The following is a 45,830-nucleotide window of genomic DNA, read 5'->3' on the forward strand; positions in this document are numbered from 1 at the left end:
AACCTAAATCGATAATGAATAAAACAGGGCAGTCCCTAAGTCAATGACTTTTGGGACAGCCTCTTTCTTTATGATCCGACGTCTTTTCGTTAACTTCCGTACACTTCGAACTCCCATAAGGAGAATCCGTATTGCGTCGCCCGTTGCGTACCGAGCATGCGGACGTATCTGCCGCTGGCTGCGAAGCTAAGCTGATCGACTCCTCCGTCGCCGGTCGTCGTAGCGTACACGTCCGTCCAGCTCGTGCCGTTGCTCGACACTTGGATTTTGTACGACTTCCCGTAGGCCGCTTCCCATGTTAGCTTGGCTCCGGTCAGGCTCTTGACGGCACCGAGATCGACCGTCAGCGATTCGTTGTCCGTGTAGCCCGAAGACCAACGCGTCGCACCATTGCCGTCCACCGCGCTGGCGCCTTGCGTATTGTCGGCGACCGACGTTACCGTAACCGGTCGATTCAACGCCAGATTACTGCTGCTTTGCGCGACGCTTCCGTAAACCTCGAACTCCCATAACGAGAATCCGTATGCCGTTGCCCGCTGCACGCCTTGCATACGTACGTACCTGCCGCTAGCCGTGAAGTTAAGCTGGTCCGTTCCCCCGTCGCCGGTCGTCGTCGAGTAAACGTCCGTCCAGCTCGTGCCATTGCTTGATACTTGGATTTTGTACGACTTGCCGTACGCCGCCTCCCAGCTTAACTTCGCGCCGGTCAAGTTGTAAGTTGAACCAAGATCTACGGAGATCCACTCGTTGTTCGTATAACCCGAAGACCATCTTGTGTTCGCATTGCCGTCGAACGCGGACGCGCCCACCGTATTATCCGACACCGACGATACGCTAGCCGGCTTGTTCAATGCCGCGTTGCCGCTGCCGCCTCCGCCGCCGGGCGTCCCCTTCACTTCGAACTCCCAAAGCGAGTAACCGAATGCCGTCGCTCGCTGTACGCCGAGCATTCGCACGTACCTGCCGCTCGCCGTGAAGTTAATCTGATCAGACCCTCCGTTGCCGGTCGTCGTCGAGTAAGCATCCGTCCAGTTCGACCCGTCGCCGGACACTTGGATTTTGTACGACTTGCCGTAGGCGGCCTCCCAGCTCAGCTTCACTCCGGTCAAATTGTACGTGGAACCGAGATCTACCGCGATCCATTCGTTATCGGTATAACCCGAAGACCATCTCGTGCCCGTATTGCCGTCCACCGCGTTCGCGCCCGTCGAATTATCGGACGTCGAAGATACGGTAACCGGCTTGTTCAAAGCCAAGTTGACCGGTCCGAGCTGGCCCATGCCGATCGAGATCGTCGTGCTGACGCCAGCCTGGAGCTGTAAGACTCTAGCGGTCGGTCCGAGCGGCGATGCGCTGACCGGCGCGCTGGACGTAATCGAATCGATGCCTCTGCGTTGAATCAGCGTGATACTTTGGTTAATGTCGGACTTGACGGTCGCGTTCAGCGTATTTGTCGTCAAATCCCAGCTCAGCTCCTGAACCGTGACCCGGTTGCGCCCCTTGACGCCGGAGATCGCGCCTTTGTCGAGCTGCTGCGGCAAAGCCGGCAACAATTCGAGCGTGCCCGGGCTGGAGGAGACGAGCATCTCCATCATGATGCCGGGCATCGTATTGGCGACGTCAGTCGCGAATACGCCGTGGTTCGTGTAATGGGATGTCGCCAGGCTGTTATAGTAGAAGTCTTCCTTCGTCAGCCGCATCAGCTTGCCGTACACCGACTGGGCGTTTTTCAAGTTAGCCGCGATAAGAGCCGAATGCAAGATCCCATGCCCTGCGTTCTCGTAGCTGTAAGCGTCCTTCATCTCCAGCGTCGTCGATGCCGCGTTGAACAACGTCGGATTGCTTTCCGGCGTAATTTCGCGATACGGCCATACGTTGACGAGGTGGCTGGAATGCCGGTGATTGTACGTGTCGTTCAAGCCCGGCCACGACCACTCCTGCAGCGCGCCGTCAGCGTTGATCAAGTACGGCGGCAGCTTGTTCAGAATGTTCGTCCATTTCTCGACGCCTTGGCCCGCTCCTTGATCAAGCCCGAGCGTATTCGCCGCCTGAATGAGCGTAGTTAGCGCGAACTTCGCCCCCGCGATGTCGAAGGTCGAGTTGTTGACCAGCGACACGGCAAGATTGGAAGGCTGATTTTCCGGCGATACGGATCCCGCGAAAATATACTTTCCATTGCTGTCGGTTTTGGTCAAAAAGTCCTCGTAGAAGTAGCCCATTTCCTTGAGCAGCGGATAGAGATGGTCGCGCAAGAACGTCGTATCCCCCGTAATCAGGTAATGCTCCCAGAACGGATACAGCAGCCACGCCTCTTCGCCCGTCGCATACTGATACGGATAATAGGTGTTAATCGCCGCCATAAGTCCGCTCGTCGGACCGGGGCTATTGCCTGCGGCCAGCATACCGCGCACGCCGAGCAGCTTCTGCGCGTTCGTCTGGAAATCCGTCTTCCAAGCTTCGTTAAGGGCGAAGTACCCGGCCATCGCCTCCGGCATATCCCCGATGTTGCCTCCGGAGATCTGCAAATTCAGATTGGCGTCCATATGGTAGTAGCCGCCCCAACCGGCGTTGCAGTCGCCGGTCCAGATGCCGAGCAGGTCCGGCGGCGTCTGGGAGCTGCTCGACGACAGATAGTAATAGCGCCCAGAGTCGAATACTCGTTCCCACAGCGCCTTGACCGGCGTCGAGCTCGCCTTTTGCATGGCCAGCAGCTCTTCGTTCGACTTCGCCCGATCGGCCGCGCTTGCGTTCAGATCCAGCTTAACGCGATCGTAAATCGTCTGGTGCGTCGCCTTCTGCCCGTTCAGCAGCGTGTTGTAATCGGTAGAGATCGCAGCTAGCTGGCTCTGCAGCTTCTTCTGGTTCCACTGGTTTGCGCTGTCGCTATAATACTTGGCGGTCCGGGTAAGCAGCATGACCGAATCCGCGCCGGTAATGTTCAGCACGTTGCCGTTCATGCTCTTCGTCCCGCCGGACGTAATGACGCGGGTCACGCCTTCATAGCCTGCGCCGTTCGTGTTCGACGGGTAGTTGACTCGCATGTTCAAGTAGTCCGTCGCGGAAGCGTTCGTGAACGTCATGCCAGCCGGAAAAGCCATCCCCGGATCGGTCGACAATTGAATCGACGCCGTAATCGTCCCGTTCGTCGGCTTAGGCAAATATTGCACGATGACGTCGTCCTGCCTTGAGACGAACGACTTGCGTTGCCAGGTGCCGCGGTTATCCGTCCAATTGACCGTGATTTCGCCCGTGCGAAAATCCGTCGTGCGGGAGTAGTTCGTTACCGTACCGCTAGCGGGAATATTGATCAGCATCTCGTAGCCGGGATGCCTGTTCCCTTCGCCGCCGTCGCTCCAGCCGGGCGCGCTCGCGGCGAGTTGGTTCGCCGCCGCGAAGTTGCCGGCCGCGGCGTTGTTCTTGATCGAATTCAGATCGGCTGCGCTGATCTGATTGAAGGTGCGATCCTTCGATTTCGCCAAGTTGAAGCCCCGATCGTTATAGACGATCGTATCGTTCAGCGGATTGCCGAACACCATGATGCCCATTTTGCCGTTGCCGGCAAGGAAGGCGTTCGCCCAATCGCTGTACGTCGTAGGATAAGAATAGGACAATCCGATGCGCTGCGGATTATAGTTGGCGGCGCTTGCCGTCTTAGGCGTGACCGTACTGCCGACCGCCACCGCGGACAAAGCCGCGGTCGCAACCAACAGTGCGGAGCAAATCAGCTTCAAGCTTTTTCCTTTCACCATTAGATGTCACCTCCGTATTAGCTACCGTAAACTTCGAATTCCCAAAGCGAGTATCCGTATTGCGTCGCACGCAGCACGCCCAACATGCGCACGTATCTGCCGCTGCCGCTAAAGCTTAGCTGATCGGTGCCGCCGTCACCGGTCGTCGTCGAGTAGACGTCCGTCCAAGCCGAGCCATCGCCGGAAACCTGGATTTTGTAAGATTTGCCGTATGCGGCTTCCCAGACGAGCTTCGCCCCTGTTAAGGTTTTGGCGGCGCCCAGATCGACGACCAGCCATTGGTTATCCGTATAGGCCGACGACCAGCGAGTCGCCCCGTTGCCGTCCACCGCGGATGCGCCTACCGTATTGTCGGCGACCCCGGATACGGTTACCGGCTTGTTGAGCGCTTGGTTGCTGCTGCCGCCGCCCGCCGGAGTGCCGTAAACCTCGATCTCCCATAGCGAATAGCCGTACTGCGTCGCGCGTTGCACGCCGAGCATCCGCACGTAACGACCGCTTCCGCTGAAACTCAATTGGTCCGTCCCACCGTCACCGGTCGTCGTCGAGTAAGCGTCGGTCCAGTTCGTCCCGTCTCCGGACACTTGCAGCTTGTAGGATTTGCCGTACGCCGCCTCCCACGTTAACTTCGCGCCGGTCAAGTTGTACGTCTGCCCGAGATCGACTCTGATCCACTGATTGTCCGTGTAAGCCGACGTCCAGCGCGTCTGCGCATTGCCGTCGACAGCCATCGCGCCTTGCGTATTGTCGGCAACCGAGGATACGGTAACCGGCTTGTTCAGCGCTTGGTTGCTGCCGCCTCCTCCGCCTCCCAACGTGCCATATACCTCGAATTCCCACAGAGAGTAGCCGTACTGCGTTCCGCGCTGAATGCCGAGCATGCGCACGTATCTGCCGCTGGCGTTAAGGCTAAGCTGATCGATGCCGCCGTCACCCGTCGTCGTCGAATAGGCGTCGGTCCAATTCGTGCCGTCGACCGATACTTGAATTTTGTAAGACTTGCCGTATGCCGCTTCCCATGACAGCTTCGTCCCGGTCAAGTTGTACGCCTGCCCAAGGTCGATTCTGATCCACTCGTTGTCCGTAAAGGCGGACGACCAGCGCGTAGAACCGTTGCCGTCAATCGCTTTGTCTACCGTCGTTGCGCCGTCCGAAGAGGAAGCGGTGGCGGTCACGCCTGGATTCACGGACAAGTTGATCGGCGTACCAGCCGGCGGCGGTGGCGGCGTCGGGACGTTCTGACCCGCAGGCGGCCACAGCGCGTAAGTGTTCGTACCGGAATGCGCGTTAGCAAACGGGCCCGCCATAATATTGGACGAACCGAAGCTGTTGCCGAAGAAGTCGGTCGTCACGTTAGCGGCGATGCTCTCATTCGCCTCGGGGATAATGCCAACCCGCTGCTGGGTGACTGGGCTGAGCCCTTGAATACCCGCGGTGTTGAGATCGAAGGTGAGGCTGAGGCCCGTATTCGTAGCCGAATAACGGACGTTCGAGACGGCATCGGTGAAGTTGCCTTCTTTGACCTGCGTCTTGTTCGTCTCGTTGTTCGGAAGCGTCGTGCCTCTCAACAGGTTGTTGTACCAGAAAAACTTTTGAACGGAATTCACGGAGCTAGTCTCGTTCATCGTGCCGGGTACGAAGTAGTAGCTGTCCCGTCCCGCGCCGTCCGCGTGGACCGTGCCGTTGTCGACGAACAGGTTGTTGGCATACACGACGCCGGTGGAGTCGAGCATGCGAATGTCGCTATTGCCGATGAACACGTTGTTGTCTACTAGAATCGGGCCGTGAATGGCTTCCGCGTAATAGCCCCACGGCGCGTTCATGACGATGTTGCCCGTCACGCGGACGTTCTGGTTGCCCCAGTCCGTCCAAATGCCGGCGGAGTTGCCGCCCTTCGAGTTCTTAATGTAGTTGCCTTTAATGAGGCCTTCGTTCATGTAGTGCACTTTGATCGGAGCCGTCTCCGCACCGCTGAATTCGTCGCGGTAATTCGTATCTTCGATTCGGTTGTACATAATGTCCGAGTTCCACGAGAATACGCCGGCGATACCCGATTGTCCGCTTCTCGCGATGTAGTTGTTACGCACGATATGCGAACCGTATAGGTTCGTATTATGGAAATTCGTACGCGTCGTTCCCGGCCGGTTGCCGGCCCACTCGTCGTTGCCGAGTCCGATATCGATGCCGATCGTGCGGGCGTTAATAATGATGTTGTTCTGGATGATCCACTTCAAGCCGCCGTAGACGCTGATCGCGCCGGCTTGCCGTCTGTCGGGTACGCCCGGGAAATCCGAGTACGTATTCGCGGCATGCTTGATCGTAAAGCCGTCGACGGTAATGTAGCCGAGCCCCCAGACGTCCGGCGCGAACACTTGCCGGCGGACGTTGATCTCCGCGAGCTTCGCGTTTGGATCGGAATTGCCGAAGTTAGCGTAAATCGTCGTTTGAGTGCCCGTAACTTCCGTATACCACGTATCTCCCGAAGCCAGCACGTCGTTCAACGAGCCTTTCTCGTAATAGGCCAATTCGTCCAGATAGACGTCGCCTGCCGTATAGAACGAGAAGAAGCCGCCTTCGCCTCCCTGCGGTTGGCGGGTCGAGTACGGGTTATAGCTGCCGAAGTAAGTGTTCGGAAGCGTGACGCGCCATACGTTGCCTTGATAAAGGGTCCAGTTGTTGACCTCTTCCGAGCCCTTGATGACGACTTCGCCGTCGCCGGCGTTCGTATACGTAATCCGAGTGGCTTCGTCCGCGCCTCCCCGCGCCGGTTTGACCGTCTCGCGGTACAGACCCGCATGGACGACGACTTTGTCTCCCGGTAGAGCGACTTGCGCCGCGCGATTGATTGTCAGGAATGGCGCGGCGGCCGTTCCGGCGTTCGAATCGTTCCCGTTTTTGGCTACGTGCAAAGTTACGCCTGCGGCAGCCGCTTCAGGCGCTTGTGCCAGATTGGCGATCAGGCCGACGAATAGGGCGACGATTAGCAAAATTCCGAATGGCCTTCCTTGCGTTGTACGAATCATAATGATGATCTCCCTCTCCATTTAGATATTTGCCGTATACCCCTCTTACCTAATGCAAACGATATCCCTCCCTTTTTCCCATATTAAGCGCTTACAAGATTTATTAAATGTTATCCGGCAGCCACATGGACTGCACGGAGGAACATCAACCTTTTACCGCTCCCGCGGTCATGCCTTTGATAATGTTCTTATAGAAGATCAGATAGACCGCCATGACGGGCAAGATGGACAACACCATCGCCGCCATCAACGTCGTATAATCCGTCGTGTACTGACCGTAGAAATTCGTGAGTCCGACCGGCAGCGTCTTCAGATGCTCCTGCGCGACCAATACGAGCGAGAACGGGAACTCGTTCCACGTGTCGAGGAAAGCCAAGATGAGCACGGTCGCGATGACCGGCCTGCACACCGGCATAATAATCCGCGTCATTGTATAGGTCGTGGATGCCCCATCGATGTAAGCCGCTTCGTCCAGCTCGACCGGCACCGTCTTAATGAAGCTCTCGAACAGGAAGATCGATAGCGGCAAGCGGATCGCGATATACGGCATGAGCAGCGTGTAGAACTTATCGTTCAACCCGAGCACCTTGAATTGCAGGAACAGCGGCACGAGCAACCCGTAGACCGGGATGAGCATGCCCAAGATGAACAGCGTGTAAATCATATTGCGGCCCCTGAATTTATACCGCGACAACACATAAGCGATGCAGAAGGCCAGCACGATGACGAGCGCGACGGTCGCGATCGTATTGAACGCGCTGCTGATGAAGTAGGTGTACATCTTGCCTTCTACGAAAGCCTTATGATAGTTGCTAAAGTGCAACACTTTCGGCAAGGAGACGCTGTCCAGCATGAACGCTTCTTTGCTCTTCAGGGACGAATAGACGATCCATAGGATCGGGAATAGGCAAGATAACGAGAACAGGAGCACGAATAGATTGAATGTCAATCTGCCGAATCCGCGCAATGTGGAGAACAAAATCACCGTTGCTTCACCTCCGCCAGCTTTTTGAAGATGAGCACCAATCCGAAGCTAAGCACGAATATCCCCATCGTGACCGTACTGCCGTAACCCAACCGCATGCTCGTGAACGACGTGTTGTACGCGTATTGCGCCAGCACCATCGAGCTCGTGCCCGGCCCTCCGCCCGTCAACACGTAAATATGGCTGAAAACAAGCATGTTCGAGGCGATGCTAAGCATAATGACGACTTTAATCGTGTCGAAGATGAGCGGGAACGTAATGTAGAGCGCCTTGCGAATGCCCGTGCAGCCGTCGAGCTCGCAAGTCTCGTAAATTTCCTTCGAGATGCCCTGCACGGCCGATTGAAAAATAATGAGCGGGATGCCGAGATATTGCCAGATGAGCGGCGCGGCGACGGAATAAATAACGATCTTCGGATCGTCCAGCCAAGCCTGGATCGCATCGCCCATGCCGAGCGACCGAAGCACGGCGTTCAATATCCCGTAATCGTTGCTGTACATCATCTGCCAAATGAAGCCTACGACTACCGCGGATAACACGACTGGGAAAAAGATAACCGTCCGGTGAAACTCTTTCATGCGCATCGCTTTGGACATGAACAGCACGGTGAGCAGGAAAGCGAGACCCATCTGGATAACGAGCGTAAGGAACACGATCGTCATATTATTCTTGAACGACTTCCAAAACAGCGAATCTCCTAGCAGCTCATGGTAATTGTCGAACCCGATGAAATGCTTGATCGGCCCGCCCGTCCAATCCGTCAGACTATAGTAGAACGAGAGGCATAACGGCACGATGATAATGAACAAATAGATGGCGATGCCGGGAACAAGGAGACCGAGTAGCGTGGATTTCTTGATTTTTAAAGCGCTTTTGTAGTTCACTCCGCTACGCTCCTTAACAGCGGCCGGGGAATGTTGCGATTCCCCGGCGGCCGACGATTCTATTGCCGTACGTTAATTTTTCTCGTATTCCGCTTGAATGCTCGCGGCGAGGTCTTGCGGCGATACGGCGTCGATCAGCAGATCCTGCAAGCCTGCGTTCATCTTGCTGATGACCGCCGGGCTCAAGTAGGAGTCGTAGATCGGCGTGAACTGAAGCTGCGAAGACAATGCGGCGTATTTGACCGCGAGCGAGCTGACTTTGCTCTTGTCATAGTCCGCGACTTTGTATGCGACCGGCTCGCCTTTCTCTGCGAGGCTCTTCGCGAATTCCGCTCCGCTGATTGCTTTAAGCACTTTCGCGATCGCTTCTTTCTTCTCCGCGTAGCCTTTAACGCCAACCGCGAAGCCGGAGCCTGCGCCGCCGGAGGTTGCCAGCGCTTGGCCTTTGCCGCCGTCGACCGAAGGGAATACGGCTACTTCCGTGTTCTCGGCGATTTCGGCAGGCGCGGCCATAACCGCTCCGATCGCCCAGCTGCCTTCGATGAACATCGCGGCTTTGCCGTTGAAGTAGAGCGTCTTTTGTTGATCGTTGTTGATGCTGTTCATATCCTTATTGAAGGCGCCGAGCTTAGCCAGGTTCTGGAATGCCGTCAAGCCAGTAACGAAGTCCGCGTCGGTGAACTTCGCGCCGGATTTCGCGATAATGCCGTTAAACCAATCGGAGCCCGTGTAACGGTCTCCCAATGCGCTGAGCAAGCACGATTCGGCCACCCATTGTTCTTTGTTGCCTAGCGCGATCGGCGTAACGCCCTTCGCTTTCAGCTTCTCGATCGCGCTCTCGAAATCAGCCCAAGTCGTCGGGAACGAAGCGATGCCAGCGTCCGCGAAAATTTGTTTGTTGTAGTAGATGACGTGCGTCGCCAGCATGGAGAACGGAACGCCGTAGATGCTACCTTCGGTGCTTAGGTCGTTGAAGGAAGAAGGCAGGAAGCCGTCTTTCCAAGCCGCGTCCGCGTTAAGAATTTCGTCGAGCGGAGCCGCTGCGCCGTTCTTAGCGAACATGGCCAGCTCGGAGCCTTTGCTGATGAAGATGTCCGGCAATTCGTTGGAAGCCGCAAGCGTCTTCAGCTTCGTATAATAAGCCGTTTGGTCGCCGATCGATTCCTCTTGAACGATGATATCCGGGTTTTCTTCTTGGAACTTCGCGAGCGCTTCCCGTACGGAAGTCGATACGTTCTCCGTCTTATCCTTCGCCCACAAATCCATTAACGTGACCGTAATCGGTTCTTTCTTCGTATCCTCCGACGCAGGCGGCGCTTCTTCCGAACTAGCCGGCGCGCTTACGCTTGGCGAAGACGCAGTTGCGTTATTTTTCTCGTTATCGTTATTGCCGCAAGCGGCGGCGACCGCCAATACCAACGTTAGAACGACCAGCAATCCAACCCACTTTGATAATGACCCTTTCCCTCTCATGTCATAGCCTCCTAATGAAATTGTCGAATAGGCAGCGGGCCCGCTTCCTGGCTTCTGTTCCCATTGTGTCAGGGCAAGCCGCGAAAAAAAAGGTGACGATTCTATTAAAAAGTCTAAAATAATACTTTGTTTGCCCCGAAGTGTTGAACGTACGGCGATTCCGATCTAACCTATAGTTACCGGAGAATACGCGCATGGAGGGATAAGCATTTTCACCAAAAGGTTCTTCAGCCTGCAGCATAAATTCATGCTCTTCTCGCTCGTCATCGCGGTCGTGCCGCTCATTCTTGTAAGCGTATTCTCTTACGTCAAGGCGACCGACATCATAGAGGACAAAGTGAGCCTCTCGAACTTCAACACCGTGCAGCAAATCGCGGATAATATCGACCAAGTGTTCAAAGATATGAAGAACTCCTCCTACTATCTTTGGCAAAACAAAGAGTTCATGAACTATATGAGAATGTCCGCCGACCAGATCAGCCGCTCGCCTAACGCGTTGCTACAGGGTGCGGTTAATTCCGTCAACAACTTCGTCGTGTTCCGAACGAATATCTATTCCATCTACGTCGAAGCTGCCAACGGGCTTACGTTCGATACAGCCAGCGCCACCAACGTCATTAGCCCGAACATGAAACGGCGCTTGCTCGAGCTTCGGGGAGAAGGCTTGCTCATGGCGGACACGGTAACGAACTACGATAATACCGAGACGAAAGTCATCTCTTTCCTTAAAGTGTTCAAAGACATCGACAACTTGTCTTCCGATCTCGCCTTCATTAAGATCAACATCCTCGAAGACGAAATCTCGAATATTTATCGCAACAAGCCGCTTAGCAATAACGTGGACACGTTTGTCATAGACGAGCAGCGGAACGTTATCTCTTCTCTCAATGCCAGCCTCCTTGGCGACAAGCTGAACGAGAAATACGACGATCGGCGAATATATGAAGACACGAACGGCTACTTCCAGGCTAAAATCGACGGGCAGCCCTATATAGAGACGCGATATAACTTGTCCCGTCCCGGATGGAGGCTCGTGAATCTCGTTCCTCTTAACGAGCTTTCGCGCGACGCGCATTCGATTCGCAACTTCACGATCGTCGTCCTATGCATCATTTCGGCTATTTGCATCGCCATGATCGTGCTATTCACTTATCGGGTGCTCGGTCCTCTGAATCGAATTCGCAAAGCGATGAAGGAGCTCGAGCACGAGAACTTCAAAGTCAATCTGAGCGTTACGGGCAACGACGAAATTGCGCTTATCGGGCGAAGCTTCAACCGGATGTCCCATAAGCTCGGCGAGCTGATCCACGAAGTGTACGCGGTTCAGATCAAGCAGAAGGAAGCGGAGCTGAAGGCGCTGCATGCGCAGATCAACCCGCATTTTCTGTATAACACGCTGGACACGATCTATTGGATGTGCCGGATCGAGAAGGCGCACGAAAGCTCCAATCTCGTTCAAGCGCTCTCCAAGCTATTCAGGCTAAGCCTGAACAGCGGCAATGAATTTACGACGGTGAAAAGCGAGATCGAGCATTTGAACCATTACATCTTCATTCAGGAGAAGCGCTTCGAGGATCGCATCCGATTTACGATCCGCGTATCGGACGATGTGCTTAACGGCAGGGTCGCCAAGCTTATTCTTCAGCCGATCGTCGAGAACGCCATTCAGCACGGCATCGAGAAGAAAGGCGAGAACGGGCGGATCGACGTCGATATTTTCGCCGAAGGCGGTACGCTTATTTACCAAATTACCGACGACGGGGCCGGCGCGGACGAGAACGAAATCAATCGGTTATTGTTTCGTGTCGAAGAGGATAATCGGGGATTCGGAATCAAAAACGTGAACGACCGCATTCAGTTATATTTCGGCTCCGAATACGGACTCCATTTTACGAGCGCTCCGGGGGCAGGCACGACCGTCATCATTAAACAACCTTTCGTACAGGGAGGATCCTTATGATCCGTATTTTGCTCGTGGACGACGAACCGATTATCCGCAAAGGCATCCGCGTCTCGATCGATTGGGAGGCTCTCGGGATGGAAATCGTCGGCGAAGCGGGAAACGGCGCGGATGCGCTTAGGTTAGCCGCCTCGCTCAAACCGAACATCGTAATGACCGATATCCGAATGCCGTCTATGGACGGACTGACGCTGGCGGATCAATTGAGACAACAATTGCCGGACACTAAGATCGTCATCGTTAGCGGCTACGAGGATTTCGCGTACGCGCGAAAAGCGATCTCCGTCGGCGTCAACGATTATTTGCTGAAGCCGGTAGGCGCGGAAAATTTGATCGAAGTTTTAGCGGGGTTAAAAGAAACCATCTTGCAAGCGGAAGCGAGCAAATCCAGCCGCCAATCCCAAGAGCACGTCTGGAACGAGAATTATCCCACGATCAAATCTTCGTTCATCAATAAGCTGCTGAAAGGCGGATATGCATCGGACGTCGCGATCTTAGCGAAAGCCGACTCGCTTCGCGTGAATTTAACCGGACCGGACTATGCGATCGCCGCGATCGCTATCGACGATTTCGGCCCGATGACCGATCGCATGCCGGAATCCGGTCGACAACTGTTGAAATATGCCATAATGAACATTTCCGAGGAAATAATTTTGTCGAAAACCGCTGGCGTCGTCGTGTACGGCGAGCAAGATCAGCTAATCGCCTTAATAAGTGCGGATGAATTGACCGGAGAGTTCATGGAGTCGCTTGCCCAGGAAATTCAAGTCGCGATTCGCCAATATATTAAGCTGTCCGTCTCGATCGGACTCGGCGGCATCCGCGACAATTTGCTAGAGCTTGCCGCATCGTATGCCGAAGCGCTGGACGCGCTGAGAACGAACAAAGACGACCTCGCCCCGAGCTTCAGGATGATGGTAGCCTCGTCTATTCAATATATCGAGCAACATTACGCGGAAGATTTCAGCCTTGCCGATATTGCCGGAACGGTGTACGTAACTCCTAACTACTTGAGCCGCGTGTTCAAGGAAGAGACCGGCATGAACTTCGTGCATTGGCTCAATCGGTACAGAGTCGAGAAAGCCAAGCTATTCCTATGCGAACCAGGAGCCAAAACGTATGAGGTTGCCGCACGGGTTGGCTATGGAGACTACAAATACTTCTCCACGATGTTCAAGAAGCATGCCGGCTGCACGCCTAAGGAGTTCAAGGATCAGCGGCGGATTTAACGGTGGAATGGCTCACAAACCTAAATCACACAAACCCAACGGACAAAGATGACTCTATCCCGCCCCAAATGCGTGCTATTAAGCTAATCGCGGACACAGGCGCCCTTATTCACTGCAAACTTCACCTATTCCCAGCATGAAAGCCCAATTACCGACTTCAGTGTCCGCCATATCTGCATTATAGACTCGTGACCCAGGAGTAGAGTCGCTATGGTCCGTGAGTCGTCTGACATTCAAATTCAGTTTTCTGCACGCTACATTTAAACTTACCGGACACAGACTATTTAGCGGTATGTGGTGCCGTTACAGCGGCGGTTGGCGTAGTTTCGGCGATTTAGCGGTGTGTGGTGCCGCTACAGCGGCGGTTGGCGGAGTTTCGGCGTTTTAGCGGTGTGTGGTGCCGTTACAGCGGCGGTTCGCGGAGTTTCGGCGATTTAGCGGTGTGTGCTGCCGTTACAGCGGCGGTTGGCGGAGTTTCGGTGATTTAGCGGTGTGTGGTACCGATACAGCGGCGGTTGGAAAGGCTTGTACTTCAAACATAAAAAGCCAGGAAATCGCGTGTATAGACGCGCTTGCCTGGCTTTACTGTTATGAACAAATGGCGTTCGGCACCGCGTGCCTCTTCGAATGAGCCTACTTCCGCCCGTAGTCGGCCTTGATCTCGCCCCACTCTTTCGTCTGCCACTTCGCGACCTTGTTCTTGTAAGGGGTCGTCTTCAGCCAATGGACGGCGCGGTCGACGAGACGCCAGATTTCGGCGGTGGAGGCGTCGCGGACGAGCGTCGAAGCGACTTCCTTCTTCTTCACCCAGTTGATCGCGTTGACCGAGTCGCTGTAGACGGTTTTGTCGCTGCCCAGCTTCTGCAAGTACGCGAGTCCGTGCACGATCGCCAGAAATTCGCCGAGATTATTCGTCCCCTTGCTGATCGGTCCGACGGAGAACAGAATATCGCCGGTCTGCGTGTCCACGCCCTTATACTCGACGGGACCCGGGTTGCCGGCCGTCCCGACGTCGACGGAGATGCTGTTGTAGTCAATCTTGTCGCCGGATGCCGCGCCGCCCGATGTTTTCGCCGACTTAGACGAGGCGCTGCCCGCGGCCTTGGCTTGTCCCCAGCTTTTTTTCCACCCTGCCGCATAAGCCGCTTCCGCTTCCGCTCTCGACTCGTACGACTTATACTTGGCGCCCTCGAACTGATCGACCTGCTGCTGGCACTCCGCCCATGTTGCGTACACGCCCGGTTGCTTGCCTACCCACACGACGTAAAATTTCTGCTTCGCCATCCCGGCTCCCCCTATTGCTTCCGCAAAAGCAACGATTGAAAGTGCGGCGCGCCCTCGCCCATCGGCACCGTGTAAAACTCCTCTACGCTGAACAGCGGTTGCGCCAGCGCCTTCAGTTCCTCATCTGCGTACATCGCGAAAAACCGCTTAGGCTCGTAGCTGTCGCCTTCCCATACGCCCTCGGAGCTTTCGCCACCGTAGACGCCGTAGAAGAATAACCCGCCCGGTTTCAGCACGCGATGAACATTTGCCAGTACGCCGCCGATCTCGGACTTCGGCACGTGAAGCAAGCTGTTCATCGCGTACACGCTATCGAATTGCCCTTCCTCGAACTGAAGTTCGCGAACGTCCATTTGCCTTGCATCCAGTCCTTTGTCTTTACATAGCCGCACCATCTCGTCCGACAGGTCCACGCATACGACTTCAAAGCGATGCTCCTGAAAATATAGCCCGTCGCGGCCCGGACCTGCCCCGAGCTCCAAAATAGAATTTCCGTCGTTCTCGAGCAGCGATTGCAAAAACTGCTGTCGCACCTCGAACTTCCACGGCTCCATCTTCGATTGATCCCGTTGCTCCGCATATTTATTGTAAGATTGCCGTAATTGCTCTTTATCGTGACCGCTTGCGTGACTCATCTTAATCGTAATCCCCCTCATGCTTATCGCAAAAATAGTACCCGACCGGCGAAGTCGATGCAACTCCGAAGTTATTTGCGCCGGCGCCCGATCATGAAGATGAACACGAACGCCGCGGCGAGCTCGGCCGATGCGATAATAATGCCCATCGGCAACGCATTGCCGCTGCCCGCTATCCCTACGATCGGAGCAACCATTCCGCCGAACATGAACGACAGCAAGCCGAGCAGCGCCGATGCGCTTCCCGCGGCATGCCCTTGATCGCGCATCGCCAGCGCGAAGCCGCTAGTGCCAACGATGCCGACGCTAGCGACAACGAAGAAGAGCGGAATCAAAATTCCGACGAGCGGCGCGTCAATCGCGATCATGGCCAACAGCGGCAAGCCCCCGCAGCAGGCGATGATGAGTCCGGCGATGAATAGCTTCTTTTCCCCGACGCGAGTGGCAAGCCTACCGGTGAACTGACCCGCAATAATGATGCCCAGTCCGTTCACCGCGAAGAACACGCTGAATAGCTGCGGCGACACGCCATAGATGTTCTGCAGCACGAACGGCGAGCCCGCAATGTACGCGAACATCGACGCGGACACTAAGCCTTGCGCGAGCGCGTATCCCATGAACTTGCGATTGCCGAGCAGTCTGCGGAACGTTCGGAACGTCTCGTTCAGCCCGCCGGTCATCCGTTTCTCTGCACGGAGAGTTTCCGTCAACCCGAACAATACGCCGAGGAAAAGCAACAACCCCCAGCCTGCCAGGACGTAAAACAATCCTTCCCAAGCCATCGTCTGAAGCAACTGGCCTCCGGCAATCGGCGCGATGATCGGCGCGGCCCCGTTAACGAGCATGAGCATCGCGAAAAACCGGGTAAGCTCCGGGCCTTCGTACAAGTCCCGCGCTGCCGCGCGGGAGATAACGATGCCCGCGGAACCCGCAAAGCCTTGAATGAAACGAAGAGCTATGAACGTTCCGATCGAAGGACTGAGCGCGCATAATACGGAAGCGATAGCGTATAGCGCAAGCCCGATGAGCAGCGGAACCCGTCTCCCCCGAATGTCGCTCCAGGAGCCCGCGAACAGCTGCCCGACGGACAAGCCGATCATGCAAGCGGTGAGGCTTAGCTGCGCCAGAGAAGAGCTTGTTCCGAAGTCGTCGGCGAGTTTAGGTAACGCGGGTAAGTAGAGATCTAGAGATAAAGGCCCGAAAGCCGTCAACGAGCCGAGCAATATGATGAGCCACAGAATGGCTTTGCGACCGCCAGTGGGACTCCCGAGTTGTTGGTCTATGTTGTTGTTAATCTGTTTCATGAGTGCTCCTTCACGCGGGTCAAAGCCCGTTCCTACAAATATCGTAAATAAATATAAACGCTGCAGATCGCAACGGATAACAGCATAAGCGGAAATGCCAGCTTCATGAATCGCCAGAACGTGATCGGATAGCCTTCCTTAGCCGCCAGTCCCGCCGTTATTAGATTCGCGCTCGCGCCGATCAACGTGCCGTTGCCGCCCAAGCATGCGCCGAGCGCGAGACTCCACCAGATCGGCTCCAGGTTGTGAACGCCCATATTTCCCATCTCTTGAATGAGCGGAATCATCGTCGCCACGAACGGGATATTGTCCATGAAGGCTGAGAAGATCGCGCTCATCCAGAGCACGAGCATCGCCGTAGCGGCGACGTTGCCTCCCGTCAAATCTATCGCCCGCTCCGCCAAATCCCGAACGATCCCGGTTTCCACCAACGCTCCTACTAGCGTGAACAGACCGACGAAGAAGAAGATCGTCGCCCATTCTACGCGCGAGAACGCCTCTTCCATCACATGCTCGCCTTCGAGCACCAGCAACAGGAAAGCTCCGGCGAGCGCAACTACCGACGATTCCACATGAATAAGCCCATGCAGGAAAAACCCGGCAACCGTAAGTCCGAGAATAACGAGACAGCGCATCAACAGCGGACGATCGGTAATCAGCACCTGTTCATCGATAGCCATAACCTCGCGCTTACGCGTTTCCGTCGTCCGCAGTCCGCCGCGGAACAGCAAGACGAATAACGGCAAATGCACGGCCATAACGAGCGCGATGATCGGCGCCAAGTTGTTGATGAACGCCATGAAGGTCAACTCTTTGACCGCGCTGCCGATCATAATATTCGGCGGATCGCCGATTAATGTCGCCGTTCCTCCGATATTGGACGCGAGGATTTGGGTGAACAGGAACGGATACGGGTGCACTTGCAGCTGCCTGGCGAGACTGAAAGACACGGGTACGATGAGCAGCACCGTCGTCACGTTATCCAAAAACGCCGAAGCGACCGCGGTGATGATCGCCAGCGCCAGCATGATCCGGATGGGCTCGCCCTTCGCCCGCTTGGCCGCCACGGTCGCGACATAGCTGAAGAGCCCCGTCTTGGCGGTTACGCCGACGATAATCATCATGCCGATGAGCAAGCCCAGCGTGTTGAAATCGATATATTTGGCAATCGCGGCGTCCACGTCCACGATGCCGAAAGCGACGACGGCGATGCCGCCGAGCATGGCGACGATCGTCCGATGAACCTTCTCCACGATGATCATGCCGTAAGCTATGAGGAATATCGCAATCGCGAAAACTGCCTGATGCTCCATAGTGCCTCCCGGACAACTTAGTCAAAACCATCATACCTTATTTTGCGGGCGGAGTCCGAGGAAAAATAAAGAAGCAGCCTACGGCAAAATGCCGAACGACTGCTTCTAACGAATGGCGCCGATAGTTACGCTAGCTTGATATCCAACCGCTTCGTCTTCGCATTCCAAGTCGTCTTGGCGCCCAGAAGGTCAAGTGCCGAGACGGGAATCCACAGACCGCCGGTTACGCTAAGAGGAGCTTGCGCAAGCTTGATCGCCTTGCCGTTCAGCTTAGCGGATACGCTTCCCGCGGACAATTCAAGCTTCGCCTTGCCTCTCGTTATCGTATATACCTTTTTATTGACCGCCGATTTGGCTCCGATCAGCTTCACGGCGTCCGCGAGCAGCAGCATCGGAGGATTCGGGGTGAGATTCAGCTTGCTTTGGGTTAGCTTTCCGTTCACGTACACCGTAGACGTGACTACCGGCGGCGTCACGACCGGAGGTGTCACGACCGGTGGTGTTACGACTGGCGGTGTCACGACCGGTGGCGTTACGACTGGCGGCGTCACGACCGGTGGCACCGGAGCATAAAACGCGGTGAGCATAGCCGGCGAAGCTTTCGCGATTCGCTTCGTCGTTCCGTCTCCAAGCTGACCGACGCTGTTAGCCCCCCACGCCCATACCGAGCCGTCTTCGGCCAGCGCCAGCGCATGGAACCAGCCTCCTGCGGAAACGGAAGAAATCTTCGGCAGCTTCATTTGGGTAAAATCTTCGTGCGTTTTGGACGTCGTCCATACCGTGCCGTCTTTTTTAAGCGCATACGCGCCGTCCGATACGGCGTAAATGCCTTTGACATCGCTCATGCCCGGAATTTGAACGGGGACTTTCTCGTATTGCTGCGTTCCTCCGGAAGACGGAAGCTTGACTCCCCAATACCACAGCGTTCCGTCCGCCTCGATGGCGTAGCACGAGCCGTTATGCATCGGCGCGATCATTTGGAAATGATGATTGCCCGCGATCTCGACCGGCGTGATTTTGGTCTGGTCATCTAGGGTCCAAACCGAGTTATTTCTAACCTCGGTTAAACTGACCGTCCCGTCTCCCGCGGTAGCGCTATCGTTAAATCCCCACGACCAGGATGTTCCGTCTTTTTGAATCGCATGACCGTGATTCCACCCTGCCGAGATCGAGATTACGTCGTGCAGTTTATTGACCTGCAATGGGGTCGTCTGTTGGAATAGCCCTCTTAGCCCGACGCCCAGACCTCCAAATAGGTTCGAACCCCAACCCCATACCGTACCGTCATCCTTCAGTGCGTAGTTGAGGTTCCAACCTGCCGCGATCGCCGTAACGTGATCGAGTCCGCGCACCTGCGTCGGGACGAGGCTATCGTGATTCTCCACAATAGTCGTATAGTCCGCGGAGAATTTAGATTGCGATCCGTTACCGAGTTGGGCGTCATAGTTCGCTCCCCATGTCCATACGGTTCCGTCTTTCGTTAACGCCATGCTGTGGTCCTTGCCGCCCGCGACGGCTACGACGTCTTTCAAGCCTGTAACGAGCGCCGGCGTCGGATTCGTATTGCCGCTCGTTCCGTTGCCCAATTGACCGTATTTATTATCGCCCCAAGCCATGACCATACCGTTATCCAAAATAGCCAGCGTATGATTGACGCCGGAAGCCAGCTGGACTACCTTCGGTTTAGTTGTCGCGTCTACCGCGTTCGCCGGTTCCGCGGCGAACGCCGAAGCCAATACAAGTCCGAGTCCGAGTACTATCGTCAAGCATGTAGAAATCAACTTTGTCCAACTACGACGATGCTGCATTTCTTGTTCCCCCTGAGAATGAATGTACGGACGAAAAGAGTCTTTTCGACAATTTCCGTATTATTCCACCATTATATAAGGGATAATCTGGTATAGACAACCTTTTTCGCCTTGTTCCCGCCGATCCGTTCCTATATTCTCTAACTATGTAGTCGCAACTTTCACCCTACTCTCGCGCGTACGTACGGAGGCTGTCGCAATGCAAATCATGGCCATGATCACGATGCTTATCGATCATATCGGTATTATTTTCTTTCCCGGCAACGTCGCATGGCGGATCGTCGGGCGTATCGCCTTCCCGCTATACGCGTACGGCATCGTGCTCGGTTACCTGAATACGCGGAACATGAGCCGTTATATGTGGCGTTTAATCGGTCTCGCCGCTATCTCTCAAGTTCCCTATATCCTAAGTTTAAAAACGTTAAATATTAATGTCATAGGGACGCTTGCGGTCTGCCTCGCGGTCCTGATCGCCGCGGATCGTCATCCCCGATGGATGCTCGGATCCATTGCCGTCGGGGGACTTGCGCTTGAAGCTCTCCCCTTCAGCTACGGCTACTATGCGTTGGTTCTGATTCTGATTTACCGCTATCTCGATCGTAAATATTGGGTGATTGCTCATTTCGCCTTGAACCTGCTCGCCTTCCTGCTCGATCCCGACTGGTGGGTGCAGGCTTTCAGTATTTTTGCGACCCTCTACCTTGTGTACAAAGACGTCCTGTTCGCGGATGTCAGATTCGGAGTCACTCCTCCGCGCTGGGTATGGCGCAGCTTCTATCCCGCGCATTTAGCCGCGCTTGCGATCGTGGCCGCCATGCTAAACGTCGACTAGAGGCGGCGGCGTTCTCCGATGCTTCGTCGCCTGCTCGTATCCGTATGCCAACTTAATTAAAGTCGGCTCGCCGTAAGCAGCCCCGACGAACGTAATGCCTTGCGGCCCGTCGGTCGTATAACCGCCCGGGGCTACGACCCCGGTAAGCGCAAATCCTCCGGGTACCGTAATCGACGGATAACCCGCTCTCGCCGCCAAATCCGCTCCGCCTTCGTTCCCAAGGAATAATAACGCGTCTAATCCGTAAGTTTCTAACGCATAATCGAGCCCTTGTCGCCGAGCCATCTCGTCGTTTTGCTTCAGCGCATCCGTATAAGCTTGCTCCGTTAACGTTCCGCTCGTGCTCTCCGATCCGGTCAACCCGTCCTGTCCATAAGTCAAGGCGATATCCGCATGGAGATCGTTGTACGCGATTACTTCCCGCAAAGAGTGGACGGGAAGGCTTGGATCCAGCTTCTCCAAATAGTCGTTAACGCCCGTCTTGAACTCGTAGTGCAGCACCGCCCATTGCCAATCGGTATTGTAGCTCGGCAACGTTACGGGATCGATAATCGTTGCGCCCGCTTGACTGAGCACCTCGATCGCATCATCGAAGATGACACGCCTTGCTTCGTCTAATCCATAATAATAGTACCGCGGAATTCCGATCCGGGCATGCTTCAAGTAACCCGCGTCCAAGAACGGCGTGTAGTCCGCATAAGCGCGCCCGACGCTCCCTTCCGTCGCCGGGTCCCGCTCGTCGACGCCCGTCATCGCTCCAAGCACGATCGCCGCGTCCGTTACCGTTCTGGCCATCGGTCCAGCGGTATCTTGCGTTCGCGAGATCGGGATAATGCCGCTTCTGCCGATTAGTCCGACCGTCGGCTTAATCCCGACGATATTGTTCTGGCTGGAAGGGCTTATGATCGAGCCCGACGTCTCCGTTCCGATCGCGGCGGCCGCCAGATTGGCGGCTGTCGCGACGGCCGAACCCGAGCTCGAGCCGCCCACGAACACTTTGCCCGGACCATATGGATTAAGCGTAAGACCGCCTCTCGAGCTGTAGCCGGCCCATATGCTGCCGGACATGAATCCTGCCCACTCCGTCATATTCGTTTTCCCCAGAATGACCGCCCCCGCGGCTCGGAGCCGCTTCGCAACCTGAGAATCCTCTGCCGCGAAGTTGTCCGCCAAAGCGACCGAACCGGCGCTCGTATGCAAACGATCCTGGGTGTCGATGTTATCCTTGAGCAGGATCGGAATGCCGTGAAGCATTCCCCGGCTGCCTTGCTCGCTTCTCTCGCGATCCAACTCGCGCGCGATCGCTATCGCGTCCGGGTTCACTTCCAGTACCGCTCTTAATGTATCGTTGCATGCCCGTATTCTTTCGATATATACGCGGACGAGATCTTCCGAACGCACCGTTCCTGCCTCCATGGCAAGCTGCATGCTCCCGATATCCGCTTCGACGATCCATTGTTCAAGTGTAATTCCCACAGCGACGACTCTCCTTAGCCAATTCTTCATGACATTAAATCCCACATGCTATTAATTCTTGCCGTGGAAATCGAATCCTGCTTGTCCCGTCTTGCAAGTTAACGTTATGATGAACAGACACTGACGACTAGAGGTTCACGACACCATGAGAATTAAAGATTGGGATAACAATTTAAAGCTCCGCCTAGGCGGAGAGTTCGCTTATAACTTGATTTTTTGGGCGTTCTTCCCGTTCCTGTCCATCTACTTCGCCGCTTCGTTCGGCAAGGGCTGGGCCGGCATCCTGCTCATGCTTTCGCAGAGCTTGTCCGTAGTGGCCAACTTGCTCGGCGGCTATTGCTCGGACCGGTTCGGACGCAAACGCATGATGGTGCTCGCCGCGGCGGGCCAAGCGATCGGCTACGGCTTATTCGCCTTCTCCTCGTTGCCTAGCGTCTCGCTGCCGCTCGCCGGCTTCTTCGGCTTCACCCTCGCCAGCTTCTGCGGTGCCTTGTATTGGCCGGCCAGTCAAGCAATGGTGGCGGACGTCGTACCGGAGGAGCATCGTTCCGGCGTATTCGCCGTCTTCTACACTTCCGCCAACATCGCGGTCGTCTTCGGACCGCTCATCGGGTCGCTTACCTACTCCAACAATTTGTCGCCCACCCTATTCGCCGCCTGCGCTTTATGTACGTTGCTCTTCGTCGTACTCGGCCGCAGCCTTAAGGAGACGTTGCCCGTATCGGTCGCGGGACGATTCAAAGCAGACGCCGGACAGCCTTGGTATAGCTTCTTGTCCGCGCAGCTGCGCGATTATCGCGTCATCGCGACGGATCGCGTCTTCCTGCTGTTCATCATCGCGGGCGTGCTGCTGTCGCAGACGTTCATGCAGCTCGACCTGCTCCTTCCCGTGTTCATTAACGAAACGGTGCATACGACAAACCTGTTCGCCTTCGGCGATTGGGATCTAACCGTAACGAGCCAGCAACTGTTCGGAATAATCGTCTCCGAGAACGGTCTATTCGTGGCCTTGTTCACCGTCGTCGTAACGAAGTGGATGCTCGCTTACCGCGATCGCGTCGTATTCGTCAGCGGAGCGTTATTTTACGCGCTGGGTATCGCTCTGTTCGGCCACATGTCCACGTTCTGGGGCTTCACGATCGCGGTCGTCGTATTTACGCTCGCGGAGCTGATCTCGGCCGGACCGCAAATGACGTTCGTCTCGCGGCTGGCGCCCGAGCATATGCGCGGGCAATATTTCGCGGCTTCGAGCCTGCGCTTCACGCTTGGCCGGACGATCGCGCCGCTCGCGATCCCGCTAAGCAGCGCGATCGGCTTCGAGTGGACGTTCTGGCTGCTTACGGCCATCGCCGTTTTGTCCGCCGTCCTCTATTACGTCATGTTCAACGTCTACGAAAAAAAATAATTTATTGCATTAAATTTAGACGAATCTTTACTATTCTTATCCCCTTCGCGTTGGTATAATTGGCGTTGCTTGCAAATATGCCCAAGGCATATGGAGCGCCAACCATTCGGAGGAGGGTACATATGAAATTCAGCTCATGGGACTTGGGCGGCAAAGCGATCTTCATCGCCACTTGCCTAGCTTTCGTCTCGATGTTTTTCACCTGGGTCGATATCGGATTTTATTCCGAGAACGGCTTCGAACAAGAATCGTACATTATGCTTATTTGCTTCCTCTATCCGATCATTAAGTTGCTAAGAAGCCGGTCGATCAGCAAAATCGGCGGGTACGTCTGCGCGATTGCCGGCATCGTATGCGGCGTCGCCTATATTAACTGGAAGAGCGGCGAAGTGCTAGGCGTATCGCTCAATGCCGCCGGCAACGGGCCTTACGTCTTTATCGTAGCCAGCGCCATTCTCGCTTTCGGCGTATTTCAGTACGACAAACAACGTTAATCCGCACCGCTCTTGCGAAGCACAATACAAAAACGACTTCCTACGTCTATTGTGAGACGGGAAGTCGTTTTTTTTTCGTTACGCGTTGTCGAGCGGATGAAGCTCCATAATATGATTTCCATAAAGCATGAACGCGGACAACACGGCGGCTAGCAGCACGTACGCGATCAGCACCTTCCACTTTACCGACGCCGAGGATTGATAATACGTACGATTCCGGGTTTGCTCCTCTTCGATCTGCGCGATGACCGACTCCGCTTTGCGCCGGGTTTGAACAAGCAACTCCGATGGCACGGGACGGTCGGGATCGTTGTCCTCGTATAGCACCGGCTGATGCTCCCATGCCAGCAACAGCTCGCGGGTCCGCGCGACGTGCCGCAGATCGATCGCCGCTTTCTCGCGGGAGAACTTCTCCTTATCGTGCAGGAACGGAATCGACCACTTCCGCATTTCGCCGGCATGACGCTGGGCGGCTTCCGCTTCGGAGGCGAGCTGCATTTTCAAAGCCCATGTGCTCGTCAATTTCGGCCATTCCCGCACCATTGCCACGAATTGCTCCAGCTTCAACTTCTCATAGGCGAGAACGTCGCTCCGGTAACTTTCCCTGGCCCGATTCCACCATGAGAAGGCACCGATCAGCAGGATCAAGTACATAATCGGACTCGCGGGAGTCGAGACGACGATAGCGAGCAGGACGACGAGCCCGACCAGCCATATTTTCGTCGAGAGGACGGAGACGATTCTGCCTCCATCGAGCGGAGATATGGGCAACAAATTGAATAAATTCAGCATTGCCCCCATATGAATGACAAGTCCCCAGAACGGATCGCCGGTCGACTGGTAGAGCCATACCGCCGGCAGGAAGGAGATCAGACCCGCGAGCGGCCCGCCATACGCTAAGTACGCTTCCGTCGCCGCATCCCGCGGTTGCTCCTTCATCGAGATCATTGCCCCGACGAACGGAATGAAGACGGCGGGAGACGTCCGTATCCCTTTGTGACGCGCGGCAACCAAATGCCCCATCTCATGAACGAAAATCAAATAGACGATCGCAATCGCGAACTTCCAACCGAAAAACAACGCATACGCGGACAAGCTTACCGCCATCGAAATGAGCGTGCCGCCGAATTTGGACCATTTCAGCAAAGCATATATCCACTGCACCTTCGCCAGCAGGAATACGCCGATCGCGGTCAAGGTAGAACGGGTTTTGGCTTTCATATCGCAACGAAATCCTTTCGTGACTCGTCCTGTGAGAGTATGAACTGATCATAAGGATAAACGGTTCGATTTGCAATAAGTTAGACGGGTGAGACTGCCGAGGTGGCACGATTCGCGGACAAATTCGACGCTATTCCGGGCATTCGAGGCAAACCGTCGCATGTGGCGGACACCATAGCCATTATTCCCGGTAAAACAATAAAATGGACGGACGGTAAGAGACAATAACGCCGCTGATGTCCGTCCTCTCCGCCAACCCCATGCTTTTCGCCAAACTAACGCCTCCTGTGTCCATCCGAAACGAATCATATCGCATAACAGAGAGCTTAACGAAACACAGGGATATCGCAACTCCGCCTAACCGCGCGAAAAAAAGACACCCGCGAAGGTGTCTTTCCCGCTATTCCTGCCTATTCCCTAAACTTCCCAATCCTCTTACCCAACGCGCGCAGCTTCAAGTTCCAACCTGACTCCCGCTGCGTCTATCGTGCAATCGCGTCCATACAGGCGGACTTGAACCGGATCGCCGGAAACGGCTTTCACTTCGACGTCGCTTTGCGTCGTCTTCACGCTGAGCACCGTGCCTCGGTACAGGAACTTGAAGCTGTACCCGCTCCATTGGCTCGGAATCGACGGGTTCAACACCAAGCCGTCCGGGCCGTCGGAGCGCATGCCCCCGAAGCCGTATACGATGTTCATCCAGGACGCGGCGATCGAAGTCGTATGCAGCCCTTCCCGCGTATTGCGGTTATAGTTATCCAGATCGAGACGGGTAGCGAACTCGAAGAACTTGTAAGCTTCCTCGTGCTTGCCGAGCTCGGCCGCGAAGATCGAGTGGATAGACGGTGACAAGGACGACTCGTGGATGCAACGCGACTCGTAATATTCGTAGTTCGCGCGCTTCGACTCGAGCGAAAATTGCTGGTTGTACAAGAACATGAACATTAGCACGTCAGGCTGCTTGATCATGTCGTAGCGATAGATCCGATCGTACGACCAGTTATGGTAGAGCGGGAAGTCCGTAACCGGTATGGAGTGGATATCGATGTGCGGCATATCGAAAAATCCGTCGTGCTGCTCGTAGACGCCCGTCTCTTCGTCCAGCGGGATCTTCATATCGTCCGCCAGGCGTTGCCAGCCCTTCCACTCCGCCTCAGTCACGCCGAGGCGCTCCGTCAGACGATCGAACGACTCCGGCACGTCCTGGCGCATTTCCTGAATCGCTTGCAGCGTGTATTCGAACAGGTTTTTGGCCATCAGATTCAAATAGCAGTTGTTGTTGACCATCAATTGGAACTCATCCGGCCCCATTACGCCATAGTAACCGAATTGCCCCGTCTTCTGTCCCCATTGCCCGCGGCTCTCGTAGAACCGGCACAGCTGCAGCAGCATCTCCATGCCTTGTGCGTGCAAAAACGTCTTGTCGCCTGTTACCTTGACGTAATGCCAAATCCCGTAGCCCACCGCGGTGCCTACTTGAAGCTGCAGGTTCGAGTGCTGCCACAGGTCGCAGCTCTCGGTACCGTCGATCGTTGCGATCGGGTAGAACGCGCCTTTGCAATCGACTTCCTTCGCCCGTTCGAGCGCGTTCGGAAGCGATCTATAGCGGAACTCGAGCAAGCTTCTGGCCGCCTTCGGGTTGTTGAACAGGTAGAACGGCAGACAATACGTCTCGGTATCCCAAAAAGCAAGCCCGCGGTACGCTTCGCCGGTCAAGCCTTTGGCGCCGATGTTGAAGCCCGGATTGTCTCCGCGGTACGTCTGGTACAGTTGAAAAATACAAAACCGGATCCCCTGCTGATTGTCCGGGTCTCCCTCGATCGCGATATCCGACGTCTCCCAAATTTGCGTCCAATAAGCCGCTTGGTCAACGAGGAAATCATTGAATGTTTTGATCGGCATCGCTTGCGCCAGACCGATTCCTTTGTCCCATAGCGATTTCGCGTCTACTCTCGTATCCTTCTCCGCATAGTTCACGGCCAGCTTGCTGAAGTAGGATAGTTGCCCTGGCTTAAGCGTTAGCTTGAACGCTTGCATCACTTTCTTGTCGTCTTCGACGATCGCCGTCGTCGCGCCGGAAGACGTGTCCAGCGTGAAAGCCGAGATCAGGCGGTTACCCGTGCTGATCGTCTTGGCGACGATCGCCGTCCATTCATCCTGTTGGCCTCTTTCCGTCACGTCCCATAGGTTCTTGCCTTGATCTTCGTGGATCGGCGAGAAATCCAGACCCGAGCGGATGTGAATGTCCCCTTCGAAATCGTCGGATTCGAACGTCACCCGTTGGCCGCCTAAATTCGACTGCGTCATGCTTACCAGGCGCTCGAACGTAATGCGAATCGACTTGCCGCTGGCCAGATGCCAGATGAATTGCCGCTCATAGACGCCCGTCCGGAAGTCCACGCGGCGGGTGTAGCCGGAGAACGTGCTCTTTGCCAAATCAAGCGTTTCGCCGTCTGCTTCAATGCGGGTATATAGCCAGTTGACCGCGTTCGCCATGAACCGGAGTCTGCGAATGATGCCTTTGTAATGCGCGCCGAGCTTCATTTCTTCATATAGACCGTTGAAGTAGCTGCCGACCAGACTATCCCCGCTATACCCCTCGTCCGGATATCCGCGCACGCCCATGTATTCGTTACCCAAGGAGAAGATCGATTCGGATACCCGGTTGCGCGCAGGGTCGAAGCCCTCCTCGACGACCGCCCAAGGGTCTACTTTCAAATATTTATCCGCTACTTTCGCCATGCGTGACCAGCCCTTTCCCTAGCAAGATGGCCGCGCTTTTTCAAGCGTTGTCGCGGCTTCTTGAGACAGGATATCATGGCTCGCGCGGCACCATAATGTCTGATCGTATGAAGATCGTTGGCATTATTACGGAGTTTAGTTTTTGGAGTCGCGTAGGACATTTCGCCTCTATTGTCGAATAATGGAACATACCAACTTTGAAAAGAGGAATTCACTTGTTCAGTCATCGCCTCATGAAGCTCGTACTGCTTGCTTTTACCTTGCTCTTACTTCAAGGCATCATAACGCCGATCGCTAACCCCGTTATGGCTGCCGCCGCGCCTGCTTTCAAAACGAATTTATACGGCCAGGCTATCGTCTATAGTAAGGACAAGACGGTCGAGCTAGCGAACGGAATCCCGTTCATCTCTCTCGATCTGTTGGCCAGCGCCATCGGTTTGTCTTACACCGTTCCGAAAGGACAGGATCAGACCCTAACGCTTAAATACCTCGACACCACCTATACCGCTACCCTCGGATCGAAGACGGTCGCTTATGCGGGACCGAATAACAGGAAGGGTACGGCTACGCTTGCCGCGGCCGTCTATAAGAGCAAGGCTACGAGCCGGTACATGTTCCCCGCCCGTATGGCATCTTCGATCTTCGGTCTGGAGTATAGCTGGAGCGCTCAGTCGAAAGTTCTCGGGATCGGACACCCCGCATCGCCGGGTTCTTCTGCCGCCGACGCCATGAAGATCAAACAATTAACGGATCAGAACAATGCCCTCGCCGATCAGGTTAACGCGCTTCAATCGGAAGTATCGAGCCTCAAATCGGACAAGGCCAAGCTCGAATCCGAGCTGGAAATGCAAACCGAAGCGGATTACAGCAAGGCGGTGGACGGTTGGATCACTTACGAAACGACGCACCTCGTCATTCATATCACGCCTAAAGCGGACGTCAAGTTCCACTATCTCGTCACGGATGCGGAGAAGATGCTAGATGCCCACGAAAGCTACTTCGGCGCAAATACGCTGAAGGGCGACAAGGTCGATTTGTGGATTCATGACAATAGCGGGTTCTTCCAAGTAGCAGCTTCAGGCAGATATCTTCCATGGATGGACGCCTTAACGATGAACGTCGAGGATGCTTACAAATTGGCCGGCGATGACTCGGTGCGATTCCTCTTCGCGCATGAGATGGCCCATGCTTATCAGTACCATAAATGGGATATCGACAAGCTGGGCAGCAAGCTGAGCGGCCAGTTTGCCTGGTTACTGGAAGGTCAAGCGGATTACGTCGCCAAGAAGCTCTCTGGGTACACGCAATACGGCATAGACACGGACGCGCCGGGCGCGCAACGGGATCTTGCGTACTACAAGACCGAAATGAGCAGACGATCATCGCCTAGCGGCTGGACGCCGATGAATTGGTCCGATATTAAGACGTTCACGGATCTTAACGGCTATCCGGGCTTCTACTTCGGCTTCGAAGCGATGGTCTACTTCTTCGATACGAACTATGGTCGCGATAAGTATTTGATGCTATATAACAACCTGGAGAAAGGGCAGACCGCCGCCGAAGCGTTCAAGAACACGTTCGGCAAAACGCAGGAAGCGCTCATGACGGAATATAAGGCTTACTTCGGGATCGATAAATATTAGGGATTCGCGAAAAACCCCCGCGATGGAGTCGCCAGCTTAACGGCTTCCATCGCGGGGGTTTTTGCGTTGTTGGAATTATTTGCGCTACTTCGCAACGCTCTTAATGAGATTCATCACGTTAGCTAGCGCGTCCGTATGCGGAGCGCCTTTCACCATTCGATCGATATAGCTCTGGCGGTTATCGTACAACTGGTCGATCCGCGAGATGAGCGTGTCCGCCGTCAAATTCTCTTCCTGCAGCACGTCGCTGTAGCCGGATTTGCGGAACGACTCCGCGTTAAGCAGTTGATCGCCGCGGCTTTGCGCTTTCGTGAGCGGAATGAGCAGCATCGGCTTGCGCAGGTGCAGAAACTCGAAGATCGAGTTGGCTCCCGCCCTGGAGACGACGAGGTCGGTCATTGCGAGGATGTCAGGCAGCTCATCCTGCACGTATTCCACTTGCACGTAACCCGGCGCCGATACGGCCGGATCGGTCTGCCCTTTGCCGCACAGATGCACGATCTGATAACGTTTCGTTAACCGCTCGAGCGCCCCTCGTACCGCCAGGTTTATTTTTCGGGAACCGAGACTGCCGCCCATAATGAGCATCACCGGCTTGCGGTCCGAGAACCCGCTCCACGCTCTCCCGCGCGTCGCGTCCCCTCGGTCCAGCGCCTCCCTAATGACGGGTCCGACGTACTGCGTCTTGCCCTTGGGCAGGTGCCGCTCCGTATCGGCGAACGTCGTGCACACCTTCGTCGCGAACGGAATCGCGATCTTGTTTGCCAGTCCCGGCGTCACGTCCGACTCGTGAATGACGACCGGCACGCGGTTCAGCTTCGCGCCTAGCACGACGGGAACGGAGACGAACCCGCCTTTGGAGAAAATAACGTCCGGCTTGCTACGCCTGATCGTGTTGTAAGCTTGGAATACGCCTTTGACGACCCGGAACGGATCCTTGACGTTGTTCCAATCCAAATACCTGCGCAGCTTGCCCGTCGCGATGCCGTGATACTTCACGTTCGGCACGTCCGAGAGCAGTTGCTTCTCGATGCCCGCGTGCGAGCCGATATATTCGACGGTCCAGCCTTCCGATTGGAACCTCGGGATTAACGCCAGATTAACCGTGACGTGGCCGGCCGAGCCGCCGCCCGTGAACAAAATTTTCTTCACTCTGATTCACCCATTCGCTTTTGCTTATCCGATACTGTTCATCTTCTCCATTATACGATCAATCGCCTCTTCGATGGTTATCGTATTTTTGACGGCTTGCTCGCGTGACTTGAATTCGACGATTCCTTCGCCGGCCTGCTTGCCCACGACGACCTGCATCGGGATGCCGTATAAGTCCGCGTCCTTGAACTTCACGCCGGGGCGCTCGTCTCGGTCGTCTAGGAGGACTTCGACGCCTTGGCGGGTTAACGTCTCGTACAATTGTTCCGCCGCCTGCATCTGCGCCTCGTCTTTGACGGACACCGGAAGGATATGCACGTGGTACGGCGCTATCGCGAGCGGCCATACGAGACCGTTGTCGTCGTGATGCTGCTCGCAGGCGGCGGACATCATGCGGGAGACGCCGATGCCGTAGCAGCCCATGATCGCCGCTTGCGGCTGACCCGCGGCATTCAGGAACTTCGCGCCGAGCTTGTCGCTGTATTTGGTGCCGAGCTTGAATACGTGGCCGACCTCGATACCGCGGTGGAAGTCGAGCGTGCCTTCGGCGCAGCGAGGACAAGGGTCGTGCTCGATTACGTTACGGAAATCGGAGACGTTGTCGAGCGGGAAGTCCCGGCCCGGACAGACATTGCGGAGGTGGTAGTCGCGCTCGTTCCCGCCCGCGATTCCGCTGCTCATGCGCGCCACCGCGGCGTCGACGAGCACGGGAATGGCGAGGCCGGTAGGCCCTAGGAAGCCGACCGGCGCGCCGGTTAGCGTGGCAATCGTCTCCGCGTCCGCCATTTCGAAGCTTTCCGCGCCTCCGAGGTAGTTGCGCACTTTAATCTCGTTCACTTCGTGGTCTCCGCGCACGAGCACGGCGACCGGCTTGCCATCTACGAGGGCGACGATTGTCTTGATCAGTTCGCTGGCTTCGATGCCTAGCGCCGCGGTCAATTGATCGATCGTGCGGATGTCCGGCGTATGGAGCTTCTCGGGTTGCGGCGGTTGCGACGGTGGTGCGGCAAAGTTACTCGGTTCATCGTCGGGTAGCGGCGGTTGTGAGGTAGAGGCGTCACTCGATAAGTCGTCGGATGCGTCGCGGTCTCCCGCAATCGCCTTTTCCAGGTTGGAAGCGTAGTCGCAGTGCGTGCAGCTCGCGATTGTGTCTTCGCCGATGTCCGCGAGCGCCATAAACTCGTGCGTGCTGCCTTCGCCGCCAATCGCTCCCGCGTCAGCTTCGACGGGACGGACGTTCAAGCCGCATCTCGCGAAAATAGTCGCGTAAGCTTCGTACATTCTCCAGTAGATACGGTCGAGGCCTTCCCAGCTCGAGTCGAAGGAGTATGCGTCTTTCATCAGGAATTCCCTGCCTCGGAGCAATCCGAATCTCGGACGCCGCTCGTCGCGGAATTTCGTCTGGATCTGATATAACGTAATCGGGAGCTTCCGGTACGATTGAATCTCGTCGCGCACGAGCGCCGTAATGACCTCTTCGTGCGTCGGACCGAGCGCGAAAGCACGGTCGTGGCGATCGTTCAGCCGAATGAGCTCCGGCCCGTACACGGAGTAGCGGCCGGACTCCTGCCATAGCTCCGCCGGCTGCATCGCCGGCATAAGCAGCTCTTGCGCGCCTGCCGCGTCCATCTCCTCGCGAACGATGCGCTCCAGCTTGCGAAGCACTCGCCAGCCGAGCGGTAAATACGTATAGATGCCGGATGCCAGTTGTCGGATGAAGCCCGCGCGCAGCAGCAGTTCATGGCTGATCGCCTCCGAATCGGCAGGCGCTTCGCGCAACGTCGGCGCGAATAAGTGGTTTTGACGCATGATTGGTTACCTCCTGTATGTGGGTAGGTGATCCTCGAGCAATAGCGGAACTTGGTTCCGCTATTGCGGGGGTTGGCTCGGTTTCTCGCGATAACGGAACGTGGTTCCGCTATTGCGGGGGGTAGCTCGGTTTCTCGCACGATAGCGGAACGTGGTTCCGCTATTGCGGGGGTTGGCTCGGTTTCTCGCACGATAGCGGAACATGGTTCCGCTATTGCGGGGGTTGGCTCGGTTTCTCGCACGATAGCGGAACGTGGTTCCGCTATTGCGGCGGTTGGCTCGGTTTCTCGCACGATAGCGGAACTTGGTTCCGCTATTGCGGCGGTAGGCACGGTTTCTCGCACGATAGCGGAACGTGGTTCCGCTAATCCCATCACACACCAGTCCCAGCCGCCCCGGTCCCCACTCCCGCCCACGCATCCCCGCAAAAACGCAAAAAAGCACACTCGTCAGGGACGAATGCGCTCGTGGTACCACCCTAATTTTAACCGCATCGGCAACGTAAAAACGCCGAACCTTCGGTTCTCAATCGGATAACGGGATTGCCCGGCAACGGATACTCGATTCTCCGCGGCAGCTCGCAAGGCGGGGATCGTTCACTCGCGTCGAGAAGCCTTGCACCCTAGGGCTTCCTCTCTGTACGACCGTTGTTGAACGTCATTTCCTTGGATCATCGCTATTCCATATGGTTTGACTAATGGTTAGTAATCTACCGCATCCGCTGAACGCTGTCAAGGAAGTAAATCCGTTATAATGTTTATATCATACACCGGAGGTGCCCCATCCTAATGAAGCTGCGATTACTTGGTGAAATAGACGAACTGCTACCAGGCATTAACGCCATTGCGCAGGAGCTCGGCATAAAGTTGGAGGACGAAGAACTCCCCGTGCAGGTAGATTCATCGGCGGACGGACTGGAGGTCGGCTACGCGGATGGCGTCGCCTATATTCGGTACGAACGGAAGCATCAGTTTTTCCGCGCGCTCGGTTTGCTTAAGCAGCACGGCACCGCCGGACACCCGTTCCGCGTGCGCGAGCGCCAGCAATTCGACCAAGTCGGTCCGATGTTCGACCTGTCGCGCAACGCCGTGCTGACGGTCGAAGCATTCAAGTCGATGCTGAACAAGCTTGCGCTCATGGGCATGAACACCGTCATGCTCTATATGGAAGATACGTACGAAATCGCCGGCGAACCTTACTTCGGCTATATGCGGGCGATATTCGCAGCCTGAGCTTCGGGAAATCGACGATTACGCGGACCAATTCGGTATCGAAGCGTTCCCTAGCATTCAGACGCTCGCCCATCTGGAGGAATTTCTGAAGTGGGAGCCCGTCTCGCAATATCGCGATACGAAAGGCGCGTTGCTCGTGGGAGACGAGCGAGTCGACAATTTGGTCGAGCGCATGATCGCATCCGCCAGCGCGCCGTTCCGCAGCCGTAAAATCCATCTTGGCATGGACGAAGCGGAAGAACTGGGGCGGGGCAAATATTTGGATCGTAACGGCTATCGCGACCGGTTCGACGTTATGACCGAGCATCTGGACAAGGTGCTGAACGTCGTTCGCCACAGCGGACTGAAGCCGATGATGTGGAGCGATATGTTCCTGAAGCTCGCCGCGGGCAACGCCGGAACCGAACACGATTATTACGACAAGGGCACCGTTATTCCGGAAGAGATGGCGAGCCGGATTCCGAAAGACGTCGACCTCGTGTACTGGGATTACGTGCATATGGAGCCGGAAGAGTACGAGAACGTCATCGCCAATCACCGGCCGCTAGGCTGCAACCTCGTATTCGCGGGCGCGGTATGGATTTTCAATACGTTCGGAGTCAACTACGGGTTGTCGTTGAACGCGTCCGACACTGCACTGCAAGTATGTAAAAAAGAAGGCATCAAGGAAGTATACGCGACGATGTGGGGCGACGACGGCAACGAAGGCAATCCTTTCGCCGCATTGCTCGGCTTGCAGCTTTACGCGGAGCATGCCTATTCGGAGGGCAAGCCAGAGTGGAGCCAGGTCGCCGCGCGGGCTCAGCTGTGCACCGGCATCGAAGCGGACGCTTTCCTGCGGCTCAAAGATCTCGACGAGACGCCGGGCTCCGAGCCGAACAACCGGAAGCAGAGCAATCCGTCGAAGTTCCTGCTCTATCAAGACGTACTGCTCGGACAGTTCGATAAGCAGATCGAAGGGTTAGCGTTGAGTGCCCACTATGCGGCGTTGGAGGAGCGGATTCGAGCCGGCCGCGTTCCCGAAGCCGCGCTTGACTATTTGTTCGAGATGCCCGAGAAGCTGTGCGCGGTGCTGAGACTTAAAAGCGAGATCGGCATCGCGTTGAAGCGCGCCTATAACGCGGGGGACGTTGCGGCCTTGCGCCGCATGGCCACAGAAGATTTGCCGGCGATCGCCGGCGCCGTTCGGGCATTGCGCGTAGCCCATCGCGAGCAGTGGCTCAGCATGTTCAAGCCGTTCGGCTGGGAAGTGCTCGACATCCGCTACGGCGGCGTGCTGACCCGGCTTGATACGGCGGCGGCGCGGCTGCTCGACTACGCGGAGGGACGGCTTACGCGGATCGAAGAGCTCGAGCAGGAGCGGCTCGTCTATAGCTCCACCAACCGCTTCAACCACCGCGGCATCGGCTGGGGCAGCTATTACTATCGGATGGCTTCGCCGAACGTGTTCTTTCACGTGCTTAATCCTTTCTGACGTTAAAGGCTAGGCGTACGTTGCGCTGTAACCTCGTTATTGGAGGTTACAGCCGCACCAAACGTTCGCCCCTACGCTCCAACCTCGATTTCCGCGGTTACAACAGTCTCGCTCCCTGGTTCCCACGCTCCAACCTCGATTTCCGTGGTTACAACAGTCTCGCTCCCTGGTTCCCACGCTCCAACCTCGATTTCCAAGGTTACAGCAGTCTCGCTCCTGGGTTCCTACGCTCCAACCTCGATTTCCATGGTTGCAGCAGTCTCGCTCGCGGACTTCGACACTCTAACCTCGATTCCCACGGTTACAGCCGCACCAACATAGCAAAAAGAGGCTATATCCCGGCACCTGCCCGGATATAGCCTCTTCTTCACATCTATTATTCGAACGGCACCCGCAACTCCGCGCCCTCGGCAGCCGACTTGCCCGCCGTATCCAATACGGCGATGACGCGGCGCGCCTGCTCCGGCTTCACGACGAGCTCGCCGCCCTTCGTCAAATGGTCGACGATGTTCTCGTAATAGCGCGGCCACTGCGACCCGCCGGTCTCGATCTTCCGCTCGACGCGCTTGCCGTCTTCTTCGGTGTAGAGCGTTACTTCCGTATCTCCGTTACTGATAATCGCGCCCTTCGTCCCGAGAATGCGGCGGTTCGGACGCGGCGCGTAGGAGATGCTCGATACCGTGAGGCTGGCGGACGCGCCATTGTCGAATCCGATTACGATTTCCATGTGGTCCTCGTTAGTCACGTCGTGCCACTTCAGCTTGTTCGTGAACCCGCGAACGGTCGTCGGCTTGCCCGGCATAATGCCGAATAACGCGTCGAGGAAATGCGCGCCCCAATCGTACGCGATGCCGCCGGAAATTTCTTTGTTTCCGCGCCACCAATGTCCCGGATGCCCATGTCCGCCCGTATACAGCTCCGCCGAGAAAATATCGCCGATCGCCCCTTCCGCGACCAGCTTCTTGACCGCCATATACCAGGCATCCCATCTGCGGTTATGATACACGGACAGCATGACGCCCTTCTCCTGCGCCTTGCAGACGAGCGCGTCGCCTTCCTCCGCCGTGATGCACATCGGTTTTTCGAGTATGCAATGCTTGCCGCTCTCAAGAACCTGCATGCCCAGCGAATAGTGCGTATTATGAGGCGTAATGACGGCTACGAGATCGATATCCGGCTGCGCTAACAGCTCTTCCACGCTTGTGTAACCGCGAATGCCGGGAAAATCCTTCAAAGCTTGTTCGAGCCTTTCTTCGTTCATTTCGCATGCGGCCACGAATTCGATTCCGCATTGCGTCATGTGGTCCGCGTGCATCTTCGCAATGTTGAACGCGCCTCCGTACCCGATTACCGCGCTTCTGATCTTTCTTCCTTCGATGATCGCCATATCCATTAACCTCCCGGTTCGCCCGAACCGCATTCCTAACCGAATTTCCCCCGAAAAACACTTTTAGTCTAGCACAGCGCCCTGTCATCCTCTCTACGTTTTCGCGACATGCGAGGTTTGAGTTTCTGCCATTGGGTACCCGATTTCCTGCAACTTGTGCTCGACAAGCCGATATGGTTAACTGATTCCATGATCGATTCAGTCACCCGGGAGGAATTTCATGCGTTTCATCGACAACGGCAACATTAACGATCCGACTTTGAACCTCGCGCTCGAGGAGTATATTTTACGCAAGCTTCCCGTCGAGGAAGAGGACTATCTGCTTTTTTACATTAACGAGCCTTCCATCATCATCGGCAAAAACCAGAACACCGCCGAAGAAGTCAACGCCGATTTTGTATCGGAGAACGGCATCCATGTCGTACGGCGTTTGTCGGGCGGCGGCGCGGTGTATCACGACCTGGGCAACTTGAACTTCAGCTTCATCACGCGGGACGACGGCAAGTCTTTCCACAACTTCCGAAAGTTCACCGAGCCGGTCGTCGATGCCCTGCGCAAGCTTGGCGTTGAAGCCGACCTCAGCGGACGCAACGACCTGCAAGTCGGCGAGCGCAAAATATCCGGCAACGCGCAGTTCGCCACCAAAGGCCGCATGTTCAGCCACGGGACGCTGCTATTCGATTCCGAGATCGACGCGATCGTCTCGGCGCTGAACGTCGACCCGTCGAAGTTCGCTTCGAAGGCTACGAAGTCGGTACGCAGCCGCGTCGCGAACATCTCGGAATTTCTGGCCGAACCGTTAACGATGGCTCAGTTCCGCCAATCGCTGCTCGAGTCGATCTTCGCGGATGCGCCAGAAATTCCGGAGTATAAGCTGAGCGAAGAGCAATGGGCGGAAGTGCGCGCGCTCGCGGACGAACGATATCGGTCGTGGGATTGGAATTACGGGCGGTCCCCGGCATTCAACGTGCGGCAGAAAAAACGCATCGAAGGCGCGGGCACATACGACGTGCGGTTAAACGTGGAAGGCGGCGTGGTGACGGAGGCAGCGATCTACGGTGACTTCTTCGGCACGGGCGAAGTCGCCGACGTCACCGCGCGGCTCATCGGCGTCCGTTACGACGCGGCTTCGATCTCGGAGGCGCTGGCGGACGTTGATCTGCGAGCTTACCTAGGGCCGATTACTCGCGAGGATTTCTTGGGGATGTTGTTGTAGGGCGTGGGGGGCGTGCTGCGGAAGCTCGCATTATACTGTAAAAGGCTCGGTGCTCTCATAAGCCGCGGCAACGTGCGATTGGAAAGATAGTTGCATTACGTTCTGCAACTCATCCAGCAGGGTGATCCTTCGAACGTTCGACATAGTATCACCTAAGCCATCATATACGGAGGACCATTCTCCAGCAACACACAAATGTTCGCCGCACATAAAAACGCATTCGTCAGGGACGAATGCGTTTTTCGTGAGTCTATGAAACCATTTACTTAAACACGATTTCGTTCAATGCACGGAAGAGCAGAAGCGCGCTTTGTTCTCTTGTCGTCTCCTCATTAACCGTGAAGGCGAACGGGTCATTCGATCGAGCAATAAGCCCTGATTGAACGGCTTCATACACGTGCGGCTTCGCCCAATCCGGCACGTCCGCGAAACCATTAGCCGATGAGCTTGTATCGACGCGATAACCCGCGTAATGCATCGCTCTGACGACCATCGTCACCATTTCCTGATGTGTGATCGTCTGATTCGGTCGGAACGTGCCGTCATCATAACCGGTTATTAAGCCTGCCTTCACAGCCGCTTCGACAGAAGGCGTGAACCAGCCGTTAGACGGAGTGTCCTTGAATACCTTCCCGCTCGCCGATCCGCTGGTCGTGATTCCTAATGCGCGAATCAACATAGCGGCGAACTCCGCCCGGGTAACTTTGGCTTCCGGCTTGAAGGTCCCATCCGGGAAACCGTTAAGAACGGTCCGATTCGCTAACGCTTGAATACTATCCGCATATACCTTGTCACTCGGCATATCCTTGAACGTCATTGTATTGCGGACTATGGCATAGATCGAATTTCCTTTACGATACATAGACGCATGAAGTACGCCGTTAACGTAGGCGAACTTGGCAGGAACAGGCACGAACTTGCGTGAGACCGGATCATACATGAGCGCGGCCAGTTCATTCAGCGGTACCGCTGGCGTTGTTACCGAAAGCTCATGATTGACATATTCGGAGAAATTGTCGAGAACCTTTATTTTACCGTCCACGATAATCGACGCCTCGAAGCTCATCGGCTGTCCGACGAGTTGCCCGCCGGCAGGTAAAGCGTTGCTTGCGTAACCATCTTTCGCTTGTCCAATTCTGATAGTTAGTTCCGATCCGGCAACGCTGCTTCCGATCGCATCGAGGAGGGTTTGAACGGGTATTGTCCACGAGCCCGCCGGCGTCTCGACGACAAGACTTCCATCCTTCGCTTGCTTCGACAAGCTGTCCAAGACATTAGACGATAGTTGGAACTCACTGCCCGATGTCGTAACGTCGCTTCTCAGAGTGACTGTCTTCGTCTTCTGGTAGGCTTCACCCGCCAGCTCGCTGGCAATGGTTTTATCTGTCACTTCAACGACGGTAAAGAGATTGCCGTTAGGCAGCTCAGGTATCGTCGGAACGACAGGACCCGGAAGGACTGGACCTGGGAAGACTGGACCCGGAGGATTAATTATGATCGACCCACCTCCGCCGATTGTCCCTCCGCTGCCGCCATCGTTAGTAATTGCCGGAATGGTCACTTGCGTTGCATCGCTTTCGAATTTTCCCGGAGATGTTCTAGTAATGAGCAATCGCTCGCCAGGACTCCCAAAACTTCCGATCCTGATTGTTATCGATGTCTGTCCTGCACTAACTGGACCGGTAATGAGCAGATAACCCGATTCGTTATATACTCTAATGATATCTCCGGCTTGCAGATGATTCACCGTAATTGAATCCTGCGCGACCTGATACTTAATTATGACAATATCGGATAACGGAATCTTATTGGAGATATGATCCGCAAAGATAAGATATTGAAATACAGGGGCCACCTCTTCACCCCTGGCGTAAACGATCGCCAAGCCTAGCGCTCCCTGCGGAACCGCGGTTTTAGGAAGCGTGTACGCATACGTATCCTCCCCGCCCCCCATTTGGACTATAGCATCTCCGATCGTCTCGTCTTCGCTGAAGAAGTACAAGCTATAGGTCAAATCCTCAAACTCGTTCATCGGCGGTGTCCACGTAATAGTCCCTTTAACATAGGAAGGATCCGCGTCTTCGTCGTTGAATTCGAAAGTCGGGGCGAAGTAAGTCGGCACATCCCAGATTAATTTCTTCGCCACTCCGACTTCGGGTGTCGGAGTTGAAACCTTATCTTTAAGAAAAGCCGATACGCCAATATATACAGCTTGATCAGGCACATCGGCACTGATCAACGAATACCACTGAATACCGTTCTCCAACGACTGATTGAAGCTTGCAGAGATTTCTCTCTCCAACTTATTGCCGTCTTTATCGTAAAAGTAGAAGCTATACCTGTAGATCCACTCCTCATCCTTCGCAGCTCGGAACAAAATATGGCCACGAAGTTGATTGGGCTCGTCCCCCGTATCGATGACGACGATATCGGATGGAGTCAGCATAGTCTTGTAGTAGTCCCGAATATCATCGACCCCTGAAAATTTATAAATTCGATTATTCAATGTTAATAGATATATCGCTCCGTCGTCCGACATATACGCCTTTTTGATATGAAACGGAAGCTCGATCTTCTTAGTGTACAAATCCTTGTCATAGATTGCGTTCTCGCTGAATACAAGATCACCGAATACGCTTAGGACTTGTTCCGGGTATGTACCTTTGACTGTCGCTATGTCGCTCTTGTCCATTCGCTTCATGCAATGATATATACTGTCCCCCTCTAATATCACAGGAGATTGATATGCACTACATGTATTAGGTTGCCGCGTCTTCTCGGTCAATTCCATTGTTTCGGCATTGACTTTATAGAACCAAAATGAGTCCATCGCAAGGAGCGTGCGAGTCGAAGAGTCGTAGACCGCACCGCCATAGTAAGGGGAAGCATTCTGAATTACAGGTTGAACCGTTGTGCCATCCGTAATTTTAAAATCATTGAAAACCTGTTCGTCCCAATAAAAAATCTGGTTCGTCCCTCCAACGAATAGCTTCTGAGGATTGGACGGTACAAGGATGCGCTGTATGTTTCCTTGGATGTCGCTAGTATCCAACACGCCAATATGCGTCTCCCCCTGGAACGCAATATATAGCTTTCCATCTTTTAAATCGATAGATGCCGGCTTAGAGCCGATATACCTTTGATCCACGAGAGTTAGATCGCTTTTATTAACGACCGCTAGCTCATTCGTCTCGCTTGAGATCATGTATATGTAAGGGGAAGAATCTTCTGATACCCAATCATTAATGAAGAAGTCGCTTTGGATCGAATATTCATTGACCGTGGTCAAAGTTAAACTGTTCGCAGGACCCGTTAAATCGAGGTCGAATGCTTCAATATTACGATAATCGCTATCATAATCGAGCTTCATGAGATAGACGCGGCTTCCTTTATCCATTAGTGCTTTAGTTGATTCATAGGGTAGATTGGCAATTGGGACATAACGTTCCTTGTCCACCACTGCTTGTTCCGTCACAATGTATGATCCGGAAATTTCCAGCAGCCCGGCGTCAAGATATGAACGACTGCCCAATCTCGGGTACTTACCATGGATTTCAGCCAAATTCATCCCGTTCATTCTTGAACCGCCGAAAAACACATCCGTACCGTCGAACAAAATTTTTGGATACGGACCGCCAAAGCCATAACCGCCATCATATGAACTCTTGCTTACAATCTCATCCGTCAAGTAATCGATCGCGATCAAATCCGACCCCGATGAATTTGTCTCACCGACATAGATTAGGTGGTTCAACTCGTTGGCCCGAAGCACGAAGCTACCTAAACGTCCAGTTTCCCTGCTCGTACTTATGCCGGTTGATCGATCCATTTTGTAAAGCAACGTATCGACCATACTATCGGAGACGCGATAAAATAAATAGTCATTCGTCACTGCCAGAGTAACCGGTTGCCCCGTAGTCGGTAGCAAAGCTCCCAATTCTCTAGTCGCTATGTCGACAACTTGTATGCCCGTTGCGCCGGAGAGCGCAATAAATAGTTGATTTCCATATAGCTCGATATCCGTGGGCTGAGAGCCGACAAGCAACTCCTTCTCTACTGCCAACGTACGTCCGTTCAAGAAATAGAGCTTATTGGTTGCAGTGGTAATTGCATAGATCATGTCCGCATTATTATCGTATACCCAATCCGCGAGCCGCGCGTCCAATGTGACGCTAGCCGATGGTTGCGGAGTGGAGCTTGAACTATCCGCATAGGCTGTCCGGGAGGGAACGATCAATGAACCTACTGGTGTTAATAGAAGCAACGCAAGCAACAAAATAAAGACTCTTACACTAGATCCGCGATTAACCCTCACGCATGAATCCTCCGATTTATAAGAAAATATTCCAACTCTTTCTAAATACGTCCTCAACATATAAAACCCCTGCCTATTGCTGTAATCTTTCACTATTTTTTAGATTGTTTCTTCAGAAATTCATTTACGCTTTTTGAAAAGATCAAAAATATTGCGGTTATTATACTTGAAATGATTGTAATTATGGAAACAATATATACAAGATTTGATGACCCGTTATTACCGTACTGCGCCGGAACAGTTAGGAGAAAAAATAAACTCAAACTTGTTGCTATTATGAAATACCACTTTGCAGTTCTACTTCCAAGATAGATATAAATGCACACATCAACCAGAAAAACGATGAGACTACATTGCGATAAACATCATAATATTAACTTAGAATAAGGACAGTAATGATTAGTCCCATATTCACTAATGTTATTGATCTGAGTATTATCTTGCCTCTAATAAATGGTCTTTGAACATAATCATTTTGGGGATTTGTCTCCATATAACCTCCTGAATTTAATGATTCTCACACCAATTGGAGAATGCTGTAAATTGCTGTCTAAACCATCGTATACGAGCAAGCATTATCCAGCAATACCCTTTTGTTGCAAAAAGAAAAAACTGCCAAACACAAGTTCGGCAGCCATTATTTTTCTAATAATAAACCTTCAACTCCGGCTCACGCCATCGCTCCCCGACCGAATGGCATTCGTATCGACGAACAGTACGTCGCGCACCTGCAAAAGCATCCGTTCTTCCCGCTCCAGATGCCCTTCCGCCAGTTACCCCCGCATCTTATGAATCAGATCCATCTTTAACTGCCACGCCTCGGCGCTTAAATTCACGCGATACTGCTCCGGATTGAGCTTGCGCAGTTGCTCCGGCCAGAATAATCCTAGCTGTTGCTCGTGATACTGCCTGATCGTCGACAGGTCCGGCAATGCGTACACAAGCTCTCCCGCTTGGAAAATCGGCTGCAACAACGCTATGGCATCGTAATCGGCGATGTTCTTGTAGATGTACGAGTGGACGGGATCGATCAGCTTGATCGGCTCGCCAGCGTTCAGCTTCTCGTGCCGGAGCGCGATGTAGTCGCCTTCCGCCTTTCCGGTCTCCCGGCTAATAATCCGGTATACCGACTTGAAGCCAGGCGTAGTCACTTTCTCCGGATTGCCGGAGATCTTGATGACCGGCACGTATTGTCCGCCTTTCTCCCTCGCTACCAGCTTATACACGCCGCCAAGCGATGGCTGGTCCCCCGCAGTGATCAACTGCGTTCCGACGCCCCACGTATCGATCTTGGCCCCTTGTGCTTTTAAGTTGAAAATAATATTCTCGTCCAAATCGTTCGAAGCGACGATCTGCACGTACGAAAGTCCGGCGTCGTCGAGCATTTGCCGGGCGGTACGCGATAAGTACGTGAGGTCTCCGCTGTCCAGCCGGATCGCGTTCATGCGCTTGCCCTTGCTCTCGAGCAACTTCGCCGTGCGAATGGCCGCTGGCACGCCGCTCTTAAGCGTATCGTACGTATCGACCAGCAATGTCACTTGGTCCGGCAGCGCCTCCGCGTATTTGCGGAACGCCTCGTCTTCGGTATCGTGCCCTTGCACCCAAGCATGCGCGTGCGTCCCCTTCGTCGGGATGCCGAACAACATGCCCGCGCGAAGATTCGAAGTCGCATGAAAGCCCGCGATATAAGCGGCCCGCGCGCCCCAGACGGCGGCATCCGCTTCCTGCGCCCGTCGTGACCCGAATTCGAGCAAGCCGTCCCCTGGGGCAACCTGTCTGATGCGGGAAGCTTTCGTGGCGATCAGCGTCTGATAGTTAACGAAGTTAAGCAGCGCCGTCTCGATCAAATGCGCCTCGAACACCCGCGCTTCCACTCGGATAAGCGGCTCGTTCGGGAAGACTACCGTCCCCTCCGGTACGGCATCCAACTGCCCGGTGAAACGGAACGACCGAAGTTCTTCGAGGAATGCCTCCTCGTACGACTCTTCTTGCGTTCGTAAATAGGAGATCTCTTCCTCGCCAAACCGCAGGCTGCGGATGTAGTTCACGACCCGCTCCAACCCCGCGAATACGGCATAGCCGTTACCGAACGGCAGCTTACGGAAGAACACCTCGAATACCGCTCCATCGTCTTTCGAACCCTGGATCCAATGCGCGTACATCATATTGATCTGGTATTTGTCCGTATGCAGCGTCAAATTATCGTAGCTCATCCTTATTGCTCCCTCCCTCCCTTTCCTTAACATAACTAATCAATTATATACTCATGTCCTTCGGAGCAACCGAATAGATAGTTGATTGTCCCTTTCGTTAGGTGCCTGTCCGAGCATAAAGTGTACGAAACCCTTTCCTTCGAGGTGAGTCGTACAGACATGAAATTTAGCGTCATCATGCCGACTTACAATCGGTCCGCGCAAGTTACGTTAACGTTGGCTGCGTTCGAGAAACAAACCTGGCCAATGGACGACTTCGAGGTCATCGTCGTGAACGACGGCTCGACGGACGACACGTTGGAAAGGCTTAGACAATGTCATACGCCTTATCGTCTCGTTATCGTTACGCTCGAAAGCACGGGCGGAAGATCGGTTGCCCGGAACGTGGGCGTCAGAGCGGCACAGGGCGAATATTTGATCTTCTGCGACCCGGATTATATTGTACTGCCTCGCTTCATCGAAGTGCATGCCCATTATCTCAACCGACATCCGAATACGGCCATTAGCGGCGTGCCTTACATGTGGAAGAACGCCTATACCCAAGTATTTCCCGATTATTCTGCCGAGGAACGGGTAAAGGTAACCGCCGTATTGCAACAAGCTGGCTTATGGAACGAGACGTTCGAGAACCTCGATCGCGTCATAGAGATCGTCACGCCGGACGATATTCGTCAGCACACCGGCAAGCTCGAGCAGGTCATTTCGCCTTTCGAGGAAGCATCCGAGCCGGTCATTCAGCAATTCGTGCGGACGGACGTCGCGCCTTGGCTGCTATGCGTAACGCGCAGCCTCTCGATGTCCAGGGAGATGTTCGACCACGTGGGCGGGTTCTACGAACCGTTCAAGATGTACGGCTTCGAGGACTGGGAGCTCGGCTATCGCCTTCACCGCCTCGGTTATCCGTTCGTCTGCATCGGGGAAATCATCGGTTATCACCAAGAGCACCCGTCGGCCTTCCGTAACACGGACGTTAACGGGGATAACTTGAGGATGGCTTTTCGGATGCACGGCGTTCATGATCCGGAGCTGTCCATGTTCGCCGTATGCTCTCCGTCGGAAGATATTCTCTTGTATAAAAACGCCCTTAAAAAGCTCGTCGATTTGCAAAATAGCCCGAGCGAATCAGACCGCCAGTGGGCTCGGCAACTGACGCTCGCGTGCGCGCATGTCGCGCAATTGTTCGTCGACCAACCGGACTCCCAAGAATATAAGCTTGCCAAAGCCGCGGTTAAACAGGCGTTGATCGACGCTATTAATTCTCAGCCCACACTGACTCCGCCCGCGGGCGTTCGCAAACGCAAACTCCGTAAATTAAAGCGCCGCCGCTTGAGATTACGTAAACGCAGATTGCGCGGTCGCAAGCTTCGCAGATTGGCCAGGGGCTCCATACGCAGAATAACTCGCAGCTCCAAGCGGAGAACGGCTCGTAAACCGGCTCGGAGAATAATCCGCGGAACGGCCCACATTAGAAGAAAATAAGCCTCGAAGAGGATAAACCTGGGGGATTGAAGTGCACCCCTTATAGTGGACATTGTATAAAACACCCTGGTGTTTTACCGATGAAAACTATAG

Annotated in this window: 26 protein-coding genes and 1 pseudogene; 9 read left to right on the forward strand and 18 right to left on the reverse strand. The window is 54.8% G+C overall.

Annotated elements, in window-relative coordinates; genetic code table 11:
- Window positions 1–89 precede the first annotated feature (89 nt).
- The 5 genes from ACFPQ4_RS06470 to ACFPQ4_RS06490 form a co-directional block, all read right to left on the reverse strand.
- The gene (locus ACFPQ4_RS06470; RefSeq protein ID WP_378110966.1) at window positions 90–3,749 is read right to left on the reverse strand and encodes a glycosyl hydrolase family 95 catalytic domain-containing protein; all 3,660 of its coding nucleotides are present in this window, start codon (window positions 3,747–3,749) and stop codon (window positions 90–92) included.
- 17 nt (window positions 3,750–3,766) lie between these two features.
- On the reverse strand, window positions 3,767–6,772 hold the full coding sequence (locus tag ACFPQ4_RS06475; RefSeq protein WP_378110967.1) for a galactose-binding domain-containing protein: 3,006 nt from the start codon (window positions 6,770–6,772) through the stop codon (window positions 3,767–3,769).
- A 145-nt stretch (window positions 6,773–6,917) separates the two neighbouring features.
- Window positions 6,918–7,757 (reverse strand): carbohydrate ABC transporter permease, encoded by an 840-nt coding sequence (locus ACFPQ4_RS06480; RefSeq protein ID WP_378110968.1) that lies wholly within the window; start codon window positions 7,755–7,757, stop codon window positions 6,918–6,920.
- Window positions 7,754–8,641 (reverse strand): carbohydrate ABC transporter permease, encoded by an 888-nt coding sequence (locus tag ACFPQ4_RS06485; RefSeq protein ID WP_378110969.1) that lies wholly within the window; start codon window positions 8,639–8,641, stop codon window positions 7,754–7,756. The genes ACFPQ4_RS06480 and ACFPQ4_RS06485 overlap by 4 nt, the downstream gene beginning before the upstream one ends.
- Before the next feature lie 72 nt (window positions 8,642–8,713).
- The gene (locus ACFPQ4_RS06490) at window positions 8,714–10,114 is read right to left on the reverse strand and encodes an extracellular solute-binding protein (protein WP_378110970.1); all 1,401 of its coding nucleotides are present in this window, start codon (window positions 10,112–10,114) and stop codon (window positions 8,714–8,716) included.
- 247 nt (window positions 10,115–10,361) lie between these two features.
- Here ACFPQ4_RS06490 and ACFPQ4_RS06495 point away from each other — a divergent pair, with 247 nt between their 5' ends.
- Both ACFPQ4_RS06495 and ACFPQ4_RS06500 read left to right on the forward strand, forming a co-directional pair.
- Window positions 10,362–12,074: a sensor histidine kinase gene (locus ACFPQ4_RS06495; RefSeq protein ID WP_378110971.1), complete on the forward strand. Its 1,713-nt coding sequence runs from the start codon at window positions 10,362–10,364 to the stop codon at window positions 12,072–12,074.
- Window positions 12,071–13,303 (forward strand): response regulator, encoded by a 1,233-nt coding sequence (locus tag ACFPQ4_RS06500; RefSeq protein WP_378110972.1) that lies wholly within the window; start codon window positions 12,071–12,073, stop codon window positions 13,301–13,303. The genes ACFPQ4_RS06495 and ACFPQ4_RS06500 overlap by 4 nt, the downstream gene beginning before the upstream one ends.
- 633 nt (window positions 13,304–13,936) lie before the next feature.
- Here ACFPQ4_RS06500 and rnhA read toward each other — a convergent pair.
- The 5 genes from rnhA to ACFPQ4_RS06525 all read right to left on the reverse strand — a co-directional run bounded on the left by rnhA (window position 13,937) and on the right by ACFPQ4_RS06525 (window position 19,647).
- Window positions 13,937–14,587 carry a ribonuclease H gene (gene rnhA / locus ACFPQ4_RS06505; protein WP_378110973.1) on the reverse strand — a complete coding sequence of 217 codons (651 nt, stop codon included), beginning with the start codon at window positions 14,585–14,587 and terminating at the stop codon, window positions 13,937–13,939.
- Window positions 14,588–14,598: 11 nt separating this feature from the next.
- Window positions 14,599–15,222 (reverse strand): class I SAM-dependent methyltransferase, encoded by a 624-nt coding sequence (locus ACFPQ4_RS06510; protein WP_378110974.1) that lies wholly within the window; start codon window positions 15,220–15,222, stop codon window positions 14,599–14,601.
- A gap of 71 nt (window positions 15,223–15,293) precedes the next feature.
- Window positions 15,294–16,526 carry a multidrug effflux MFS transporter gene (locus tag ACFPQ4_RS06515; RefSeq protein WP_378110975.1) on the reverse strand — a complete coding sequence of 411 codons (1,233 nt, stop codon included), beginning with the start codon at window positions 16,524–16,526 and terminating at the stop codon, window positions 15,294–15,296.
- 32 nt (window positions 16,527–16,558) lie between these two features.
- A complete protein-coding gene (locus ACFPQ4_RS06520; protein WP_378110976.1) occupies window positions 16,559–17,839 on the reverse strand; it encodes an ArsB/NhaD family transporter in 1,281 nt (426 codons plus the stop codon).
- Between the two features lie 125 nt (window positions 17,840–17,964).
- Complete coding sequence (locus ACFPQ4_RS06525; RefSeq protein WP_378110977.1) at window positions 17,965–19,647, reverse strand: RCC1 domain-containing protein; 1,683 nt, start codon at window positions 19,645–19,647, stop codon at window positions 17,965–17,967.
- A 199-nt stretch (window positions 19,648–19,846) separates the two neighbouring features.
- On the opposite strand from ACFPQ4_RS06525, the gene ACFPQ4_RS06530 reads away from it, so the two are divergent.
- Window positions 19,847–20,479 (forward strand): TraX family protein, encoded by a 633-nt coding sequence (locus ACFPQ4_RS06530; RefSeq protein ID WP_378110978.1) that lies wholly within the window; start codon window positions 19,847–19,849, stop codon window positions 20,477–20,479.
- Here the strand turns inward: ACFPQ4_RS06530 and ACFPQ4_RS06535 are convergent.
- Window positions 20,465–21,955, reverse strand: coding sequence for an amidase family protein (locus ACFPQ4_RS06535; RefSeq protein WP_378110979.1), 1,491 nt, complete (start codon window positions 21,953–21,955; stop codon window positions 20,465–20,467). The genes ACFPQ4_RS06530 and ACFPQ4_RS06535 overlap by 15 nt on opposite strands.
- A 145-nt stretch (window positions 21,956–22,100) precedes the next feature.
- On the opposite strand from ACFPQ4_RS06535, the gene ACFPQ4_RS06540 reads away from it, so the two are divergent.
- On the forward strand, window positions 22,101–23,360 hold the full coding sequence (locus ACFPQ4_RS06540) for an MDR family MFS transporter (protein ID WP_378110980.1): 1,260 nt from the start codon (window positions 22,101–22,103) through the stop codon (window positions 23,358–23,360).
- Between the two features lie 122 nt (window positions 23,361–23,482).
- Window positions 23,483–23,854 carry a hypothetical protein gene (locus ACFPQ4_RS06545; RefSeq protein ID WP_378110981.1) on the forward strand — a complete coding sequence of 124 codons (372 nt, stop codon included), beginning with the start codon at window positions 23,483–23,485 and terminating at the stop codon, window positions 23,852–23,854.
- Between the two features lie 78 nt (window positions 23,855–23,932).
- On the opposite strand, the gene ACFPQ4_RS06550 is transcribed toward ACFPQ4_RS06545, so the two are convergent.
- Together ACFPQ4_RS06550 and ACFPQ4_RS06555 are read right to left on the reverse strand one after the other, a co-directional pair.
- Window positions 23,933–25,075 (reverse strand): site-2 protease family protein, encoded by a 1,143-nt coding sequence (locus ACFPQ4_RS06550; protein ID WP_378110982.1) that lies wholly within the window; start codon window positions 25,073–25,075, stop codon window positions 23,933–23,935.
- Between the two features lie 435 nt (window positions 25,076–25,510).
- Window positions 25,511–27,817, reverse strand: coding sequence for a glycoside hydrolase family 65 protein (locus ACFPQ4_RS06555; RefSeq protein ID WP_378110983.1), 2,307 nt, complete (start codon window positions 27,815–27,817; stop codon window positions 25,511–25,513).
- 215 nt (window positions 27,818–28,032) lie between these two features.
- Between ACFPQ4_RS06555 and ACFPQ4_RS06560 the strand changes: the two genes are divergently transcribed.
- Window positions 28,033–29,460: a stalk domain-containing protein gene (locus ACFPQ4_RS06560; RefSeq protein WP_378110984.1), complete on the forward strand. Its 1,428-nt coding sequence runs from the start codon at window positions 28,033–28,035 to the stop codon at window positions 29,458–29,460.
- Between the two features lie 84 nt (window positions 29,461–29,544).
- Here ACFPQ4_RS06560 and ACFPQ4_RS06565 read toward each other — a convergent pair whose 3' ends face one another.
- Both ACFPQ4_RS06565 and ACFPQ4_RS06570 read right to left on the reverse strand, forming a co-directional pair.
- The gene (locus ACFPQ4_RS06565) at window positions 29,545–30,612 is read right to left on the reverse strand and encodes an undecaprenyldiphospho-muramoylpentapeptide beta-N-acetylglucosaminyltransferase (protein WP_378110985.1); all 1,068 of its coding nucleotides are present in this window, start codon (window positions 30,610–30,612) and stop codon (window positions 29,545–29,547) included.
- A 24-nt stretch (window positions 30,613–30,636) separates the two neighbouring features.
- Complete coding sequence (locus ACFPQ4_RS06570; protein ID WP_378110986.1) at window positions 30,637–32,421, reverse strand: proline--tRNA ligase; 1,785 nt, start codon at window positions 32,419–32,421, stop codon at window positions 30,637–30,639.
- A gap of 788 nt (window positions 32,422–33,209) precedes the next feature.
- Here ACFPQ4_RS06570 and ACFPQ4_RS06575 point away from each other — a divergent pair.
- Window positions 33,210–35,127 (forward strand): annotated as a pseudogene (locus ACFPQ4_RS06575) (family 20 glycosylhydrolase).
- 376 nt (window positions 35,128–35,503) lie between these two features.
- On the opposite strand, the gene ACFPQ4_RS06580 reads toward ACFPQ4_RS06575, so the two are convergent.
- Entirely contained in the window at window positions 35,504–36,514 is a 1,011-nt protein-coding gene (locus ACFPQ4_RS06580) for a Gfo/Idh/MocA family protein (RefSeq protein ID WP_378110987.1), read from the reverse strand.
- 220 nt (window positions 36,515–36,734) lie between these two features.
- Between ACFPQ4_RS06580 and ACFPQ4_RS06585 the strand changes: the two genes are divergently transcribed.
- Complete coding sequence (locus ACFPQ4_RS06585) at window positions 36,735–37,730, forward strand: lipoate--protein ligase (protein ID WP_378110988.1); 996 nt, start codon at window positions 36,735–36,737, stop codon at window positions 37,728–37,730.
- A 262-nt stretch (window positions 37,731–37,992) separates the two neighbouring features.
- Here ACFPQ4_RS06585 and ACFPQ4_RS06590 read toward each other — a convergent pair whose 3' ends face one another.
- Window positions 37,993–42,045 carry an S-layer homology domain-containing protein gene (locus tag ACFPQ4_RS06590; protein ID WP_378110989.1) on the reverse strand — a complete coding sequence of 1,351 codons (4,053 nt, stop codon included), beginning with the start codon at window positions 42,043–42,045 and terminating at the stop codon, window positions 37,993–37,995.
- A gap of 773 nt (window positions 42,046–42,818) precedes the next feature.
- Window positions 42,819–44,258 carry a nicotinate phosphoribosyltransferase gene (locus ACFPQ4_RS06595; RefSeq protein ID WP_378110990.1) on the reverse strand — a complete coding sequence of 480 codons (1,440 nt, stop codon included), beginning with the start codon at window positions 44,256–44,258 and terminating at the stop codon, window positions 42,819–42,821.
- Window positions 44,259–44,417: 159 nt separating this feature from the next.
- Here ACFPQ4_RS06595 and ACFPQ4_RS06600 point away from each other — a divergent pair, with 159 nt between their 5' ends.
- The gene (locus ACFPQ4_RS06600; RefSeq protein ID WP_378110991.1) at window positions 44,418–45,737 is read left to right on the forward strand and encodes a glycosyltransferase family 2 protein; all 1,320 of its coding nucleotides are present in this window, start codon (window positions 44,418–44,420) and stop codon (window positions 45,735–45,737) included.
- The last annotated feature ends 93 nt before the right edge of the window (window positions 45,738–45,830 follow it).

The sequence above is a fragment of the Cohnella yongneupensis genome (assembly GCF_042655785.1).
GTDB classification, from domain to species: Bacteria; Bacillota; Bacilli; order Paenibacillales; family Paenibacillaceae; genus Cohnella; species Cohnella yongneupensis.

What these genes read in the sequence shown, in the direction of transcription:
- ACFPQ4_RS06470 (WP_378110966.1), bottom strand. Translation starts at nt 3,749, where the DNA reads ATGGTGAAAGGAAAAAGCTTGAAGCTGATTTGCTCCGCACTGTTGGTT.
- ACFPQ4_RS06475 (WP_378110967.1), bottom strand. Translation starts at nt 6,772, where the DNA reads ATGATTCGTACAACGCAAGGAAGGCCATTCGGAATTTTGCTAATCGTC.
- ACFPQ4_RS06490 (WP_378110970.1), bottom strand. Translation starts at nt 10,114, where the DNA reads ATGAGAGGGAAAGGGTCATTATCAAAGTGGGTTGGATTGCTGGTCGTT.
- ACFPQ4_RS06495 (WP_378110971.1), top strand. Translation starts at nt 10,362, where the DNA reads ATGCTCTTCTCGCTCGTCATCGCGGTCGTGCCGCTCATTCTTGTAAGC.
- ACFPQ4_RS06500 (WP_378110972.1), top strand. Translation starts at nt 12,071, where the DNA reads ATGATCCGTATTTTGCTCGTGGACGACGAACCGATTATCCGCAAAGGC.
- rnhA (WP_378110973.1), bottom strand. Translation starts at nt 14,587, where the DNA reads ATGGCGAAGCAGAAATTTTACGTCGTGTGGGTAGGCAAGCAACCGGGC.
- ACFPQ4_RS06510 (WP_378110974.1), bottom strand. Translation starts at nt 15,222, where the DNA reads ATGAGTCACGCAAGCGGTCACGATAAAGAGCAATTACGGCAATCTTAC.
- ACFPQ4_RS06515 (WP_378110975.1), bottom strand. Translation starts at nt 16,526, where the DNA reads ATGAAACAGATTAACAACAACATAGACCAACAACTCGGGAGTCCCACT.
- ACFPQ4_RS06520 (WP_378110976.1), bottom strand. Translation starts at nt 17,839, where the DNA reads ATGGAGCATCAGGCAGTTTTCGCGATTGCGATATTCCTCATAGCTTAC.
- ACFPQ4_RS06525 (WP_378110977.1), bottom strand. Translation starts at nt 19,647, where the DNA reads ATGCAGCATCGTCGTAGTTGGACAAAGTTGATTTCTACATGCTTGACG.
- ACFPQ4_RS06530 (WP_378110978.1), top strand. Translation starts at nt 19,847, where the DNA reads ATGCAAATCATGGCCATGATCACGATGCTTATCGATCATATCGGTATT.
- ACFPQ4_RS06540 (WP_378110980.1), top strand. Translation starts at nt 22,101, where the DNA reads ATGAGAATTAAAGATTGGGATAACAATTTAAAGCTCCGCCTAGGCGGA.
- ACFPQ4_RS06545 (WP_378110981.1), top strand. Translation starts at nt 23,483, where the DNA reads ATGAAATTCAGCTCATGGGACTTGGGCGGCAAAGCGATCTTCATCGCC.
- ACFPQ4_RS06550 (WP_378110982.1), bottom strand. Translation starts at nt 25,075, where the DNA reads ATGAAAGCCAAAACCCGTTCTACCTTGACCGCGATCGGCGTATTCCTG.
- ACFPQ4_RS06555 (WP_378110983.1), bottom strand. Translation starts at nt 27,817, where the DNA reads ATGGCGAAAGTAGCGGATAAATATTTGAAAGTAGACCCTTGGGCGGTC.
- ACFPQ4_RS06570 (WP_378110986.1), bottom strand. Translation starts at nt 32,421, where the DNA reads ATGCGTCAAAACCACTTATTCGCGCCGACGTTGCGCGAAGCGCCTGCC.
- ACFPQ4_RS06580 (WP_378110987.1), bottom strand. Translation starts at nt 36,514, where the DNA reads ATGGCGATCATCGAAGGAAGAAAGATCAGAAGCGCGGTAATCGGGTAC.
- ACFPQ4_RS06585 (WP_378110988.1), top strand. Translation starts at nt 36,735, where the DNA reads ATGCGTTTCATCGACAACGGCAACATTAACGATCCGACTTTGAACCTC.
- ACFPQ4_RS06595 (WP_378110990.1), bottom strand. Translation starts at nt 44,258, where the DNA reads ATGAGCTACGATAATTTGACGCTGCATACGGACAAATACCAGATCAAT.
- ACFPQ4_RS06600 (WP_378110991.1), top strand. Translation starts at nt 44,418, where the DNA reads ATGAAATTTAGCGTCATCATGCCGACTTACAATCGGTCCGCGCAAGTT.